This window comes from Achromobacter colocynthidis (genome assembly GCF_057334535.1).
Window position 1 is genome coordinate 253,142 of the sequence record NZ_JBHFIZ010000035.1, and the last position, 54,729, is coordinate 307,870.

A 54,729-nucleotide genomic window follows, 5' to 3' on the forward strand; every position below is an offset into this window, starting at 1 on the left:
CCGATGTGGGCCTGCCCGCCTTGAACGGCCGGCAACTGGCCGATGCGGCTCGGGCCGCTCACCCTGGCCTGAAGGTGCTGCTGATGACGGGCTACGCCGAGAGCGCGGCGCGTGGAGCGGGCTTTCTGGAACACGGGATTGAACTGATCGTGAAGCCGTTCTCGCTGGAAGTCCTGGGCGAGCGCGTGCAGCGCATGCTGGATGAGTCCGAGCTGGAAAGGGACGGCGGCCGCCCGGGGTAGACGGGCGGGGGTGACGGTGTTGCAAAGGCAGGTAAAAAATACCCGGCCCAGCATGTCAGACAGGCATATCGCGCAAGGAGGGCAGTGCACAGGCCGGGAACGGCGATTGCTTATGGATCTGTGCACTTCCCACTAAGGAGTCTGACTATGAAATTCCGTCCTTTGACTTGCGCTCTCGCATTGGCTGCCGGTATGTCCGCTGGCGCGGCAATGGCCCAAACGGCCCCCTCGACGTCGCCGTCCAATACGCCTAACGACACCACCGCCGCGCCGCCCAATCGCCCGTTGCCTGCTGGCCAAATGGCGCCGGCGCCCAACCAGACGCCCCCCAGCGGGACCACGCCGTCTCATATGAACAAGAGCGGCACCATGTCTACGGACAAGCATTCGGGCCAGATGCCGAATAAGAAACCCGAGGCGAATGACAACGTGCCGCGCACGCCTGCATCGGGCGCGACGCCGCCTCCCGGATATCCGAACACGGGCGGCTCGAAGTAAGCGCCAAGCAAAAGGCTTCCCTTGGGAAGCCTTTTTTACGTGCCTGGATTCATGAAAGGAACCCAGGCCGCCAGGGTTGCATCCGCGATGCAGTTTTAATGCTGCCTGCGTAGTTCAGCCGGCGGCACGCGCAATTGCCCGCGATACTTGGACACGGTGCGCCGCGCCAGCAGAATGCCGCTGGCCGCCAGTTGCTGGGTCAGGGCCACGTCCGACAAGGGCATGGTCGGATCTTCGGCTTCCACCATTTCCTTGATCAGCGCGCGAACCGCGGCGGCCGAACACGAGCCGCCCGATTCCGTCGCCAGTTCACGCGAAAAGAAATGGCGAAACTCGAACACGCCGCGCGGGGTCACCATGTATTTGCCGACGGTGGCGCGCGACACGGTGGATTCGTGCATGTCCAGATCGTCAGCCACTTCGCGCAGCATCAGCGGACGCAACGCCACTTCACCGTATTCAAAGAAAGTCTGCTGACGCTTGACGATGGCTTCCGCCACGCGCTGGATCGTCGTGTAGCGCTGCTCTACATTGCGCACCAGCCAGCGGGCTTCTTGCAACTCTTGCGCCATCGGGCTGCGGTCATCCAGGCGCGCGCGACGGAACAGGTCTGCGTAAGTGCGGTGCAGCCGCGCTTGCGGCATGGCGTTGCGGTTGGGCAGGACGCGCCAGCGCGAATGCCACTTGTCCACGAACACGTCCGGCACCACATACACCGGCGCCTCGGCGCTATAGCGCGAGCCCGGCTTGGGGTTCAAGCTGCGGATCAGGGCGCAGGCCTCGCGGATCGCATCCTCGGAAGCGCCCAACAGGCGTCGTAGACCCGCGGAATCGTTTTTACCCAAGCGATCAAGATGTTCGCGCACGATGCGCAGCGCCAGATCACGCACCGCCGGTTCCACCGATTGCGCGGCGGCCAATTGCAGCGACAGGCATTCGGTCAAATCGCGCGCCGCCAGGCCCGGCGCGTCCAATTGCTGCACCAGGCGCAGCGCGGCGAGCCATTCGCCTTCATCAGGCGGGGGGCTGAACGCGGAATGGGCGGGGTCGCACAGGCTGGTCAAGGGCACCCGCAGGTAGCCGTCGTCGTCCAGGGCGTCGATGATGAATTCGGCCAACAGGCGGTCGCGCGGCTCCAGATGGTAGTTGCCCAGATCCGCCGAAAGCCTTTCCCGCATGGAGACGGTGGCGCACACCCATTGCCCCATGTCCTTGCCGTCGCCACCGCTGGACAGTTGGGTCGGGTAGTCGCCGGAATAGGCGGGCGCGTCGGGAATGGGGTCATCGGCTTCCGAGGTGGGCGAAGCCGCGGCAGGCTCGGCGGCAGACTCGCTAGCGTCGGCATAGTTGCCGGGCTTGATGGAATCGCCGTTTGAAGACGGTTCGCTGTCCTGCTCGTCGCCGTCTTCAAGAAAAGGGTTCGTGGCAAGCGCGTGTTCCACCGCGGTCGTGAACTCAAGCGCCGACATCTGCAGCAGCTTGACAGACTGCTGCAAGCGAGGCGCTAGCGTCATTTGTTGGCGCAGGCGCAATTCTTGCGAGGGGTGGCCCAATCGAGTCTCCTGAATGAAAGCCGCCAAAGGGCGGTACCTCTCAAGACTCATGCAAGATCCGTGCCAGCCCGTTTTGCGGGCGGGCGGACACGGGGCAGCCGCCTGGGACAGCGACCGTATTACAAGCGGGATGTAAGAACTGCTCAGCCGCCGGCCAAGCCTTCTTTTTCGTAGACGTCCAAGCGGTTGTACAAGGTTTTCAAGCTGACGCCCAACGTGTCGGCCGTGCGCCGCTTGTCGCCGCCATGATGCGCCAGGGTGGCCAGGATGAAGGCGCGCTGCGCCTGGTCCAGCGGCATGCCTACGGGGAAACTCATGGCGCCTTCACGCATCTCGGCATGTTGGGTGGCCGGGGGACGGGTGTGCAGGTTGGCCTCCAGCTGCGCATCCGCCAGGATGTAGGCGCGCTGCACGACATTGCGCAGTTCCCGTACGTTGCCCGGCCAGTCATGCTGGGCGATGGCCTCCAGCATGCGCTTGGAGAATGTCTTCTGCGTGTCGTGCCGTGCGTTGAGGGTATCCAGGAACTGCTGCGCCAGGATCACGGCGTCGTCGCCGCGCTCGCGCAGCGGCGGCACACGCAGCGGAATGACCAAGAGGCGATGCAGGAAATCCTGACGCAGCCGGCCGTCGGCGACGGACGCCGCGGGGTCGCGGTTGCTGGCGCAGATGATGCGCACATTGGCGCGCAGCAAGTCTGTGCCGCCCACGCGCTGATAGGTGCCTACTTCCAGCACGCGCAAGAAGTGCACCTGCATGTCCGGCGGCATTTCCGTGACTTCGTCCAGGAACAGGGTGCCGCCGCTGGCGTATTCGAAGTAGCCTGCGTTCTGCGCGACCGCGCCGGTAAAACTGCCTTTTTCGTGGCCGAAGAGTTCGGCATGGGCCAGGGTGCCGCTGATTGCGCCGCAGTTCACGGCGACGAACGGCGCGCCGCGCCGGTCACTGGCGTCATGGATGGCGCGGGCGATGATCTCTTTACCCGAGCCGCTTTCGCCCACAATGAAGACGCTGGCATCGGTTGCCGCCGCCAGTTGTAATTGTGATGCCAACTTTTGCATGACGGCAGACATGCCGGTAACGTCCATGCGAGTAACCGGGGACACGGGCGCATTGTCACGCCGCGCGGTGGTGCGATTTGCCATACTTTTACCTCGGGCCGCCGGGGCCTAACGCGACTGCATAATCGTAGTGGGGCGTCCGTCGCGCGATTGCGACCAGTTGCAAGTATTCGAAAACTTTAGTGGACAGTATCGATTGTTTACGCATTATGCGGCGAGACTGTCTATCCTCGTATTGATAAATGCGTGACGATATATCCACCACCAATTCGCACGTCTACACGGAGAAGCTATGCCTCATCTGCTTGTCGTCGATGACGACGACGCGATCCGGGAAACACTGGCCGAAATGGGCCGCGACAGCGGTTTTTCGGTTGCAGTGGCAGGCAGCATCAAAGATGCGCTGATACAGCTGGAACGGCAAGCGCCGGATCTGGTATTGACCGATGTCCGCTTGCCGGGTGGCAACGGCTTGGACATCTTCAAGAATGCGGCCGTGGCCAGCGCCGAAGTTGTCGTGATGACCGGCCATGGCACGGTCGACTACGCGGTTCAGGCCCTGCGCCTGGGCGCGAGCGATTTCCTGGTCAAGCCGATCTGCATGGAACGGTTGAATGAAATTCTGACGCGCGTGGTGACCAATGCCGGCGGTGAACTGCCTGGCATGCCGTTCGAGGAACCTGGCCGCTTCGGCAAGCTGTACGGCGAATCGCCGCGCATGGTCGAGCTCTATCGCCAGATCGGGCGGGTCGCGCCCACGAACGTCACGACGCTGTTGATCGGCGAAAGCGGCACCGGCAAGGAACTGGCCGCGCATGCCATTCACGAACTCAGCACGCGCCGCCAGCGCCCGTTCATTGCCGTCAATTGCGGCGCGATTTCACCGAACCTGATTGAAAGCGAAATGTTCGGGCACGAGCGCGGCAGTTTTACCGGCGCCGACCGCCAGCACAAGGGCTACTTCGAACGCGCGGACGGCGGCACGCTGTTCCTGGACGAAGTGACCGAGATGCCACTGGACCTGCAAGTCAAGCTGCTGCGCGTGCTTGAAACGGGCCAGTTCATGCGCGTGGGGACGAATCGCGAGATCAACTGCAACATCCGCATCGTGGCGGCCACCAACCGCAATCCCGAACAGGCGGTGCAGGAAGGCAAGCTGCGCGAAGACCTTTACTACCGCCTGAGCGTATTCCCGATCGAGTTGCCGCCCTTGCGTGAACGCGGCGACGACATCCTGTTCCTGGCGCGCCGTTTCCTGCAGGCGCAAAACCAGGAGTCCGGCAAGAACAAGGCCTTTTCACCCGAGGCGGCCGAAGCGCTCAAGCAGTACGAATGGCCCGGCAACGTGCGCGAACTGAAGAACTTTGTGCGCCGCGCCTTCATCATGGCCGACGGCGATGTGCTGGGCGTGGACATGTTGGCCCCGCAGGTCTCGCCGGCCGGTGATGCGGCGTCCAGTGAAGTCAGCGTGCCGGTTGGCGAAACGCTGGCGGAGGCTGACCGGCGCTTGATCCTGGCCACGCTCGAACGTTGCAATGGCGTGAAGAAGCAGGCCGCGCTGATGCTCGGCATCAGCCCCAAGACGCTCTACAACCGTCTTGAGGAATACGCGGCCGCCGGAATCGTGCTGCCCGGCGAAGACGCCGGATCGCGCGATTCCCGCAATGCCGCCTGACCGCGCCAGCGGTCTACTTGCCGTGGCGGGTCTTCAGGTCCGCCATGCAGGCATCTTCTGCGTTGCCTGACAGCGCATCGCACTTCGCCTTGCCCACCTTGTAATCAGCGTCGTTCTTGGCCTTGGCGGCTTCATGGTTGGCTTCAGCCTTTTCCTTGCCCGCGCGGGCGTCGGCGCGCGCCTTGTCGCGGGTGGCGTCGGCCTGTTTTACGCACACGTCCTTCTGGTCGCCCTTCATGGCGTCGCACGCCTTCTTGTCCATCTTGTACTGGTTGTCGATCTGGTCATCCGTGCGCAATGGTGCGGAGCCACCTTGGGGCGTTTGCGCGCCCGCCTGGAATGCAAGGGCGGACAAGCACAAGGCAATAGCGGGGCAAACGGTTCTGGACAGATTCATGGCTGACTCCTCGGGTAGTGCCCACACTGCGATGGACGTACACCCGCTTAAGCAAGTGGCGTGCCCATGTCGTCGGGCACGGCGCTTGCGCAACAAGGCCGCGCATGACGCGATACGGAGAACGAGATGACACAAAATAGCGAGCAGGATCCAGGCAAAACCAAGGCAAACGAACCCAAGGACGAAGCGGAAGCCGCGCGCGACAGCGGGCAGTTTGGCGCGGACAAGCCTGGGTATGGAGAGGCCGTCCAGCCCGCCAAGCGGCCGGCGGATAAAAAGCCCAACACCAAGGGGCCGGAATTCGAAGAGGGCGGCCAGTATCCGGGCACGCGCAAGGCAAACAACTGAACCGGGCCGGGCGTTCAGCCCGGCTCCTCGCCCCATCGAAACAGCATGACCACGCAATGCAGGGCGGCCAAGCCGATCAGGCCCTGAATGCCGCGCACCGCGGTCGCGGGAAACACCTTGGCGAAGACGTCCAGATTGACGGCGGCCATCAAGCCGCAATTCAAACCGCCCGCCACCACCAGGATCAACGCGGTCCAATCCAGCCAGGAAAGTTCGCGCGCACGGGGTGCGGGACGCGCGGAAAAATCTTCTTGATGTTCTGAAATATTTTCACTTTCGCCCGACATGCTCATGATTGGCTCGCTCCAATGATGGCCGGCCTCGGGCGGCGCCTCTGCGCGCTACCCGCGAATGGCCGTGGGGAATCAACCGCCGTTGCGGACCGGATCGGGCGGCGAATGGGACACGCCAGCGTCGTCCGCGTCGGTGACGTGGTCGGGCGCAATATCGTCGCCATCGTCCTCGCGCAGGTCGGGATCAACGCTTTCCCGTTCGCCGGTGGCCTGCGAGTCGCTATCGGTGTGGGCCCGTTCGGGCGGCAGGTCGCTGGCCGAATCGGACGAATCACTGGGGCCCAGATCGGGGCGGCCGCTGTCGTCAGGGGAGCGAATGTCGGGGGGTGTAGTGTGGGGCATGGCAGTCTCCAGGGATGGCGTGAACAGGCAAGCCCAGTGGCAGAGCCGCGCTGGGGCAGCGCTGCGCATCGGTGCGCTGGCACCGGTGCTACAGCAAGCGCCGTGCCGACGCGCTTGGGTATGCAAGTTGCTGCATTGGCTTGTGTCCGCATACGGGAGAGCGCTATGTCTTTGATCGTTGCCGCAAGGTTCGACACTTTCGACCAGGCCTCCGTGGCCACCCAGAATCTATTCAAGGAAGGGTTTACCGAAGACGACGTCCATACGTTCTATATCAATACGGCAGGGGGGCATTCCCGCTATCCGCTTGGGGGAGACCGCCTGGCGGACCCGGACGCGAAAGGCGGGCACATCGGCGCGGTGGCTGGCGCATCCGCCTTGGGGTTGCTGTTTGCCTTGTTGGGCGGGGCAATCGCCGCTCAGATAGCGGCCTCAGTGTTCATCGTTATCGCCGCCGCGGGCGTGGGTGCGTATATCGGCGCATTGGCCGGGGCCATGTGGATTGTGGGTCGAGGCCGGCGCAAAAGCGCGGCGTCGCCGGTGATGCAGGATTCCCACCCTGCCGTTCGACAGGCTGGCGTCATGTTGGCGCTGCATGTGTCGCCCGAGCAGGAGGCGCGGGCGCGGCGTGTGCTGCGAGAGTCCGGCGGACATGACATCGAACGCGCACAAGGGCGTTGGCGTGACGGTAAGTGGCAGGACTTTGATCCGCTGACACCGCCCCAAACCGTCGAGGCGCCCACGCCCACGCCTTGATGCCGTCTTGATACCGTCCTGATCAGTCGCCCGCGCTGCCGGTAATGGGCAGCACGATGCCGGTGATGTAGCTGGCGCAGACCGGCGCCGCCAGGAACACGTAGGCGGGCGCGATCTCTTCGGGTTGCGCGGGCCGGCCCAAGTCCGTCTTCTTGCCGAATTCCTTGATGGCCTCGGCGCTTTGGTCGGCCGGGTTCAGCGGCGTCCAGACAGGGCCTGGCGCCACCGCGTTCACCCGTATGCCGTCAGCCGCAAGGTTGGCTGCCAGCGAGCGCGTGAATGCATGGATAGCGCCTTTGGTCGATGAATAGTCCAGCAGCTTGGCGCTGCCGCGCAGGCCGGTCACGGAACCGGTGTTGATGATGGATGCCCCGGTCTTCAAGTGTGGCAGCGCCGCGCGCGCCATGTAGAAGTACCCGGTGATGTTGGTGCGCAGGGTCTTGTCCCACTTGTCGTCGCTGATCTCGGTAAGTTTCTCGGTGTGCTGCTGATAGGCGGCGTTGTTCACCAGGATGTCGAGCTTGCCAAATTCCTTGACGGCTTGCGCCACCACGTTCTTGCAAAAGGCGGGGTCTTGCACGTCGCCCGGAATCAGTACGCAGCGCCGGCCTTCGGCTTCGACCACGCGGCGGGTTTCTTCGGCGTCTTCATGCTCGTCCAGGTACACCACGGCGACGTCGGCGCCTTCACGCGCGAACAATACGCTGACTGCGCGGCCGATGCCGGAATCACCGCCCGTGACGATGGCGGCCATGCCCTTGAGCTTGCCGCTGCCTGCGTAACCCGGCGCCTGGTATTGCGGTTTGAGCACCATGTCCGATTCGTTGCCGGGCTTGTCCAGATGCTGGCCGGGCATGGGCGGGGTGGGATGCGGGCGGGCGCCCGTGTCGGTGTTCTTCGGTTGGCTCATGGTCAGGCTCCTTGTGACTTGGCGCGGAACGCGCGCCTTGACAGGGCAGGGAGCAAACCTTGTTCCTGCGTGCAGGCGTCAAGGAGACGTCGGGGAGGCTGCTTAGCGGCCTTGCGCGGCCTTGCGCGGCCTTGTGCGGCCTTGTGCGGGTTTGGGCACGTCGCTTGCGTAGCAGCCCATACGGCGCAGACCCTGCGCCGGTAATCCATCAACGCGATGAAAGTGAGACAGCCATGAACAAAGACCAGGTGAAGGGCAGAGTCGAGGAAGCCACCGGCAAGGTGAAGGAAGTAGCCGGGAAGGCCACGGGCAGTGCATCCACCGAGGCGAAGGGCACGGCGCAGAAGGTTGCCGGCAAGACGCAAGCGGCTTACGGCGATGCAAAGGAGAAGGCCGAGGACCGGGCTAAGGGCAAAGCCTGAAATCGGGTTTGAAGGCAAGGTCCGGACCCGGCTACACGCCGGCCCGGACCTTGTTGGCGCGGTGCGGGTGGTTTCTTATTGGCGGCCGACAACGACGCCGAACAAGAACGCCGCGCCGGCCACCAGCCCGATGGCTTGCCACGGGCGCGCGTGGATATATTCTTCCGTGCAGTCAATGGTTTCGCGCATCAGGTCGCCGGCGTTGTCAGAGGCGTCGCGCAGGCTGCGCCGGGTGGCCGCCAACTGATCCGCCAAGCGCGCCTTGAGCGCATCCAGGTCGCTCGGGTCGGCATCGCGCAAGGTCGCTTCGATTTCGTCGATCCAACTTTCCGGATGGCGCGCGCGGCTGCGCGACCCACGATTGTCCGGGCCGCTCTCGGGAAAGTCGGAAGGCAAAGGGGTGTTCGTAGAGGCCATCGAAAAGCTCCTGGCAATCGGGCTGGTTAGGCGCCAACGCTGGCCTGCCCGTGCGGCCGCGTGGCGTGTCGAAGCGTCAAGCCTCGAGCATGTCCTGGCATGCCAGCGTGCACGCCAGGCAAGCCCCGGCGCAGATCTGGCAATGCTCTACGTCCTGGTATGGCGCACAAGCGCGGGCGCAAGCATCGCAAACCAAAGCGCATAGCGTACAAAGCGCGGTAGAAAATTCGCCGTTGCGCGCCAACATGGCCGCGCAAAGACGGCAAACGCTGGCGCAATCCGTGGCCAGGCTAATGCAGCGCTTCATCCGCGTGGCGTTGGTTTCCAAACACCCCGCGGCGCACTGGTCGCAAGCCACCGCGCATTCGTAGCAGGCTTGCACACATTGCTCGAAGTTTGGGTCTCGCATTGCATCTCCTTGTGAGTGCCCAGGGTGCTTGGCAAAGGCGCGCCGGGCCTGCGCCGGGCACATCCGCTTGCAATTTGAAGATACTGACCGCGGTTTCGCGTCGTTGGCGGCCGTAGGATGAAAGTTCGAAACCAGACAGGAGGCAGCGTCATGAAATCCCGATCCGCTTCGAAACCCGCCACCGCCACTCGCAAGGCGGCCGGCACCGATGACACCGCAAAGATACTGCCGCCGCGCGGCCCCGTCGATGTGCCGAAACAACCGGTCAAACCAGACGCCTCGACCCCCGACGAAGCCGCACGCGACAAGCGCGCCGTGGTCGACAACCAGACCGAATCAAATTGGGCGGATGGCGACGCGCCGCAACCGCGCGCGAAGAACGCCCGCTCACACTTGTTCTGACGGTTGAGGCGGCGCGGGCGCATCCATCGGCGGCAAATCCTTCAGGAATGCAAGCAGCCGCCGTTCGTCGGCGTGCAGGCCGCGCGGGCCGCCCGGTGCGCGTCCCTTTGCCGGCAAGACGCCCTGTAGATAGGCATCAAGCAGGGCCGGGTGCACGTAGCAGGCGCGGCACACGGCGGGCGTGTTGGCCAGTCGCTTGGATACTTGCTTGATCACATCGACCACGTTTTGGCGTGCCTGCGTTGCGCTTTCGGCGGGCAGGTCTTGCAAGGCGGCATAGGCCATGACTGAACCGGCCCACGTGCGGTAGTGCTTGGCGGTGAAGTCGCCGTCGCCCGCCGCGCGCAGATAGGTGTTCACCGCGCCCGAGTCCACCGGATGCTTGTCTCCGTCTTCGTCCAGGTATTGGAACAATTGCTGCCCCGGGATTTCCAGGCAGCGCTTGATGATGCGCGCGACCCGGCGGTCCCGCACCGTGACGTCGTGGGGCACACCGCTCTTGCCCACGAACCGGAAGCGGAAGCTGCTGCCTGCCACGGTGGCGTGGCGGCGCGTCAGCGTGGTCAGGCCATACGATTTGTTGGACCGCGCGTATTCGCGCGCGCCAATACGGATCAAGGTCGTTTCCAGCAGGCGCACCAGCGTGGCCACCACCTTGTCCTGGGTCAGGCCGCGCGCCTGCATGTCAAGCGCCACGCGGCGCCGGATGCGGGGCAACGCTTGCCCGAAGGCAAGCAGGTTCTGGTATTTACCCGCATCGCGCAACGCCGCCCACGACGGGTGATACCGGTATTGCTTGCGTCCGCGCGCATCGCGGCCGGTGGCTTGTAGATGGCCATGGGGCAGGGGGCAGATCCAAACGTCTTCGTACGCGGGCGGTATCGCAAGCTTGTTGATGCGTGCGATCTCGGCGTCATCGGTAATGCGTTTGCCGTCTGCGTCCAGGTAATGAAAGGTGCTGCCGTTGACCCGCACACGGCGATAGCCGGGCAGGGTGTCATCCACATAGACCAAGGGGGGATCAACGGCGGCAGGCGCCGCGTCGGCAAGCGGGGTGCGGGTGTCCATGCGGTCTCCGGGAACTGGCGCGTGCAACTGGCGCGTGCAACTGACGCGCGCAGCGGGCGCGTGACCCAAGCAAACGCCGTGCCCGGGCGGCGCTTGCGGCAAGCTGAAAGTTTGGGCACGGCGCTTGCTGAAAGAAGGCCAGCGACAAATGTCCGCGAATCGATTGTTTCGGATCCGTGCCGTATTGCGGGATCCGCGAATGATCTCTACAGGAGAGTGCCATGCAAGCCACACAGTATCTACACGTGCCGCCCAAGCCCGAGCCGATTCCGCCTGGCTCGCCGCCCGGGGATTTGCCGGTGGACCCGGATACCGACCAGCCCGAAGTGGATCTGCCGCCGCTATCGCCGCCGGTCAGGGAAATTGAGCCGCCTAAGCGCTGATGCCCGCTTGCCACCCAAGAATTCGAATCAATAACGACGAGGAGTCATCATGTCGACCATCCTGCTGATCATTCTGATCCTGCTGCTTATCGGCGCTGTACCGGCGTGGCCGCACAGTAAAGGCTGGGGCTACTACCCCAGCGGCCTGCTTGGCATTGTCGTGATCGTGCTGATCGTGATGCTGCTGATGGGACGCATATAGCGTTCTGATGGCTACCCCGGCCCAGCGCGGCGCCCCCGCGCTGAGCTGGGCCGCCAGCTTTTGCAAGGAATGGCCGCTGCCTGGACGGCGAGTGGCGCGTGCGGGTCCCCAGGCGTAAGATTTCGCCGACATCGATCCGCCACCCCGCAGCAGCAACATGACCATTCCCTTATTGATTTTGATCGACAGCGTGCAGGACTACCTGCCCGAGATCCAGGCGCGCGGCTTTCGGCCCGTCTACGCGCCCACCGAAAAAGCCCGTGAACAAGCCATCCTGGACCACGCCGACGACATTCGCGTCGTCTTGACGCGCGGCGCCACCGGCCTGCGCGCCGACGAAATGGCCGCCATGCCGAAGCTGGAATTGGTCTGTTCGCTTGGCGTGGGCTACGAGAACATTGATCTGGCCGCGGCCGCCGCGCGCGGCATTGTGGTGACCAACGGGCCGGGCGCCAATGCTGTGTCGGTGGCCGACCACGCGATGGCGCTGCTGTTGGGCGCCGCCCGCCATCTGCCGCAGGCCGATGCCTGGGTCCGCCAAGGAAATTGGAACGGGTTCATGGGGCCGCAGGTGACCGGCAAGCGCCTGGGTATTCTGGGCCTGGGCACCATCGGCCTTGAAATCGCACGCCGGGGTGCGAACGGGTTCGGCATGCGCGTGGGCTATTACAACCGGCGGCCGCGCCCGGAATCGGGCTACACCTATTTCGACAACCCGCGCGAGCTTGCCGCCGCGTCGGACTTCCTGGTCATCGCCACGCCGGGCGGCGCGGGCACGCGACATCTGGTGGATGCCCAGGTGTTGCAAGCCCTGGGGCCGGAGGGCTATCTGGTGAACATTGCACGCGGCAGCGTGGTCGACACGGACGCGCTGATCGCCGCGCTGGCCAGTGGCGGTATCGCCGGCGCGGGCTTGGATGTGGTGGACGGCGAGCCGCATATTCCCGATGCGCTCAAGCGCTTGAACAACGTGGTGCTGACCCCGCATAGCGCGGGGCGTTCACCCGAGGCGGTGGCCGCAACCGTGGCGCTGTTTTTGGAAAACGCCACGGCGCATTTCGGTGGCAAGCCTGTGTTGACCCCGGTGCTGGACGCGCACGCGGAAGCGGCCTGAACACCCCGCCTGAGCACCCCGCCCGCGTCGCACCCGCTTCAGTGCGAAAACATGATCGGCACGGTCATGCTTTTCAGGATGGACGCGGTGGCGCCGCCCATGGCCCATTCGCGGAACTTGCTGTGGCCGTAAGCGCCCATCACGATCAAATCCGCGCTGTAGTCGGCGGCGGCATTCAGGATGGTGCTGCCCACGCCCACTCCCTTGATGACGCGGTTCACATGGTCCGGCGCGGGCATGCCGTGCGCCACGCAATAGGTAGCCAGATCTTCAAAGGGCACGCCTTCGTGCTTCGCAACACTTGCGCCTTCGTCCATGGTCAGCACTACCAGATGCGACGCCAGGCGCAGGGCGGGCGTGGCGTCGGCCAGCGCGCGGGCGGCTTCCCGGCTGCCGTCCCAGCAATAGAGCACGCGGCTGCCCACCCCGGAAAAATCACCGCTTGACGGCAACACCAGCACGGGCCGGCCGGCGGTCAGCAGCATCTGTTCCACGAATTCGGTCTCGTGCGCGGCTTCGACGTCGTCGCGGTTGTATTGGCTGACGATGACCAGGTCGCTGCTGCGGGCGTGCAGGGCAACGGTGGCGCTCGGCGCGGCGTCGCCCGCGCGTACGAAGGCGGGCACGTCGGCGGCGGCGGCCGCCTCCAGGAAGGCGTTCTGTACCGCGCCCCGATTCTGCGCCTGCAATTCCTTCATGACGTTCAGCGTGCGCGACATCAGCACGGATTCGCCGTAGTAATACTGCGGCGGCGCGGCGCTGGCATAAATGCCCACCAGATCCGCCTGATGCTGTTTGGCAAGCGCCAGCGCCAAGGCGGTGCGGCGGTTGCAATCGAATCCGTGGTCCAGGTGGACGGAAATGCGTCGGTACATGGCGGGCCTCCTTGATAAGCGTCCCATGTCGCCATGGTTGCGCGTTCCGGCGGGCCGACCCTTGATGCGCATCAAGCCAGTATCAACTATGTCGACTGCGCGATCGCGTTGTTAACGCGGCGCTTCCTTTTCAACGCGGTCGCGCAGTTGCCGTACCTGGCGCGCCTGCTGGGCAATGCGGTCCAGCGGACCGGCCAGCGCGGGGGCGGCCGACAGCACGGCGGCCGGTACCGCGAATTGGCGTGGGGACGCCGCCGGTGCGTGGTCCTGCGGGTGCAAGGCATGCGCCAGCACCAGCCCGTAATCTTGCAGCGCCGTGGCGGCCGTCGAGGCGTCGGGCGGCAAGGGCGGTTGAATTTCCAGCACGGTGCCGGCGGCGGTTATGCGCCGCATCGCATTCAAGAGGTTCACGGCGGTGTCGACCTTGCGGTCACGGTGCACGGGGTTTTGTTGCAGCCGCTGCAAGGATGCTTCGGCGTTGTCGGCCGACAGGCAGGCCAGGCGACGCAGGCCAACAATGTCGACGGCGGCGGTATCCGTCTTGGCATTGCTCTTCAGCCGGATCAACGCCAGGGCATAGGCGGCGTGCCGTTCCAGCGCGCGGGTCAAGGCGTCGGCCAATTGGCGCGGCTCTTTTTCCGGCCACACCAGAAACCCCACCAGCAGTGCCAGAATGCCACCCAGCACGCTGTTGAAGGCGCGCAGCGCGGCCAGCATGGGTTCGTAGATGTCGGGTTGCTGGATGTGGCTGACCAGCACGAACTGCGAGGTCAGGAAAAAGGTGAACAGCGCGTAATGGATGGTGCGGGCGGCGAAGGTGCCCAGGGCGATGGGCAGCACCGCCAAGGCCACGGACAGCGGCGTGCTCAGCAATAGCCCCAGCAAGGACGCACCGATGGCGCCCGCCACGCTGCCGATCACCCGTTCCAGCGTGCGCTGCCAGGTGGTGGCGAAGTAGGGTTGCAGGATGAAGACCAGGGTCAGCGACATCCAGTAGCCGTGATTGACGGCGAAGGTCTTGGACAGCGCCACGGCGATGGTGGCGCCCACGCCCACGCGCAAGGCATGGCGGAAGGCATCCGATTCCACGCCCAGATTCTGGCGCAGGGTGCGTGCGGCCTGGCGCGCGCGGCTTGCCAGGCTGGGGACTTGAACCGGCGCTGTCGGCGCGTCGCCTTGGTCGAACATGGCTTGCATGACCGATTGGGCCGTTTGCAGCATGCGGTCCAGGACCGGCACCACCGAGGCCAGATCAGGCGCATACGCCATGGCGCCGCCGCGCAGGTCGTGCAGGCCGGCGCTGAAGTGCGCCAGCCGTTCCCGCAGGCATTGCGCCTGCTTGGCGTCACTGACGTCCGAGGTGCTGGCGATGGCGTTGCAGACGCTGGCGTAGCGGTGCAGCGCATGGGACAGATGCGCGCCGGCGCTGCGGCCCAGCCAGCGTGGCGCGTTGGATTCCAGCAGGTCGGCCGCGGCGACCAGCGCAATGAAACTGTCTTCGGCGCTGTCCAGCAGATACGTCAATTGATGCGCCCGTGCACGGCGCGACGGGCGGGTGTCCTGCACTTCGCGGATACGCACGCGGGCGGCTTCCAACGCCGCCCGCTGTGCGCTGCGTTGCGGTTTGGTGACCGCCGTCCAGGCCTGCGGCCCGCCGGCTGGGGTCACGCCTGACACCGTCAGGCCCGAATACATGCGCGCCAAGGCATCGGCGAAGTCCGCCAGGCCGCGATAGCAGTGCGCAACGGCATGGGTCGCGTCTTTCCAGGGGCGTCGGCGCCAGACCAGGGCCGTCATCAACATGGCCCAGACCGCGCCGGCCAGGAAGAACAGGGTGTAGGACAGGCTCTCGGCCAGCGTGGGCGCGGGCAATTCCGCCGCCACCACGAAGCCGGCCGACAGCAGTGTGCCGACAATGGCGGCGGCGGGCCCCAGCACCCGCAGCAGTCCGCCGAAGGTGCAGCAGGCGAAGGTCAGCGGCAGCAGCAGCCAAAGGTGGCTGGCGCTGGCGCTGGCCAGGAAACAGAAGAGGGCGCCGATCAGTCCCAGCGCCAGCATGGAGCCCGCGCGTTGGCGCAGCGGCCCACCGGGGGCGCCGAAGCAGGCCCAGAAGGCGGCGATGGCGGTCCAGCCCAGGCGCGGCTCGTGAACCAGCACGGCCAGGATGACGGGGGCCGCGCTGATCGCGGCGGCTTGCAGGGCGTCCAGCCACAGCACGTTGCGCAGCGAGGCGCGCCAGAGGGAAAGCAGTTTTGTCACGCTGGGAATACGGCAGAAGTCAGGCAGAGAATGCGCAGGAGGCAAACCCTAGCATGTCGACAAGGGCGTTGGCATATACGGCTGGTTACATTAATGTGAATTAATGGACTGAAACACGCAAATTTGCCTGGAACAATTGCGCGAAATGGCATAAAAAAACATTTGCGATGGCGTCACCGGTTATGTGGGTGACGCAATAGCGGCAAGCCAAGAGTGAACTCATGTCCCAATGTGTCCCTATCTGCGCCCGGACAGCGCAGGCGTTATCCAGGGACATGCGAGGAGCGTTGACATGACGCCGAATCACGAGGCTTCAACCAGCTCGGTGGTCAGCGATGATGAAATCGCCACCATGGTTGCAGGAAAAGATGGGCTGCGCGTGTTGTTGCAGCCCCAAATGGATTTGCTCACGGGGAAAATCGTGTCGGCCGAGGCGCTGGCGCGATGGCAGCATCCCCGGCTTGGGCTGGTCATGCCTGCCGAATTCATTCCTGCCGTCAATCGCATGGGTATGGACAAGCAACTGTTCGAACGCGTTTGCCTGCGCGTGATCGATGTGCTGCTGACCATGCGCCGAATGGGCGTCGCGGTGCCGATCGCGATCAACGCGCCGGCCACGACGCTTGCCGACGACCGCTCGGTCGCCTTCCTGCTTGACCGTATCCGCGCGGCGGAACTGCCGGCCTCGCTGGTGCGCGTCGAACTCACCGAAGACCAGCCCATCAAGGACCTTGACGTCTTGCGCGCGTCGCTCATGAAGCTGGAGGACGCGGGCTGCGAGGTCAGCCTGGACGATTTTGGCACCGGGCACGCCTCATTGAAGCTGCTGTCGGCCATTCCGCTTTCCGAAGTCAAGATCGACCAGTATTTCGTGACGCGCATGCGGCGCAGCGCCGTGGCGTTCGAAGTGCTGCGCAGCGCCGCCGAGCTGGCCACCCGCATGGGGTGGCGGGTGGTGGCCGAGGGGGTCGAGAACGTGGCCGACATCCCCGCCTTGCGGGCAGCGGGTTGCCGCTACGGCCAAGGCTTCGCGTTGGGCCGACCCATGACGCTGGACGAGTTGATGCTGCGGCTGCGCACGCAACGCGACGGGATAGCGCCGCTGGCCGCCTCCGCTACCTATGCGTCGTCCTGGATCGAGGCGTTCGACGGCGCCGATGCCGAGCCCGGTCCGCCTGTGCGTGTGACCACGCAGTAGCCCCGCAGGAGCGGTAATTCTTACCGGAATCGTCCCGTCCCCGACCGCCTCCCGCACCTAAGCCCCACGCGCAGGGCGTTTGGGCACGTCAGTTGCGACAGCAAGTCCAGCGGAGTTGTTCCGCCCTCTAGGAGACTTGTAATGTCCAATCAGAACCAGCCCGACCAGCAAAAGCAGCCGCAAAAACAACAGGCCCAGGAAAACCCCAAGGACCGCAACCAGCAATCGGGCCAACAACCTGGTCAGCAGTCGGGGCAACAACCCGGCCAGCAGATCGACAAGGGTCAAGGCCAGCAAGGCCAGAACCCCGGCCAGCAAAACAAGACGCAACGCTAGCGCCTTGATCGCGCCTTGAGACCGCATACCGGCAGCGCGTATCCCGACGGCCCCGGCCTCGCCCCTGACAGGCGCGGCCGGGGCCATTTGCTTGGGGCCCCGGTTTGCTGCCATCATCCTTTTCGGCCATTGAAATATGTGGCCGTATCTTCGACCATGCGCTCTGACCATGCACTTTGGTCATGCGCTCCCGTTGGCTCTAACCAGGATTGCTCATGAATTCGCTTGCTCCCGCATCGCGCCAGCGCTCCGCCTTGGGGTCGACCCTGGCGGTGCTGTTGATGCTGATGGCGCTGGCGGCGATTCTTGCGTTTGCCGCCGTCCGTATTGTTGAACAGCGCGTTTCAAGCCTGCTTGGGCCGCGCAGCCAGGTCGGCGACGTACAGGTCGGGTTCCGGCAAGTGGTGTTGACCGACGTCGTGGTACCGGGCGCGTCGGGTCAGGCCGAGGCGCGCGCCAAGCGGATCGTGCTGGAGCCCAAGTGGTCCGGCTTCCTGCGGCATGAAGCGGTGTTCAACACCGTCACCGTCGAGGGCTTTGACTTTGCCGTCGTGCGCACCGACAACGGCGATATGCAGATTGCGCCCGCCTTGAAGACGGCGCTGCAAGCGGGCGAGGGGCGCACGCGCGGCCGCATGCCAATCGACATCGCGCAACTGGTGCTGCGCGACGGGCGGCTGGACTTTGTTGACGCCGCCGTGGCCACGCCCGCACACCGTATCCCTTTCAAGAACGTGCGGGCGCGGCTGAGCCCCGTGATGATTCCGGGCGATAGCGTGCGCAGCAACATTGAATTCGCCGGCGACGTGGAAGACAACCGCAATGGCGAATCGACGGTGCGGGCCCAGGGCTGGGTGGAAATCGGCGGCACCGATTCAGAAATGAAGGTCGCGGTGCGCAATATGGATATCCGACACGCGGCGCCGTACCTGGCGGAAAACGGCGCCGGCACGCTGACGGGCGGCGCGATGGACCTGGACATGAGCACCGCCATCACCAAGCAAGATTTGCGGGCGTCGGGCGTTGTGGCGCTGCGTGGGCTGAAATTCAGCGGTGATGGTTCGGTATTTTCGCTGCCCCGCAAGGCGGTGCTGGCAGCCATGAAGGACAAGACCGGCGCACTGCGATTCGAGTTCGCGTTGCGCGGCAGCCTGGACAACCCCAAGTTCTCGGTCACGCGCGGTTTCGCCGCGCAAGTGGCGCAGGGCTTCGGCCGCGCGATCGGTGTGGGCGCGGAAGGCGCCGCCCAAGGCGTGACCGGTGCGGTCAAGGAACTGGGCGACGCGTTGTCGGACTTGCTAAGCCCTAGCCAGTAATGCCGCTTATTGCGGCTTGGGCGCGGGCCCCGCGTAGTAGGCCGCCAATGCCTGGATTTCGCTATCGGTCAGACGCTGCGCAAACGCGCGCATGACGCCGACGTCATCGTTCTGCCGCGAGCCGCTGCGAAAGGCATTCATCTGGTCGACGAAGTACTCCCGCGACTGCCCCGCCAGGCGCGGCAACAGCGGGCCTTCACCCATGCCGCGCAGGCCGTGGCAATTCGCGCAAGCGGGCAGGGCGCGCGTGCCGTCGCCTTGCACATCCAGCTTGCGTGCCGCTTCGCCGCCGAATTCGCCCACATGCATCGGCGGTCCGGCCAGCGTGCCGTAGTACGCCGCCACCTGCCCGATTTCCTGCTCGGTCAGCGCGCGCGCCACCGTATTCATCAATGGCTGGATTCGCGTGCCGCTGCGGAAGTCGGCCAGTTGCTTGGCCAGATACTCGCTGCTCAGACCCGCCAGATTCGGAAAGATGCCGCCGGTAGGCGTGATTCCGGCTTGCCCATGACAGGCCACGCAGGCCTGCACGCCCGCCGCGGGCTTGCCATTGGCGGCAAGCTGCTTGCCGGCTTGTGGGTCGGCATCGCGCAGGAAGTTCTCCCATTCCGGACGCGACGCGCTGAAGTCCTGTGCGCTACGGCCGGGTACGGGGGTGGCGGGTTTGGCAGGCGCGGACGGTGGCGGCGCGGACGTGGGCGCCGCAGCCTGGGGCGGCGCGGCCGGGCCAGCTGCTGCTGGCGCTGCGGGTGACGCGGTCGCGGGTTGCGCCGATGCCGTGACCGCCCTGGCGCGGATCAGGCCGTCGCCACCGGTGCCGATCATCTGGTGCGCCGTGGCGATCAACGTGACCAGCGGCGGCGCCATGATCAGCAGGATGGCGACGGATATGCCTTTGCGATGTTCAATCATGATCACACCAGCGGTCCCGGCGAACGCAGATAGTCCGCCTTGATTTTTTCGACGATCCAGTAGGCGGTGGCGCCCACGGTGCCTGTCGGGTTGTAGCCCGAGTTCTGCGGGAATAAGGCAGCGCCGGTCACAAACACATTCGGCACGTCCCAGCTTTGCCCGTAACGGTTGACGACGCTGGTGTCGGGGTTGTCGCCCATGGCCGCGCCGCCGGTCAGGTGGGTGGACTGGTAGGCCGTTGCCGAAAAAGGCCGTTTGCGCGGGCCGGGCTCGGTCCGCACGATGCCCTTCATGGCGCGGCCGATCTCGTCACCCTTGGTGGTTAGAAACGCCGACATGCGGATGTCGTTGTCCGGAAAGTCGTAGGTGATGCGCAGCAGCGGCAGGCCCCAGGCGTCCTTGTAGGTGGGGTCCAGGCTCAGGTAACCGCCGCGCCAGGGCTGAGCGGACCCGGTGATGGTGATGGACGCCGAATGGTTGTAGTAACGCTTGACGGCCTTCTTCCAGTCGGAGCCCCAGGTGGGCGTGCCTTTGGGCGTGGGATGAAAGCCGATGGGCGCGCCGCTGACCACCTGGATCTGCAGATAGCCGCCGCCGACAAACCCCAGTGGCCCGTGGTCGAAATTGTCGGCGCTGAAATCGTCCATGGTCACGGCGACCGCGCCCGCGCCCATGAACGGGTTGATATTGATCGACTCGTCGAAAAACAGGTTCACGCCCGACGTGGTCTGGTGGGTGTAGTTGCGGCCCACGACACCGGTATCGGTTGCGGGGTCGTAAGGCTTGCCGATGCCCGAGAGCAGCAGCAGGCGCACGTTGTTGATGCCAAAGGCGCACAGCACCACAACCTCGGCCGGTTGGAAAACCTCTTCGCCCGCCGCGTCCACATAGGTCACGCCGCGCGCGCGCTTCTTGTCCGGCGTCAGTTCCACGCGCAGCACGTGCGCGCCCGTGCGGATCTCGAAGTTCTCCATCTTCATGGCCACGGGCAAGATGCAGACCTGCGGCGAGGCCTTGGCGAAATGCTCACAGCCAAAGTTGGAACAGAACCCGCAGTACACACAGGCGCTCATGTGCAGGCCCTCGGAATTCACATAAGGGCGCGTACAGAGGGCCGAGGGCTGCACATAGGGGTGATAGCCCAGTTTGCGCGCGGCTTCGCCGAACAGCGCGGGCGCGTAGGGCACCTTCATGGGCGGATTCGGATAGGGCCGCGAGCGCCAGGGTTCAAAGGGGTTGCCACCTTCCTGCTTTTGCCCCTTGATGTTGCCGGCCTGGCCGGAGGCGCCGATCAAATAGTCGTACCGGTCGAAATAGGGCTCCAGCTCGTCATAGCTGACGGGCCAGTCCTGGCAGCTCAGTTCCTTGTCAAAAATCTTCGCGCCATAGCGCTCGGTGTAGTGGCTGCGGATGCGAAAGTCGGTGGGATCGAAGCGGTAGTACGCGCCCGACCAGTGGTTGCCCGCGCCGCCCAGGTGCGTGCCCGGATACGCAAACTGCCAGCGGCGCATGGGCAGCGCCTTCTGGTCCGTACTGTTGCGAAACGTGAAGGTTTCGGTGGCCGCGTCCTGGTGCAGTTCGTGGCGGCGGGCGTACTTCAATTCGTCGTGGACGTTGGGGCCCTGGAAATCAGGGGAGGGCCAACGCGCCTGGCCGCGTTCCAGCACCACCACCCGTTGCTTGGCCGCAGCCAGCTCCTTGCCGATGATGGAACCCGTCCAGCCGCCGCCGATGATCGCGACGTCCACGGGGGGTAGCGTTTTAGCCATGTCCGTCTCCCGGTTTCATCTTGTGGCCCACCGCATTGGCGATGGACACGGGCTTGCCCGCCCAAATCACGCCATGGCGTTCGATATCGTTGGAGAAGGACGCATAGGCGCCGGGAAATCCCACCAGCTTCCATCCCACCATGTCGACGTTGCCACCGTAGAGCGGGTCGGAAAAGAAGCCTTCGATCGTGCCGTCCAGCAAGGCCTGAAAGAAGATGTCGGACGGCAGCGGAGAAAAATCGACTTTGCCCGCCTGCAAGTCATGAAGCCAGGCGTCCTGCCTGGCTTCATCTAGTTCTGCAAAGGGTTTGCCGTCTTGCTTGCGGGTCGCGGCGTGCCGCGCGGCCAAACCGCGCCGGATCATCTCGGCCGGCGTGAATGACAACTGGTAGCCCTGCTCGGGCGTGCCTTTTTCAAACGGACCTTGTCGGTAGAACTGGCTGCCCGCGCCCCAGGCGCCCGCCAACTGGCCATCCAGGAAATAGGTGACGCCGGCTTCTTTTGCGCCGGGGCCTAAGTCGTCGGCGGGAATCAAGCGTGCCGCGATGGCGTCCATCGCCTGGGCTTCCTGGGCGTTGAAGAATCGAAGGGTGCGGGCGGCGGAGGGCGCTATGGCCGCCTGGCCTTCCGGGTTGCCGGCGGCGGGGGCGGGCGCAGAGGGAGCACCTGCCGCGCGGGCGGCCCAGGCGGCGCCGGGCACGCCCACCGCCAGCGCCTTGAGCAGCCCACGCCGGCCTGCGACGGGCTGGCCTGATCCGGAACCGTCATTCGAGGATTGATCGTCCATGCATCGCTCCAGTTTTGGGGCAGGCACGCTACTTGCCCCGCAGTTGATAGAGACCCCGCAACAACTCGTTATCCGCTGGCAATTAGTTTGTCACTGTTTTTAATTGGGAGACAACGATGAAAAGCCACAAACTGCTACTGATATCCGCCATGTTGGCAGTGTTGCCGTGGCATGCGACCACGGCGCAGACCAGCCAGACCACGCTGGTCGCGCAAGCCGCGCCGCCGCCTTCCACGCCCATGCCCACGGCGGACGACAAGATGGCGCCGCCCAATGTCATTCGCGAGCCCGTGCCGGGAACGCAAAATCCCGACAAGCAAAAAATGCCTGCCACTGAAGAAAAGACCGGGACGTCGAAGCCCCGGACCCAAGACTCGAACGCTCCGCCCAAGGGCGATGCAGACCCGCGCCAGAAGACGCCGGATGCGGACACGCGCGGTGGCGGCAGGAGTGGTGACGCCAAGAGTGGCGGCAGCAAAACGGGCGCGCCGGACAACACCGGCATGCCCGGGTCGGGGGCGTCGTCCGGCTCCGGGGGCGGTGCGGACACACGCTGAGGCGCGGGTCCGGCAGACGCAGGGGACAAAACAAGTTTCAGGTATCATTCAGTTTCCTGTAAGAACGAGAGCCTGGCGGTGTTTGCGCGTAGCGGTTGCGAAGGCAGCCGCGTGAACACGGCCTTTTATGACTCAAGAACCTCCTCCTAGCAGGGCGCCCCGGCGCCCGCCTTTGCTTTCTATCCGCCGGCGCGCCATGGCATCGACAGGTCGCGCGGCTTCAATTTCCATCGCCGCCGCGCCGCCGCAAGTTGCGTGCCGCGCTCCGCCCGGCGTTGCCAATTTCCCTTCGATTTCCCACGCTTTCCTCCTTCAGCAAGGCGGCGCCGCTGCGCGCGCACGCCCGACATTCGCGGACCAACAATGATTTTCGACTGGATGTACGACCCCACCGCCTGGCTCGGCCTGGCGACCCTGGTGATTCTTGAAATTGTGCTGGGCATCGACAACCTGGTGTTCATCGCGATTCTTGCGGACAAGCTGCCGCCCGAGCAGCGCAACCGGGCGCGGATGATCGGCCTGAGCCTGGCGCTGGTGATGCGCTTGGGCCTGCTGGCCAGTATCGCCTGGGTGGTGACGCTGACGGCGCCGCTCTTTACCGTCTGGGGTAGCGAGATATCCGGGCGGGACCTGATCTTGATCCTGGGGGGTATGTTCCTGCTCTTCAAGGGCACGATGGAATTGCACGAGCGCGTGGAAGGCAGCGCCGGCCACGAGTCCGGTCAGAAGCCACAGCACGCAATCTTCTGGCAGGTCATCTTGCAGATCGTGGTGCTGGACGCCGTGTTTTCGCTGGACTCGGTCATCACCGCGGTCGGTATGGTGCAGGAACTCAGCATCATGATGATCGCCGTGGTGGTGGCGATGGCCGTCATGATGGTGGCCAGCCGTCCGTTGATGGCGTTTGTGGGTCGCCACCCCACCGTGGTGATCCTGTGCCTGGGCCTGCTGCTGATGATCGGTTTCAGCCTGGTTGCCGAAGGCCTGGGCTTCGATGTGCCCAAGGGTTATCTGTATGCCGCGATCGGCTTTTCGATTTTGATCGAGCTGTGCAACCAGTTGGCTCGCCGTAACCGCGCCAAGGGCACGCACGCCCTGGGCCGCCGCCAGCGCACCGCGCAGGCCGTGTTGCGCCTGCTGCATACGGGACGCGCCGGCCAGCCCGGCCAACAGGCCGACGAAATGGTGGCGCTGGTGGACAGCGCGGGCGATGAGCCCGCCTTCGCGCCCGAAGAAAGCTCCATGATCGAGCGCGTGCTTTCCGTGGGCGGGCACGACGTCCGTTCCATCATGGTGCCGCGCGGCGACATGGTCTGGCTGGATGTGGCGGATTCGTCCGAAGCCGTGGTGCGCAAGTTCGCCAGCGGCCACTCGCGCTTGCCGCTCTGCGCGGGTGATGCGTCCAATGTGCTGGGCGTGTTGCACTTCAAGGACGTGCTGCCGCTGCTGAGCAACCCTGGTCCCATCGACCTGGTGGACCTGGCCCGCGAACCGCGCTACGTCATGGAGACGACGCCGGTGTTGAAGGTGCTGGAAGAACTGCGCGCCACGCGCGACCACATGCTGATCGTGGTGGACGAACACGGTGTCTGCGAAGGCCTGGTTACACCAATGGATGTGCTGACCGCCGTGGGTGGCGAGCTGCCCGAACACAGCGAAGACCAGCCTGAAGCGTTGCAGTTGTCGGACGGTTCATGGTTGCTGGAAGGCGGTTTGTCGGTAGGCGAAGCCGCCCGTTTGCTGGACACGCCCGGCTTGGTTGCGGACACCCCGGACGCCACGCTGGCGGGTTGCCTGCTGCGCGCGGTGGGCCGCCTGCCCGACGCCGGCGACATGATCCGCCTGCATGATTGGAACTTCGAAGTCACGCGCCGCGACGGCCTGCGCATCCATCAAGTGCATGCCCGACCGGAAAACCAACCGGGGACGCAAGATTAATGGCGGGCGCTTTTCCTGATTCCCCGGATAACGCCAGGCTTGGGCGATGCAAAACTCTGTGAGAATATTGCGAAAGGCATTTTATTTCTCGTGATTTTCCGAAAGTCCGGGTATGCGGCGCGCAGGGTCGTCGCCGTCAATCCGATGCACCGCCACGTTGGTATTCCCGACCCGCATTGGTCGAACCTGCCTCTTCCGGGCGGCCCTATGAATTTCTTTGACTTCGGGTGACTCGATATGGCGACGAAGCAAGTGAAAAACAAATCCCGCCTGGTTGGCGCGCTGCTATTGGGCGGCGTGGTGCTGGGGGGGGCGGCAAGCACGGCTTTTCTGGTGATGGCCGACGACGGCAAGCCACAAGCCGTCAAGGTGGTGTTGGGCGACGGCAAGAATGGCCCGCCTGGCATGGCATGGGTGCCAGGGCGCGAATTCCTGATGGGCAGCAGCCACAAGCTGGCGCAGCCCAATGAAATGCCCGCGCACAAGGTGGCGGTAAGCGGGTTCTGGATGGACGTGAACGACGTCACCAATGCGCAGTTCCGCCGCTTTGTAGAAGCCACCGGCTATGTCACGACAGCCGAGCAAAAACCCAAATGGGAAGACCTGAAGGTGCAATTGCCACCCGGCACGCCGCGCCCCGACGACAGCCTGTTGGTGCCCGGCGCCATGGTGTTCGTGGGCACCGAGTCCGAGGTGTCGCTGCGCGATTACTCGCGCTGGTGGCGCTACGTGGCCGGCGCGAATTGGCGGCATCCGCAAGGCCCGGGCACGTCGATCGACGGCAAGGACGATCACCCCGTCGTGCAGGTGTCGTACGAAGATGCCGTGGCCTATGCAAAATGGGCCGGCAAGCGCCTGCCGACTGAAACCGAATGGGAAATGGCGGCGCGCGGCGGGCTCGAACAGGCCACTTACGCCTGGGGCGAAGAGCTTCTACCCCAGGGCAAGCCGATGGCCAATATCTGGGACACGCAGCAAGCGCAGCCGTTTCCCGTTGTGAAGGATGAAAAAGTGCAGGTGGGCACCATGCCCGTCGGCAGCTTCTCGCCCAACGGCTACGGGCTTTACGACATGGCCGGCAACGTCTGGCAATGGACGTCCGACTGGTATCGCGCCGACGCCTTCAAGATTCAGGCGCAGTACCGCAAGCCGCCCGTGGACCCCGCCGGGCCGGCCGACAGCTTCGACCCGGACGACGGCGCGGTGCCGCCCGGCGCGCCCAAGCGCGTGACCCGTGGCGGCTCGTTCCTGTGCAGCGATACCTATTGCATCAGTTACCGCACCAGCGCGCGGCGCGGCACCGACCCGATGAATGGCATGTCGCACCTGGGATTCCGCACGGTGATGACGCCGCAGCAGTGGAAATTGGCGCAGGCCCGCAAGAACGGCGTCGCCAGCCGCTGACGCCGCGCCAGCCGCACGGCCAGCCAAGCCCCCCGCGCCGCGCCATGGCCTGATGCCGCTTGACCCTCGCAAGTTCGATCCCGTTCCAGGAGAATCGTCATGAACCTGTCTGTCCGTTTCGCACGGCGCTGCTACGCCATGCTGGCGTTGCTGCTTATCGCCTGCGCCGCGCACGCCCAAACGCCGCTGCCATCCTGGAACGAGGGCCCGTCCCGCCAGGCGATCCTGGCTTTCGTGGACGCGGTCACCAAAGAGGGCGGACCGGATTATGTGGCGCCGGTCGACCGTATTGCGGTGTTTGATAACGACGGCACCCTGTGGAGCGAACAGCCGATGTACTTCGAGCTGATCTTTGCCATGGACGAATTGAAGGTCCTGGCGCCGCAACACCCGGAATGGAAACTGGAACAGCCCTACAAGGCCGCGCTGGAAGGCGACCGTCAGACGCTGGCCGCCGCCGGCAAGGAAGGTTTGCTGAAGATTGTCGGCGTGACGCATACCAACATGACGACGCAGGCGTTCTCGGACGAGGTCAAGCAATGGGTGAAGACCGCCAAGCATCCGCGCTTCAAGCAACCCTATACCAACCTGACCTTCGCACCCATGCGCGAGCTGCTGTACTACCTGCGCGGCAATGGCTTCAAGACCTACATCGTGTCGGGCGGCGAAGTCGAATTCATGCGTGCCTGGGCGCAGGACGTCTACGGCATTCCGCCCGAGCAGGTCATTGGCACCACCTTCGCCACGGAATTCCAGATGCAGGACGGTAAGCCGGTGTTGATGCGCTTGCCCAAGCTGGACTACAACGACGACGGCCCAGGCAAGCCCGTGTCCATCAATAAATTCATCGGCCGGCAGCCCATTTTCGCGTTCGGAAATTCCGACGGCGACCTGCAGATGCTGCAATGGACGATGGCGGGACCGGGCAAGCGCTTTGCTGGCCTGGTGCACCACACCGACGCCAAGCGCGAATGGGCCTACGACCGGGATTCCCAGATCGGCCGGTTGGACAAGGCCCTGGATGAAGCGGGCAGCAAAGGCTGGGTGGTGGTGGACATGGCGCGCGAGTGGAAGCGGATATACGCGTTCGACATGCCGCAATGACGACGTCCACGCGCGCTAGCGCGGGTTCATAAGCAGCGGGTCATCGCGCCTAGCTGCACACGCGGCGCCAAGGCGCGATACCGCGCGGCGGGCAGTAGCCGGCGCACGGCGTGGCGATGGACATGCCGCTTTCGCAGCGCTGTTCGGGGTCCTTGTCGCCGTAGGGCACCGTGCCCTGGCAGTCGCAACTGGCCAGACCGGCGCCGGACGGCAGCTTCTTGGGCACCAGCGCGGGCGCTGCCGTGGCGGCGGCAACGCTGTCGTCGTCATCGTCGTTCTGGCTCTGCATGGCGGCGCGCACCTTGGCCACGGGCATGTTGCAGGCCTTGGCGATGGCCTTCACCGATTTGCCATCGCCTGCCATCGTCATTATTTTCTGGTCGCTGCACGCCGCCTGCGACGGTGCGGAAAAAGCGCCGCTTAGCGCAACGAGAGCGGTCATGAAAAGAAGGGGCTGGCGCCAGGTCATCGCACGTCTCCAACAAGAACGAATCGGTCGGGCGAAGTACGCCGTTTGCGTGATGGCGCTTCGTTAAGAAGCCGTTATCACAGTGGCTGGCGCCGCTTGCTTGCGGCCTAGCGTAGTGTGCGCGTTTCCACGGTGTCAATGCGACCCGATTTAATAAGCGGACGTGGCTGAAAGGCCTGGTAAACCAGCACTTATGAAGCTTTACCAGACCGGCCCACGATCAGGCGACGGATGCCATAGCCAGCGGATGCGCCGCGATTTCTGCTTCGGCCAAGGCGCGCGCCGCCTGCAATGCCGCATCACCGCGCGCGGTGCCTTGCACCGAAAAGAAGGTCACGTTGGACAGGCCGATCGTGCCCAGCACATGCTTCAGGTAGGGCGTCAGGAAGTCGGGCTGGCGCGCCGCGTCGCCCGAGAATTCACCGCCCGACGACACGGCCACATACACCGGGCGATCCGGCAAATTACCGATCTTGCCTTCGGGAGTGATGCGAAACGTGCTGCGCACCCGCACCACATGATCAATCCAGACTTTCAACGCCGACGGCACCGTGAAGTTGTGCATGGGCGTGGCGATGACGATGTGGGTGGCGTCTTGCAAGGCCTGGATCAGTTCTGCGGACAGGCGCAGCGCGCCCCGGTTCAGCACGTCATCCGCCGGGTCTGTCGGCGCGCTTAACGCCAGCGCGTAGTCGTGGTCCACATGAGGCAGGCGAGTGGCGTCGATGTCCACGATGGCGGGCGTGCCATCTGCCTCGTCGACCAGGCGTTCAATGATGCGTTGCGACAGGCGGTGGCTTTCGGAAGCGCGGCCGCGGGGGCTGCAGGTGATGTGAAGAATGTTCATGCGGTCGTCGTGTCCAGGTTTTTGCTGAAGTGCAGGCCTTGGCTCAAGAGCCCTTGCCGAAAGTAGAAACGTTGCGCCAGCGAATTGGCCAAGCCGGTGTCCAACACCAGTTTTGCGCAACCGGCCTCGCGCGCAATGCCGTCCAGCGCGTGCAGCAGGCGCGCGCCCCAGCGGCCACCGCGCCGCGTGGCGTCCACAACCAGGTCGTCCACATACAGAAAGCGGCCGTAGATCAGGTTTTCCTGGTAGCGGTAGCCGGCCAGCGCCACGGGCTTGCCGCCATCGTTGCCGGCCAGCAGGCGGTAGCTTTGATCACGCATGCGGCGGATGCGCGCGGTGAAGTCGTCGGCGTCAGCCAGATGCGGCCGAAGCTCGCGCATCAGCGGCAGGCACGCGCGTAATTCGTCTTCGGTTTCGATGTGGTGCAGGGCGGGGTCGGCCGTGGAGGTTTGCATAGGAGGGGCTGATGTCAGGGGTGGATGTCAGCCGTCATCGTAGATTTGCCATGCCATAATTTGTAGAGCCATAAATTGAACTTTGGACTATGCCATGATCAGCCGCCGCGCCGAGGCCCAGGCACCGCTTGCCCCGGACAGCACCGACCCGCTTTACCGTCAGGTGTATGAGCGCTTTCGCAGCGCCATCGCGGAGGGCACCCTCAAAGCCGGCGACCGCATTCCGTCGGCGCGCGCCTTGGCCAAGGAAATGGGCGTGGCGCGCGGCACGATCGAAGTGGCGTATTCGCTGCTGGCCGCCGAAGGCTACATCCAGGCGCGCGGGCAGGCCGGCACCATCGTGGCACCCGACCTGCAACCGCAAGCCGCCGCACCCGCTGTCGTCGCGCCGGTGGAAGCGGCGGACGACGAGCACGGCTGGCATCGGCCGCCCCGCATCCTGCCGTTCCAGATGGGCATACCGGCCCTGGATGCCTTTCCGCGCAAGCTCTGGGCGCGCCTGGGCGCCCGCCAGTTGCGCGGCTTGCAGGCGGCCGACCTGTCTTATCCGCCGTCGGATGGCTTGCCCGACCTGCGCATTGCGGTAGCGGCCTATCTGCGCGTGGCGCGCGGCATTCATTGCCAGCCCGCGCAGGTGTATATCACCTCGGGCTACAACTTCACGATGCAGTTGATCATCCAGGCCTTGCTTGCGCCCGGCGACCGCGTCTGGGTGGAAGACCCCGGCTATCCGCCCACCCGGGCGCTGTTGGCGCAGGCCCGCCTGGACGCCGTGCCGGTGCCCGTGGATGCGGATGGCCTGATGGTGGCGGAAGGCGTGGCGCGCGCGGGGCAGGCCAGGGCGGCGGTGGTGACGCCGGCCCATCAAAGCCCGCTGTCCATGTCGTTATCCTTACCCCGTCGCCAGGCGCTGCTGGACTGGGCCGAGCGCAGTCAGGCCTGGATTGTGGAAGACGACTACGACGGCGAATACCGCTACGTCAGCCGTCCGCTGCCCGCGTTGAAGAGTCTGGATACGCAGGGGCGGGTGTTGTACGCGGGGTCGTTCAGCAAGGTGCTGTTTCCCGGCATGCGCCTGGCGTACCTGGTGGTGCCCGAGGCGCAGGTGCCGCGCTTTGACCGGATCAGCCGGCTGCTGTCGGGCGGCGCGCCGGCCTATACGCAGGCGCTGCTGACGGCCTTCATCAGCGAAGGGCACTTTGGACGTCACATCCAGCGGATGCGGCGGCTGTACAGCGAACGCCGCGAGGCCACGGCGGCGGGCTTGAGCGCCGCGCTGGGAAGCCGCCTGCGGATTGATTCCCAGCCGGGGGGCATGCATCTGGTGGCGCGCATGGACGGCAAGCTGCGCGACCAGCCGCTGGCCGCGCGCATGCTGGAACAAGGTCTATACGCGCATCCCTTGTCGCGATGGTCGTCGTTACCGGATCCGCAGTCGGGCTTGTTGCTGGGCTTTACCAACATCGCGTCGCAAGAGCAGGCGTATGAATTCGGCCTGCGGATCCGGGCGTTGATGTAGCAGCTGATGTATTGCGCGCGCACTGCCGACGCATTGCCGGCCCGCGTGCTTAGTTCAAGCCGGCCTTGTCCAGCCCGAAGGCGGCGTCGGCCGAACCGGGCACGGTGCGAAACGCCACGTTCAGGCGGTTCCAGCCATTGATGGCCACCACGCGAAACGTCAGGTCCGAGATTTCCGATTCGGACAATTGAGCGCGCACCGCTTCATAGACCTCGTCCGGCACACCATGGGCGGGCAAGGTGGTCAAGGCTTCGGTCCAGGCCAGCGCGGCGCGTTCGCGTGCCGAGAACAGCGTCGATTCACGCCAGATAGCCACGTGGTGCAAGCGCAGTTCGCGTTCGCCACGGATCTTGGCCTGCTTGACGTGCATGTCCAGGCAAAAGCCGCAACCGTTGATCTGCGAGGCGCGGATGTCGACCAGGTCGCCGAATTCCTCGATCACGGGCACATTTTTCATGGCCGCGCTGAAGTCCATGTACTTCTTGGACAGTTGCGCCGACACCTGGAAGTAATCCAACCGCTGGGTCATGTGGGTCTACCTTGATTGAAACGTTGTTGTTGAAAGGGGGAAGCCATCAGGAACCCGTAGGATGCGGCAGATTGGCCCAGACCAGAAGTGCCATAAATAGTGTTTAGTTCTGGGCCATGCCTAGGCTGAAACGTTGTATGAAAGCGGTGCTTGAAAGCGGCTCGTGCCCCGGCTATAAGCTTGGAACAGGAGCGAGGTTCCGGCGCTCCGACCGACCAAGAAGCCCACGTCCCATGCCGCACCCTCCATCGCACGACGAGCACGTCGCCAGCACGGCCGCCGCCCACGAACACGCGCAGCCGTCGCGCGGATCCTGTCTTGAAGTCTTCCTGGTGTTTCTGCGTTTGGGCCTGACCTCGTTTGGCGGCCCGGTGGCGCACCTGGCGTACTTCCGTACGGAATTCGTGGACCGGCGCCAGTGGTTGGATGACTACGCTTATTCGGATCTCGTGGCCCTGTGCCAGTTTCTGCCAGGCCCGGCCAGCAGCCAGGTCGGCATGGCGCTTGGCCTGCGCCGCGCCGGATGGGCCGGCATGGCGGCGGCCTGGCTGGCGTTCACGCTGCCGACCGCGCTGGCGCTGATTGGGTTTGCGATGGGCCTGGCCCACTTCGGCTGGCTATCTGGGTCGGCGGTCGTACACGGGTTGAAGGTTGCCGCCGTGGCGATCGTGGCCCAGGCCGTGTGGGGCATGGGCCGTACGCTGTGCCCTGACAGTCCCAGGGCGGGTTTGGCGGTGGCCGCCGCCCTGATCACCATCGTGCTGCCCACGGCCTGGGGCCAGATCAGCGCCATCTTGTTGGGCGCCATGGTGGGCGCGGCGGCGCTGCAACTGCCGCCCCGGCCCATCATGGCTAGCCATCCCCAGGCCGGGTCGCGGGGCGCGGCCTATGTGGCGCTGGTGCTTTTCGTGGCGTTTCTGATTGGGCTGCCGGTGTGGGCGGCCCTGTCGGATTCGGCGGTGGCGGCGCAGATTGCCGGCTTCTATCGCGCGGGCGCCCTGGTGTTTGGCGGCGGCCATGTGGTGCTGCCCTTGCTGGACGCCACGGCGGTATCGGGCGGCATGGTGTCCAGCGCCGACTTCCTGGCCGGCTACGGCGCGGCGCAAGCGATGCCGGGGCCGCTGTTCGCCTTTGCTGCCTTCCTGGGCGCCATGTCATCCGGCCCGCTGTCGGGGTGGGTGGGCGGCTTGGTGCTCTTGAGCGTTATCTTCTTGCCCGGCGCCTTGCTGGTAGCGGGCGCCTTGCCGTTCTGGGAAAGCCTGCGGCGGCGTCCTGGCGTGCGCAACATGATCGCCGGCGTGAACGCCAGCGTGGTCGGCATTCTGTTGGCGGCGCTGTATGACCCGGTCTGGACCAGCGCCATCTTGAACAAGGCCGACTTCGGCCTTGCCTTGCTGCTGTTCGCCTTGCTGGTCTATGCCCGCTGGTCGGCCGTGTGGGTAGTGCTGATGGCGGCCGCGGGCGGGTGGGCGCTGGCCTATTTCGCCTAGGACTGCCAGCGCGGCGCGCGCTTTTGCAGGAAGGCGTCGATGCCTTCGCAGGCGTCGGCTTCCATCATGTTGCGCGCCATCACGTCGCCGGCGTAGTCGTAGGCATCGGCCAAGGCCATCTGGCGCTGCTGGTAAAACATGCGCTTGCCGTAGCGGATGGCGGTGGGGCTCTTGGCAAGAATGTCCGCCGTCAGCGCATCAACCCGCGCATCCAGTTCGGCCTCGGGCACCGCATCGTTGATCAGCCCCCAGTCGCGCGCCTGCGCCGCATCGATGAAGCGCGCGGTGACCAGCATCTCGAAGGCGCGCTTGGCGGACACGTTGCGGCTGAGCGCCACGGCGGGCGTCGAGCAAAACAACCCCACGTTGATGCCCGACACCGCAAAGCGCGCCGTGTCCGCGGCCACGGCCAGGTCGCAACTGGCCACCAGTTGGCAACCCGCCGCCGTCGCGATGCCATGGACCTTGGCAATGACGGGCACGGGCAGCGCTTGCAAACCCTGCATGACACTGCCGCACTGACGGAACAGTGCGCGGTAGTAATCCAGGGAAGGCTGGCTGCGCATTTCCCGCAGGTCATGGCCCGCGCAAAATGCCCGGCCCGCGGATTCCAGCACCACGCAACGCACATCGGGGTCGCTGGCCAAGGCGTCGATCTCGTGCTGCAAGGCAGCCAGCAGGCCTTCGGACAGCGCGTTGAACTGCGAGGGCCGATTCAGGCGCAGCGTGACGACGCCGCCCGCCGAGCTGCGCAGCAGCAATGGTTCAAGCGGCGATTCGTTATTCAGGGAATCCGGGGCCATGTTGTCTCCAGGAATAATTGTTTCCTGGATACTAGCGCAAGCCGATCCGCCCTGTTCAGCGCGCGCCGAGTTCAGCCCTTCAGTCGCCGCGCCATGCCAGGCGACAGGAGCAAGAGCGGCGCCACAATCAGCAGGCCGATCAGCGCCATCGCGGCTTGCGGCGCCATGCCGCTGTCCAGCAACACGGGGGCGACGACAGCCGAGCCGCTCATCTGGAACAAGCCGTGCACGGCGGCGGCCGTGCCCGCGCGGTCGGCGAAAGGCTCCAGCGCCAGGCTCAGGCCGGAGCCCAGGGCCAAGGAGAACCCCACGGTCAGCACGGCCACGGGCAGCATGAACACCCAGGCCGATAGCGGCATCCACCACCAGGCGGCGGCATGCATGGCCGACGCCAACAGCAGCGCGACCATGCCGACCCGCACCATGGTGTGCCGTCCAAACCGGGCGATGAAGGCGGGCGCAAGAAAGAAGGCCGCAATGTTGATTGCGGCATTGCCGCCAAACCAAGCCGAAAAGCCCAGCTCGGAATAACCCAGTTGCTGCACCAGCACCACGGGCGCGGCCGACACGAAGACCAGGATCATCGCCATGCCCGCCATGCCGAACAGGGCAAAGTACAGAAATCGCCCGCTGGCGATGATGGGCAGATACCTCGGCAGACTGTAGAGCGGGCCGCGTGGCGAGGAGGGTGCGGCCCGCGTCTCTTCGAAGCGCCGGGCCAATAGCACCATCAAGGCGAACGCGAACAACACCATGAAGACGAAGGTGCTGCGCCAGCCGGCATGCACCGCCAGCGCGCCACCGAGCATAGGTGCCAACGCCGGCACGGAGCACAAGGCGCCGTTCAAATAGCTGTAGACGCGCGCACCGACGGCAGGGCTGAACTTGTCACGCACGGCGGCAAACGCCACCAGCGACGCCGAGCACGCGCCCAAGCCTTGAATGACACGGGCCACGTAAAACACCTCAAGCGTGGACGCGGCCGCGCCCAGCGCCGAGCCGGCCAGATAGGCCATTGCTCCGCCCAGCGCAACGGGCCGACGTCCGTAGCGGTCCGCCAAGGGGCCGATCAACATCTGGCCCAGGCCCACGGCGAAGATGAATAGCGTGATGCTGGCCTGTAGCGCGCTGACGGGTTCGCCAAACCCCGCCGCCATGGCGGGCAGCGATGGCAGGTAGATATCGATACCCATCGGCGTGAGCGTGACCAGCCCCATCAAGAGACCGATCAGCCAGCGTTGGCCAGGGGTAGAAGCAGCAGACGTCATGACAGGCTTTGGGTGCGGTTCGCATCCGGGAAAACCCGACATTATCCATGAATGCCGTGGCGGGCAAGCGGCGCACCGATGACAGAAGCGACACGCGCAGTAGAATATTTCCCCATGAATACCCCGGCCTTTCGACCCCGCATCGTCATCCTCTACTGCACGCAATGCCAGTGGCTGCTGCGCGCCGGATGGATGGCGCAAGAGCTGCTGTCCACGTTCTCCACCGACCTGGGCGAAGTGGTGTTGCAGCCGGGCACGGGCGGCATTTTTCAGATCACCTACAACGGCGATCTGATCTGGGACCGCAAGAGCGACGGCGGTTTTCCGGAAGCCAAAGTCCTGAAACAGCGCGTGCGCGACCGGTTGGACCCCGGCCGGCCGCTGGGCCATATCGACGGCCATACTGCCGGGCCGCTGGCGGCGCCCGAGGCCTGACAAGAAGTGGCAGCAAGTACGGCAGTAAGTGCTGCCGGGTCCTCAACCCTTTGTGATGCTTGGCATCGGACGGAATCGAGCCGCCATCACAAACAGCACCACGCACAGCGCCGCCATCAACATCCAGGCCGGCTTCAAGTCGGCCATATGCTGGCGGATCAGTCCGGCGGCAAACGGGAAGAGCGCGGCGATCAGATAGCCCACGCCTTGCACGAAAGCGGCCAGGCGGCCCGCCTCCATGGGCGTTGCCGCATGGTCCATCGTCACGATCAAGGACAGCGGGAACAAGGCGCCGATGCCTAGCCCGGCCAGCACGGCGGCGGGCCAGGCCAGCATGGCGGGCGCGGCGATCAGGCCAAGCAGGCCCAGCACCAGCGCACCTATCGCGGTGAACAAGGCGGGTCGGCGGTCCGGCAAGCGGCCAATGGCCAAAGACACCAACAGCCCCGCCGCAATCTCGGCCACCGTGACCGCGCCCAGCAATTGGCCTGACGCCACCGGCGTCCAGCCCAGCGCCGTGTAATAGGGGGGAAGCCAGGCCAGCACCAGCGTGTAGGCGCCCGTGCCCAGGCCAAAGAACGCCGCCAGCAGCCAGCGCCGCGCACGCGGGGTGGACATGTCGCGCGCCATCATCTTCCCGGTTGCGTGCGTCGCGCCGCCCCGGCTTACCAACCACCAGCACAGCAACGCCACGCCCGCGGGCAAGGCCCAGGCCGCCAGCGCTTCAGGCCATCCGGCGCGCTGCGCGATTACGGGCGAGGCAACGCTGGCCACCGCCGCGCCGCCCATGATCGCGGTCGAATAGAGGCCCATGATGGCGCTGACGCCGGACGAGAACCGCGTCTTGATGTAGAGGGGAAGCAGGGCTTGCGTGACGGCGATACCCAGGCCCGCAATGACGCCCGTCAAGAGCATCAGGCTGGCGCTGCCCGCCCACAGGCGGCTTGCGGTGGCGGCCATGATCAGCGCCACGCCCGCCGCAATTCCATGCTGCTCGCTGGCCCATCGACGCAGCGGCGCCACGCTCAAGGCGCCCAGACCCATCACGAAAACGGGCAGGGCGGTCAGCAGGCCGGCGGCCGTATCGGACATGCGGGTGGCGGCTTGCAATACGTCCAGCAAGGGGGGAACGGATGCCAGGACGGGGCGCAGGTTCAGCCCCACCAGGATGATGGCGGCGATGCGCCAGGCGTTCAAACAAGAAGGTGACACGTTGGCTCCAAAGCCGGAACGCGTCGCAGCGTGCGAGGCGTTCCGGTAGACTATCTTGGCGTCAAGATATTTGGATTTTATCTTGACGTCAAGATAAATGGAGGAGATCCCCGTGGATAGAGCAAGTCGTGCCGTGGCGCAATGGAACCGCGAACGCCCCGAGCTGGACGTATCAACGATGCGCGTGCTGGGGCGTTTGGGCGAATGCGCGCTGGTGATTACCCGAGACCGGATCAACCCGCTCTTTGCGGAGTTTGGCCTGCAACCTGGCGAGTTCGATGTGCTGGCCACACTGCGCCGCAGCGGCAAGCCCTATGCGCTGACGCCCACGGCGCTGTACGAAGACGCCATGATTTCGTCGGGCAGCATGACCAACCGGATCGATCGCCTGGAAAAAGCGGGCTGGGTGGTGCGAACCCCCAGCCCTGATGACGGCCGCGCCACGCTGGTGATGCTGACCAAGGCGGGCATCAAGCTGATCGACGAGGCGGTGGTGGCGCATCTGCGCAATCAGGCGGAAGTGCTGTCGCCGTTGACCGCGTCCGAGCAAGAGCAACTGAGCCGTTTGCTCGGCAAGCTGTTGAAGGCCTATGAATAAGGAGTGGAGCGGGGGCGGTTCACAGCCCCAGTTCCGACAAGCCAGGGTGGTCGTCCGGGCGGCGGCCCAGCGGCCAGCGGAACTTGCGGTCGGCCTCTTTGATGGGTAGATCGTTGATGCAGGCGTAGCGATTGACCATCAGGCCGTCTTCGCCGAATTCCCAGTTTTCATTGCCGTAGGAACGAAACCAGTTGCCGGAATCGTCATGCCATTCGTAGGCGTAGCGCACGGCGATGCGGTTGTCGGTGAATGCCCAGAGTTCCTTGATCAAGCGGTAGTCCAGTTCCTTGGCCCACTTGCGCGCCAGGAACGCGCGGGCTTCTTCGCGGTTCTTGACGAATTCCGCGCGGTTGCGCCAGTTCGTTTCCAGGCTGTAGGCCAGCGCCACCTTGTCCGGATCGCGGCTGTTCCAGCCGTCTTCGGCAAGGCGAACTTTCTGTACCGCGCTCTTGTGGGTAAAGGGCGGCAGCGGCGGGCGGGATTCAGGTTGCGAGGTCATCGTAAGGGCCTTGTGGGTGGGGGAAAGGTCATTGGCCAGCTGGAAAGAGCGCGGCGGCGGCGCGTTGCGCGCTGGCGGTAATGGACACATCGCCCGTGACCAGCGCCACGGCGATGGCGCCGTCGATCAGCACCAGCAATTGGCGCGCGGCCTCGTCAGGCTCGGGCAGCTTGGCGTCTTGCGCCAAGCGCAATACGTGTTCCAGCAAACGGGCTTTGTGCAGGCGGGACACTACGCGGATGGGGTTGGCGGGGTCGCTGATTTCACCTGCCGCGGTGATGAAGGCGCCCCCGCGAAAGCCGTCGGACTCGAACCATTCCTGCAAGGCGTTGAAGATGGACAACAAGCGTGCGCGCGGCGTTTCGGCCTGCGTGGTGGCGGCGATAAACCACTGCATCCAGCGCTCGTCGCGCGCCTGTAAAGCAGCTGCCACCAGCGCGTCTTTGTTGGGATAGTGCTTGTACAGGCTCTTACGCGCCACGCCCGAGGTTTTCACGATCAGGTCCATGCCGGTGGCATGGATGCCGCCTTGATAGATAAGGTGTTCGGTGGCGCGAAGCAGGCGCTCCTGCGTGGAGGTCATGGCATTCATCATGTTTGGGCTCGGTGAAACAACGACCGGAGAACGATCGTTCTGCATAGGATGGACGGATCATAGAATGATCGTTCTCCACGCGTCAAGCACCTGGCTCGCCCATAGGTATCTGCTTGCTTTTTCAGTCATAAATATGCTAAGATCTTTTAATTGACGGCAAAATTAAAACAACTATTTGATCTGCCGTCTGACTTCTTGGAATGCCTGCCCCCCGCGACTTACCGGGCATTCTTGGCGCGCTTGAACCGGCGGTGCATCGCTTTGGCGGGGGTAGCCACGCACCACGCATAGGAGAACGCTTATGTCGCATCAACTGGTTGGTAAAAAGTGGCGTTTTGAAGTTCCGCCGCTTAACTGGAAGGCCCCTGAAGCGAACCAGGAATCTGAAATGGATGCCGTTGCCGCGGATTCCGACGCCTCTAAAGACGGCGACAAATCGCGGTCTTCCAAATAGCGCCCCTTGCAACAGTCTTAGTGAATTAGTCCCTGTGGCTGTCCCGCATTCGCGGGCATAAATCACGCTGCTGGTTGTGTTTGGAACCGCCCGAAGCCTTTTTTGGTTTCTTGGTGTCTGAACATATCCGCTTAGCTACCTGAACGGCGCGCCTTGTGTGCGCCGTTTCAACGTGTAGCCCGCCAATCCGCTTTTTCCCCTGATCTGCCTGACCCGTCCGCTGGCGCCTCGCCGCGCCAGCGGCGTTTTTGCATGGGCGATTGTGTGCGCTGGAATGCGCGTGCCGGAAGGTGTGTGCTGGAAGGTGTGCATTAGCTCGCGCCAGGTCTGCACGCATCGCCATGCTTTAGCCAGTGAGCCTTTGGAATGTCTGAAAACACATCAAACAATCAACAAGTTAGGCCTTTCGTGTACGCCACGACGACGTCTCGGTCGTTGATGTTCTCTCATTCTGAAATCCAGAGCCGCATGTGGACGAAAGATCCGTCGGCGCTCAATCTGGAATACACCCGCATCATGATGGCGTTTCTGATGTTCAACCCGAATCCGCGGCGCATTGCCATGGTGGGTTTGGGCGGGGGATCGCTGGCCAAATTCTGCTATCAGCATCTGCCATCCACGAGCATCGACGTGTACGAGATCAATCCGCACGTCATTGCGTTGCGCGATTCCTTTCACGTGCCACGGGACGACAACCGTTTTCGCGTGCTGCAAGGCGACGGCGCGGCGCTGATCAAGCAGTACCAGGACCACTATGACGCGGTGCTGGTGGACGGCTACGACATCAACGGCCTGCCCGATCAGTTGGCAAGCGAGGCGTTCTATGAAAGTTGCTTCAACGCCTTGGCGCCCGACGGCATGATGGTGTGCAACTTCCATGTGTCGAACTTTCAGCTCAACACCTACCTGGGCCGTATAAAAAAGCAGTTTGCGGGATCGGTCATTGAGGTTAGCGACACGTCTTGCGCGCACAGCATTGTGTTTGCATGCCGAGGCGATGCGCTCAAGCGCCGCACGGGCTTGCCCAAGCGCAAGCCGGATGCCATGAGCGCCGAGATGTGGTTGTGCCTGGCGCCTACCTATTGGCCCATGCTGGTGTAGGGGCAGGGCAAGCCGCCCCGGGGCCGCAATGGCAGCCGGGGCGGAGTGGCTTAGAGGAGGTGCTTCAAAAGTATTGCCTCAGAAGTGGTGGCGCATGCCCACCACGGATTGCAGCGTGTGCGATTGGCGGTGGTCTACGCGGTCAAGCAGCGCGTAGAGGTTGGTGCGCTTGGACAAGTCGTATTCATAGCCCAGGCCCCATCCCTTGATGTGCGAACTGGTGGCGCGCTGGTAGGCGGCCAGCACCTTGCTGTTGCCACTGAGCGGCACGCTGACGCCGCCCACATACGAATTCACGCGCCTGACGCCGGCCGAGGGCCCTACGTTGGGATTGCGCAAGTTGCCATAGCCCGCGTGCAGTTTCATCCATTCGAAGTCATAGGATGCCGCCAGTTGCACGTTGCTGGAGTTGAGCTTGCCCGGCACGCTGGCGTTTGGATTCAGGCGTTCGTAGGTGAGCGCGGTGGAGATCGGCCCGGCGCGGTAGCGCAGGCCGGCCGTCCATACACGGTCGTGGTTGGCGGTGGCGAATTGATCGTTGTCTTGGGCCTCGAAGCTATAACCCAGCCCCGCCTGCCATCCGTTCCAGACCGGCGTGCGATAGATAAACGCATTGTTGACGCGGCCGCCATGGCCAAAGTCGCCGTCGTTGTAGCCCGACGTGACGGAGGCGGACGCGCCGTCCCACGAGGTGCCGAAGGGTGACGAGATACCGCCCCAGCTATCGCTCAGCACCTGCTGGCGCCCGGCCCGCAATTCACCAAAGTCGCCCACCAGCCCAAGATAGGCCCAGCGCCCGAACAGCCGGCCCTGGCCTTGCTTGCCGTTTTGCGGGTGAAAGCCGCTTTCCAGACGGAACACCACGCTGTAGCCGCTACCCAGATCTTCGACACCGCGCAAGCCCCAACGAGAGCCCGACATCGTGCCATCGCGCAACCCCACCTGCGAGCGGGAGGACTCTTCCGCGTTGTGGTGGCGCCGTTCAAAGCCCAGCCCCATGTCGATGACGCCATACAGCGTGACGCTGGTGGTGGCGGTGGCGGCGTGAACGGCGCTGCCGGACAAGGCGGCCAAAGCGATGGCCAGCGCACCGCGCTTGATGCTTGCTGCTTTCATGAGTACCCCATGTGATGGTTGTGTTGCGTTGGACAAAAGGGTCCCCGGCGGCCTGCCAGAAGGCGGGTCGCAAAAGACGTGGAAACGACGATTGAGTCGACGTGTGGGTCGACGAGTGAAGCGGCTGGTGGAGCGATGCGTTGCAGAAGAGCTGCGTAAGAGCTGTGCACGAGCGACGTACAAGCTACCTACGAACTGCGTACGGAATGCACACGTACTGCGAAAGGGTGGGCAGCCCCGTCAGCGATTAATAATTAACATCGCAATCACCATGGCGCATTATGGTGAGAGTCGCTGCGGAAGCAAATAAGAGGACTACGAATGTGAGTGATAGGGGTGGTGCGGCAACGGCCCGATCGGGCTATGCGTGGCCGTGCACCACGACACGATTGCGCCCTTGTGCCTTTGCGGCATACAGGGCCGCGTCGGCCGCCTGAAAGACCTGATCCACCTCGGCGCCACAGGACGGCCACTGCGCCACGCCGGCCGACACGGTGATGCCGGGCACCCCATGTAGCGGCCGGTCAGCCGTGTGCAGGCGCAATCGCTCGGCAACGCGGGCGGCTTCCTTCATGCCGACATTGGGCAGAAGCATCAGGAATTCTTCGCCACCGCTGCGGCAAAGCACGTCAGACGGCCGTGAACATTCCTGCATCAGCTTGGCCATGCCGCGAATTACCTCGTCGCCCTTCGGATGCCCGTGCGTGTCATTCACGCGCTTGAAGTGGTCAATATCCAGCGCCACCACCGCAAACGGCGTGCCCCCGGTTTGCCATTGCTCTACGGCATCCTGCGTGCCGCGTCGGTTGCGCAGCCCCGTCAATGGGTCGGTCATGCTGGCCTGGTTGAGCTTGCCGATCTTGTCTTGCAAGCTGGAAATGCTGTTCATCACCGCGCGCTTCAAGCGTTCGGCTTCGAAGTACCAGGCCTTGACCGACTGCACCCGTTGCATGGCGACGGCCACATCCTGGTGCTCAACGTTGGTGGCCAATTGCGACAGGGGCAGGGAAATCATGCGGGCGCACCACCAGATGGCCAGCAGAAACGCCAGCGCCAGCGGCGCCGCGTAGCCGATCAGCGCCCAGATCAATTCGTGGATCGGCTCCAAGGTCACTTCCGCCGGCCGTTGCGCGATGATGCCCCAGCCGCTTAGCGGCTCGACCGCGTAGCCCGCCAGCATGTCCACGCCCTGGGTATTCACCACGCGCTGCGCGCCCGATTCGCCCCGGGTAACCGCCGCCACCACCGGATTGCGGTTGACGTCTTCGCCGATGCGGTCGGCTTGTATGTGATAGATCATCTGGCCGTCGCGGTCGACCACATACAGGTAAGAGCCATCCTGATAATGGTGCTTGCCCAGCAGCTCCTGCAGCGCACTGTTGTGGCTGCGCAAATAGATGGTGCCGGCGATATAGCCCAGGTAGCGCCCGTCGTTCGAGTAGATCGGATGCGACAGGTTGATGAGCATGTTGCCCGCCATCGACACATACGGCTTGCTGATCAACGGTTTACGGGCCTGCAATGCCGCGCGGCTTCCCGGGCTGTCCACCCGCGCACCCACGAAACTGCTGAAGGTTTGCGAGGTGGCCAGGATGATGCCATCCGCGCTGATCACGCCCACCGAATTGAAATCGTTCGCCTGTTCCCGCAAGCGCGCCACTTCGCCCGCCAGCACGTCGGGCGCGTCGACCTGGCTCGCCAGGTGGCGGGCGCTGTACGCCAGTTGCTGTTGGGCCGACTTCAGGAAATAGGTGGTGCTTTCCGCCAGCTTGGCCGCGTACACGCGATTGGATTCCAGCGTATTGGCGATGAGCTGGTCACGTTGCACCAGGTAGCTGGCGTAGAGCGCGTTGGCCGTGGCGGCGATGGCGCTAAGGACGGTAAGTGCAAGCACAAGCCCGCGTAGGTTGATTCGCATACAGGATCAGGACGGGACTCGGGGCGGACTCAGGACGGGCTTAGGGCGATCAGGCTATCGGATAGGGATGCGGCGTAGTCGGCATCGCGACGCGAGATTAACGGCAAACGCCGCGCTTATCTATAGGGCTTGAGGGTCCGGGTCGTCCAGCAGGCGGGCGGCCGGCGACTGCGCGGCCGCGCCGGCGCGGAAGTAGCCCATGACCGTGGCCACGCTGGCGTGTCCGGTCATGGCCATGGTGTCGCCCAAGGGCACGTTCTGCCGGCCGGCCTCGGTGACAAAGCCCGAACGCAGGCTGTGGGCCGAAAATTCACCTTCCAGCCCCGCCAATTTGCAGCGTTCAAGCACGATGGCGCGCACGGCGGCGGCGGCCAGCGGTTCGCCCACCACATCACCGCGCCGCACGCGGCGAAAGATCGGGCCCTGGCGGATGCCGCTGGCCGCAAGCCAGGCCTCCAGCGCCTGGGCCGCCGACCCCACGATGGGCTTTTGGTCGCCGGGCCGCTGGGCGCCCGCCTGATTCGTCTTGGATTGGGTCAGCGTGTACAGAAAGCCTTCGGCCGTGCGACGGGTGTTTTCAAGCGTGGCGCACACCACCTCGGAACGGCGGCGGCCACCGCTGGCCCAGGCGAACAGCAGCAACGCGCGGTCGCGGATGCCGCGCAGCGAGCCGTCACAGGTGGCCAACATGGCTTGCAAGGGCTCGCGGGTCAGCGCTTCTTTTTTGGCAGGCGCCATGCCGCGCCGGGCGTAGGCGCGGCGTGTCTTGGCCAGCAGTTCGCGCACGGGTGCGGCGCGGCAGGGGTTGGGGTAGCCGTGCAGCTCATGCGCCTTGGACAGGACCGACAAGCGTTGCAGCAGCGTATTCAGACTGGGCGGCCCCAAGCGGCCCTTGGCCTTCAGGCGGACCAGTTCCTGGTCCAGCGCCAGCGGAAGTTCCCATTTCAACCCTTGATCAGACGCGCGCTGCGCATGGTCGACCACGAACTGGATGACGGCGGCTTCTGGCAAGGGCAGGGCAAAGCGCTGGCCGTAGCGCAGCTCGAACCAGGCGGTCCAGTAGCGGATGGCCGCGCGGTAGCTGGCCGCCGTGTTGGCGGAACTGCCTTCGCGCATCAGGCCGCGCACCGCAGCGTCCGCCTGCTTGTCCAGGGTGTTGGGGTCCAGAAGGGGCAGCGAAGCCAGCAATGTCAGCGGCATCAGGGCAGGGCCTTGGTTGGGGAACGTAGAAGGGATGTCAGCACGAGATGAAAGCGGGTGTTTTGGGGCGGCGCCACCGAAAACGGCCACTGGATGCATCCTAATGCCTATTTCATACATATTATTATGTATGCTGTATGATATCTAACACATATAAAAATTAAATCACGATAAGGTTCCATTATCGTGACTAATTCTGGATTTTATCCAGCGTTCATATGCCTTCTAGAGGAAACCGGCGATGGCCACGGGAATTACCGAAAACGACGTCTGGACCGCCGCTGACACCCTGCTGCTGGAAGGCGCACGACCCACTATTGAACGGGTACGGCAGAAGATTGGGCGCGGGTCGCCCAACACGGTCAGCCCGCACCTGGAAACGTGGTTTCGGGCTTTAGGCGCGCGCATCAAGGATCCGGGCGCGTTCGCCGCGCCGCCCGCCATACCAGACCCGGTCACCCAGGCCGCTACGCACTTTTGGGAGGCGGCGCTGGCCGAGGCCCGCGCCCAGCAAGCAGAGGGCTACCGGCAGCGCTGGGAAGAACTGGCGGAAGAGGGCGAACGGTTGGCCGCGCAAGCCGAGCAGCTTCAGCAGCGGGAAATCCAATTGGAGAGCCGGGCACAGGATCTGCAGGAAGGCTTGCGGGTCGCCACGGCGCAATTGGCCGCCACCGAAGAGCGCCTGCAAGCGGCGGAGCGGCAACTGCGTCAGCGCGACGACCAACTGAAGCAAAGCCGGGGGCAGCTGGAAGACGCGCAAAGCGCCGTGCAAACCCTGCTGACCGAAGCCGAAAAAATGCGCGGCCTGCACGCGCAAGCCGTGGAAGCACTGGAAGCGCGCCACGCCGCTCACGAAAGGCGCTGGCTGAACGGACTGGACGCCGAACGCGGCGCGGCCAAAAAGCTGCAAACGCGGCTGGATGAGGCACACGCGGCCAGCCAGAAGCAGATCAACCAGCACCAGGCCGCGCTGGCCCAGGCGCTGGACGCCAAGCGCGAAGCCGATGCCGCAACGCAAGCCGCGCACGCGGGCAGCATTGCGGCCCAGGCCCGGCACGAGGCCGCGCAAGCGGCCTTGCAAGAGGCGCTGGCGTCGGCTCAAGGCGCGTTGGCGGCCGCGCGCGGAAACGAACAAGCACTGTTGGCTCGCCTGGCCGCTGCTGACACACAGTCGTCCACGTTGCTGGCGCAGTTGCAGCAAAAGGACGAGCAGCTGGCCGCGCTGACACGGCATTTGATGGCCGCGACCCAGGCCGCCACGCAAAGCCCTTCGCCCGCCGCACCCTAGTCGCACACGCTCCGGCGCATTGCAGTGGCCAGGATGGTCCCGGGCGGTTGTGGTTTCCCTATAAGTCCCAGCAAATTTCGTATAAATTTCGAATTGATCGCATCCACGACACCCAGACGGGCAACCGCCCCTCGGTTGCGGTGCGCCATCATGCAGGGCGCCTTGCCTTGCCGGGAGCAACGCGTGAACCCACGAACCACGGTTGATCTGGCCCGCATTCTGCTTCTGGTCGTCATTCTTTCCGCGCTGATGGTCGGCAGCCTGTACGTGCTGCGCCCCTTTCTGCCCGGGCTGATCTGGGCAACGACCATTGTGGTGGCGACCTGGCCCGTGATGCGGGCCGTGCAGCGGCGCTGCGGCGGGCGCCGCTGGGCCGCCACCAGCATCATGTTGCTGATTCTGCTGTTTGTGATTGTCTTGCCGCTGTATCAGGTGATCTCGACCCTGGCGCTGCATAGCGGCGCCATCATGGCGGCGGTCAAGAGCCTGCCTGACTACACCTTGCTGGCGCCACCGCGCTGGATCAGCAGCATTCCCGTTGCCGGCCCGCGCGTGGCCGAGGAATGGCAGACGCTGTCGGATGCGGGCGCGGGCGGCCTGCTGGCGCGGCTGGAACCCTACCTGACCATGGCCGCCCGTTGGCTGCTGAGCCACGCCGCCATCGTGGGCGTGTTCGTCATGCACATGCTGATCACCATCATCATCTCGGGCATTCTGTACAGCCAGGGCGATGCGGCGGCCGACTTCGTAAAACGGTTTTCAAACCGGCTGGCGGGTGAACGCGGCGTGGCCGCCGTCCGCTTGGCGGGCGCCGCCGTGCGCGCCGTGGCGCTGGGCATCGTGGTGACGGCGGTGGTGCAGTCCGCGTTGGGCGGTTTGGGCTTGTGGATTGCGGGGGTGCCGGCCGCCGGTATCCTGACGGCCTTGATGGTGATGCTGTGCCTGGCGCAACTGGGCCCGTTCCTGCCGATGCTCGGGGGCGTGATCTGGCTGTTTCAGAACGACATGAAGGTGGCAGCCATTGTGCTGCTGGTGTGGGCGCTGGTGGTGGCCACGCTGGACAACCTGCTGCGCCCCATATTGATCAAGCGCGGGGTGAATCTGTCGCTGCTGCTGATTCTGTCGGGCGTGCTGGGCGGCTTGGTCGCCTTCGGTATCGTCGGCCTGTTCATCGGCCCGGTGATTCTGGCCGTGACGTCGACCTTGCTGAAAGCCTGGATCGCCGAGGTGCCGCCGCCCGCGACGACGGCGGAAATATCCGACGCGTCTATCGACGCGCCGATTGAGTCCACCCTTGACACGCCGATCGCCGCACCGCCGGGCTCCACCGTTGAAAAGGCGTAACATCTGCCTGATACCGCGGGCGCACAGCCCGCCTTTTTTTGCAGCACCCCAACACTACCCATGACGATGCACCCGCTTGCGCTGGCAAACAGCGCGCCCGAATTCCAATTTGTCCCGGCAACGCCCGTCGTGCAGGCGGAGGCCCAATGAGCGACAGCGCACGCCTTGCCAAACGACTGGCCGCGGATCTCTCTTGCTCGCGCGGCGATGCCGAACGCTATATAGAAGGCGGTTGGGTCGCCGTGGACGGCAAGACCGTGGAAGAACCCGGCGCCCGGGTCGCCCCCGGCCAGACCGTTGCGCTGCTGCCCGGCGCCAAGCTGGAAGACATCAAGCCCGTGACGGTGCTGGTGCACAAGCCCGAAGGCACCTATGCCGACAACGAACCGGGATCGGCGCTGGACTTGATCATTCCCAAGAACCTGATGCCCGGCGACCGGTCCGGTCGGCGCTATCTGAAGCGCATGTTCAACGGCCTGAAACTCGTCACCCCGCTTGAGCGTGCCGCCAGCGGCCTGGTCGTGTATACGCAAGAGTTCGCCATTTCGCGCAAGCTGATGGAAGAGGGCAAGCTGGTTGAGCAAGAGTACGTGGCGCAGGTCACGGGCAAACTCAGCGACGGCGATTTGGCGCGCCTGCAACGCGGCATGTCCTTTGAGGGTCGCGCCGCCACCCCCATGAAGGTCAGTTGGCAGAACGAAACCCATCTTCGGTTTGCCCTGAAGACGCCGCCGCTGGGTTTCATTGAATACGTGTGCGACACCGCGGGCTTGCAGCTCCAGGCCTTGCGCCGCATCCGCATCGGGCGGCTGCCCATGGCGGGCCTGGCCGTGGGCCAATGGCGTTACCGGCTGGACTACGAGCGGTTCTAAGCATCCAACGCCGAACCATGCCCCCCCAGCCTGCCAAACTCGCCTTGCCTGTCCCGACCCATCGCAGAAGCTTCCTGAAACAGGGCGGGGCGCTGTGCCTGTCCGCGTTGGTGCTGGGCGGTTGCGCCAGCCGCGCACCGGGCGGCCGCTCTGCCACGCCATCTGGCACGGCTTCCGGCCGTTCCCAAAAACCCACGCCGCCCCCGCCCCCCCACGGCATCGGGGCCACGCCGGTACCCGCTCTACGGCCCGGCGCAAGAATCGCGATTGTGGCGCCGGCCTCGGCTGCGCTTAACGCCAGCGACGAGGCGGCGGAATGGTTGGAAGCCCGGGGCTACGTCGCCCAGGTCATGCCCGCCAGCCGCACCCGCATGAGCCCCCCCTATGACTACCTGGCCGGCAGCGACGCCGATCGGCTGGCCGATCTGCACGCCGCCTTCGCCGACCCCGAGGTGGGTGCGGTGTGGTGCCTGCAAGGCGGCTTCGGATCGTGGCGCTTGCTGGATCAACTGGATGTCGGGCTATTGCGCCGGCACCCCAAACCCTTCATCGGGTATAGCGACATTACGGCCCTGCACCTGGCCATGCAGCGGCATGTGGGGTTTGTGACCTTTCACGGGCCGATGCTGGCGCAAGACCTGTTGGCCGGCAAGCGCGAACCCACTGAATCCAGCGTGCTGGCGATGGTCAGCGGCCAGATGGGGGCGGGCTCCTGGATTGCGCCCCCGCTAGACGCCCTGGCCACTGAATTGGTGTCGGGCGTGGCCAGCGGCCGGCTGGTGGGTGGCAACCTGGCGCTGATCGCCGCCTTGACCGGCACGCGCAACGACATCGACACGCGCGACGCCATCCTGTTCATTGAAGATGTGAACGAAGCCATTCCCCGCGTGGACCGCCTGTTGGGCCAACTGGCGGCTGCCGGCAAGTTCGACAGCGTGCGCGGCTTGCTGGTGGGCAACTTCACCCGCCTGCGCGGCCAGATGGACGACGCCGAGGCGCAAGGCCTGCTGTATCCGCTGATACTCGATCAGTTCCGAGCGCGCGGCATTCCGATATTGGCGGGCTGGCCCAGCGGCCACGGCGACCCGAATTTGACGCTGCCGCTGGGCGCGCAGGTCACGCTGGATACCGCGCGGGGCGGGTTGCGGCTGGATCAGGCGGTGGTGGTTTGAGCGCTATTTGTGGAATGGCGTTTTTGAATTATTAATAGATCATAGATTTAATTAATGAACTATTAATGAGTCACAGATAAAAAACACCATGATCTATTAATCGTGCATTTCCACGTTGTCGGATCTATTATTGCGGCATGAAAAAGAAGATAGAGCCCAGTTTTGACGCCGCCGAAGCGCTGGTCCGGCTGGGCGCCAATCTACGCACGGCACGCTTGCGCCGCGCCGAATCCGAAAGCGTGCTGGCCAGCCGCATGGGTGTTTCGCGCGCCACCATCGCGCGGCTGGAGCGAGGCGACGGCGGCGTATCGCTGGCCTTGGCGATCGAGGCCTTGCTGCAATACGGCTATGCCGACCAGGTGTTTGCGCTGGGCGACCCCGAACAAGACGGCGTGGGCAAGCGGCTGGATGCCTTGCGCCGGCCCAGCCGAGGCAGCAGCGCCGCCTTGCATGCGCACCGCGCTGACCCTTCCAAGCTCTAGGCCAGGGTCGGCATGGCGCGCGCTCGCAAGCACAAATCCGTTGAAAGCGAACTGTTCGTCTACGTGGACATCCGCGGCGAAGCGGTCTTGGCCGGCGTGCTGACGCTGGATGATTCCGACGAAACCCGCTTCTTCGCCGAATTCACCTACGTGCAGTCCTATGTGCGCGACCCACGCGCCTTCGCGCTGGACCCGCTGAACCTGCCGCTGATCGACGCCACCACCACGTTTCGCACCGAAAGCCGCTACGAAACGCTGGGCGCTATCTTTGACGCGGCGCCCGACGCCTGGGGGCGCAACGTCATGCGGGTGGACAAGGCGGGCGCGCGCGTCACGGAAGACGAAGTGCTGCTGCGCGGTCGGGGCATGGGCGTGGGCGCGCTGTTTTTCAGCGCGCGCCTGCTGACGCCGAACATGCGCAAGACCTATCGGCTGCCCGAAGTCAGCCAACTGGAATCCTTGGCTGACCTGTTGACCGACATCGACCAGGGCGTGAAGCCCAAAGGGCTGTATCGCGACATCCTGGGCAGTTCGTGGGATATCGGCGGCGCGCGCCCCAAGACCATCGTGCGCGACGAGCAGGGCGAAATGTGGATTGCCAAGTTTCCCCGCAAGGGCGATTCCTATGACCGGCAGCGGGTTGAATTCGCCAACCTGCGGATGGCGCGCGCCATCGGGCTGACCGTGCCCGATATCCGGCTGACCGAAACCCATTTGGGCGCGGTGCTGCTGACCCACCGCTTTGACCGCGAGCTGCTGCCGGTGCCCGAAGGCGCGGCGCCGGTGGTGGCGCGTCGCCATTTTCTAAGCGGCGCATCGTTGATCAGCCCCTCGGTACAGATCGGCAAACGCGACCTGGACGGTCCTCAGGGCAAGGCCACGTATTCCTATGCGCGCCTGGCCGACGTCACGCGCCGCATTTCGTCGAACCCGGTGCAGGACCTGAAAGAGCTTTACGCGCGCATGATCCTGAACGTGGCCGTCCATAACACCGACGACCACCTGAAGAACGTGGGATTCCTGAAGGACGAGGGCGCCCATACCTATCGGCTGGCGCCGCTGTTCGACGTGGTGACGCAGGAAGGCTCCGCCCGCCATTACCTGCATATCGGCACGGCCGGGCGCGACAGCACATTTGAGAATTGCCTGTCGGAATACCGGCGTTTTGGGTTGCGGTCAGAGGCGGCCGCGCGCTCGATCGTGGATGCGGTGCGCAGTGTCGTGGCGCGGCGCCAGCGGTATTACGCGGCTGCCGGCATGGGGCAGGACGAGATCGCCTTGGTGGAATCGACGTTGGCGGCGTGGCGGCGGGCAGCTTGAGTCAATGCTCGTGCACCGCGCCCAGATCAATCCGGCGTCCCTGTTTGACCATGGCTTCGTGGAAATCCTTGCTCAACGCCGCCAGGGTCACGCCGCCAAAACGCGCCATCAACAAGGCTTCGGCGTCTTCAAAAGCGCCATCCAGCGCCTTGTTCACGGCGGCCTCTACCAGGCAACCGGGCGATTCGCTTCGGTTGCCCATGGCGAAAATTTCCGGTGAACCCAGCGCTTCGTAGATGTCGCGCAGGGTCACGGCGTTGAAATCGCAAGAGAGGGTCCAGCCGCCGCCATGGCCTTTTTCAGAGCTGACCAATTGCTGGTCGCGCAAGCCCGCCATGATGCGGCGGATGACGACCGGGTTGGTCTGCATGACCCGGCCCAGGTCTTCGGACGTCATGGGGCCGGGTGCTTCGGCCATATGAAGCAGAACGTGAAGCACGCCGGAAAGTTTGCTGTCTCTTCTCATGCAACGCATGCTATTGCATGAGAAGCGGCCCGGTCAAACCTGAACGACCCGGGCGCTATTCCCAGCATTGACTCCGGCAGACACCCCGCCGATCGCTACACCCGCTTCCCTGTCCACTTGCCCTTGCCGTCGGCGGTGCCGCTCATGGTCTTGCCATTGACTTCGCCCATGTAGCGCACGCCGTTGGCGGTGAACGCGATGGCGGTGCCGTTCATGCGCGCATCCGTGATGTCGGCCGACCCGAACTTGCCGGACAGCATCTGATACTGCTGTGTGAGTTGCAGCGTCTGGCCGTCCACTTCCCATTTGCCTTCCACCTTGGCGGGCACGATCCACAGCAGCGCGGTGCAATAGGTGGAGCAGTCCTTGGTGACGGTTTCGGACGCATCCGGTTCCCAGTCACCCATGCGGAACGTGTTGGACACCACCCGCGTGCCGGGCTTCAACTGCAACAGGGTGGGGCGCAGCTTTTCGTTGATGGTGGACAAGAGGAACATGGTGATCACGTCCGCCTTGGACAGGTCCGTCTTGAACAAGTCCGCCGCCACGAAGGTGGCGCGGTCGGCCACGCCCGCGCTCTGGGCGTTGCGGCGCGACAGCTCCACCAGGTCCGGGTTGTATTCAATGCCTTGCGCCGTCAGCCCGCGTTGCGCGGCGGTGATCACGGTGCGGCCATCGCCCGAGCCCAGGTCCATCAGCCGGTCCTGCGGGGTCACCTTGGCCATGTCCAGCATCTTGTCCACCAGCGTTTGCGGCGTGGGTACCCAGATCACGTCCTTGCCGGCCTGGCCGACGTCTGGCTTGTAGTCGTCCTTGGCGGCGCTTGGGGCTGCCGACCCAGCGGGCTTTGCCGCGGGCTGCGCCATGGCGACGGCGGTGAATGCCAGCGATAGCGCCATGGCGGTGGCGACAGCGATGAATCGGGCCCGTGGCAGGCCGCCACTTTTCACGCGGCGGGAGTCTAGAGGCTGAGTCGAGGCTTGCATGATGGCTCCTTGTGGGTCGAACAATAAAAGTCAGTCGGGCAATCGGGCGGGTTTCAGCAATCGCAGCATCGGCACGCCGGCCGCCAGCACCGCCAGCCCGATCAACGCGCCGGCCCCCGCATAGACGGCGCTGGAATAGACCAGGCCCGCGCAGGTCAGGCCGAGGAACAGCGGCGGCAGGGGGTAGAACGGCACGCGAAACGGCCTGGGGCGGTCGGGATCCAACTGGCGCAAGCGCCAGACGGACGCCGCCACCAGCAGCATGAAAATCCAGAAAACCGGCGCGGTGTAGGCCACCAGCGTCTGCACGCTGTTCTGGCTGAACGCGCCCAACCCCACCAGCGCCAGTGTGATGAGCCCCTGGGCCAGCAAGGCGGCCACCGGTGTTTCATTGCGTGCGCTCCAGCCCGACAGGGCGCGCAGCTTGGGCACGTCGCGCCCCAGCGCGTAGTAGACGCGGGCGCCGGTAATGATGGTGCCGTTGATGGTGCTTAGCGCCGTGGCGCAGACGGTCAGGCTGAGCAATGCCGCCGCATAGGGGCCGGCCGCCAATTGCATGACGTCGGCGCCCAACGCGGGGGTGTCGCGCAAGCCTTGCAGGCCAAATAGTTCCAGCAAGGCCAGGTTCGTCAGCAGATAGGCGCCGGTCACCACCGCCGTGCCGATCAGCAGTACCCGGCTCATGTTGCGTCCGGGCTCGCGCAGTTCGCCGCTGAGGTACGCGGCTTCGTTCCACCCGCCGTAGGTCAGCAGCACGAACACCATGCCCATGCCCATCAGCCCGGCCGGGTTGCCGGTAAGCGGGGTGGGAGCCACCGGAGCCAGCCCGTTGCCGCCCGTGCCCGACAGGCTGGCCACCAGCACCGCCCCCAGGGCCAGCAGCGTCAAGATCGTGAAGACCCATTGCAGCCGCTTGGAATGGCGCGTGCCCACCACGTTCAGCGCCGTCAATGCCACCACTGAAATCGCCGCATGCACGGCTGGCCCGTAGGTGCCCAGCGGCATCAGGCGTTGCGCGTAGTCACCATAGATGTACGCCACCACCGCAATGGCGCCGGTCTGGATCACCGTGCAGCGTGCCCAGGCAAACAACAAGCCCACGCGCGGGCCCCACGCACGGGTCAGGTACAGGTATTCGCCCCCCGCGCCGGGGTAGGCCGAGCCCAATTCCGCGTAGCACAGCGCGCCCACCAACATGACGAAGCCGCCCGCGCACCACAGCGCGATATACATGGCCTCGGACGCGGCGTGTTGGGCAACCAGGGGGGGAAAGCCGAAGATGCCGATGCCGATCACCACGCCGACCAGCACCACGGTGGCGTCCATGACTGACAGGCCGGCTGGCGCGGTCTCTTCCGAGGTTTGAGGAAAACGGGTCGGTGGCGCGGCGGCGCGCGTGCGTGACGGCATCATCGGTACTCTCGGAAAGGGGAGATAGGCCACGAGCGGGCCCGCCTGACATGCAACTGAACGAATTGCGACCGACTCTCAATTGAAAAAGTTTCTTCGGGTTTTCCCTTTGCACATCAAGATGGGTGTTCGGCAGTGCGGATATTGAAGGTAGAAATTACTTTCTAAATAATCGATAACTACTTGATATATATATCTAATCGGCCGTCGTTAAAGCAAAATAGTTAAAGTGCTTTCTTAACTATGAATTCGCATTCTTTGACGACGCCCCATTCCAGCGGGAACACAATTTGCTGAACTCAGCACCGACTGAGAGGAGCGGATCATGGCAACAAGAACCATCTGGAAGGGGGCGATTTCGTTTGGCCTCGTCCATATACCGGTCGGCCTGCATACGGCCACCACGGACTCCGGGGTGGACTTCGACTGGCTGGACAAACGCTCGATGGACCCGGTTGGATACAAGCGCATCAACAAGCGCACGGGCAAGGAAATCGACAAAGACAACATCGTCAAAGGCGTGGAATATGAAGACGGCCAGTACGTGATCATTTCCCCGGAAGAGATCGCCGACGCCTATCCCCGCACCACGCAAACCATAGAGATACAACAGTTTGTGGAGGCCGGCGATGTCTCTTTTGTCTACCTTGAACGGCCTTACTACGTGGCGCCCATCAACAAGGGCCAAAAGGTGTACGCCTTGTTGCGCGACACCTTGGCCAAGACTGGCAAGATCGGCATCGCCAAAGTGGTGATCCAGACCAAGCAGCATCTGGCCGCCTTGATTCCGTCGGGCGATGTGCTGGTGCTGAACCTGATGCGCTGGGGCGATGACGTCAAGTCGCTGGAAGGGCTGGATCTGCCCAAAGTCGGCGCCAAGGGCATGGCGCCCAGCGCCAGCGAATTGAAGATGGCCAAGATGCTGGTCGACGACATGTCCGGCAAGTGGGACCCCGAGGAGTTCAAGGACGAATTCAAGGCTGCCGTGATGGACCTGGTGGCTCGCAAGGTGAAGGCCGGCAAGACGGAAACCGTGGTCGAACCGCAGGAAGAAGCGCCCGAATACGCCGACAACGTGATCGACCTGACGGAATTGCTGCAACGTAGCCTAAAGGGGGGCAAGACGGCCAAGCAACAGCCGGCCGCCGCGAAGAAGCGGACGGCCACAAAGACGGCCACAAAGACGGCCACCAACGCGGCCACCAACGCGGCCGCGAAGAAGTCCGCGAAGAGCACCAAGAAGACGACGAAGACCACGAAAACCTCCTCCTCTTCGCGCAAGGCGGCGTGACATGGCCGACAGTCTTAAAACCTACCGGCAAAAGCGCAATTTCAAGGTGACCACCGAACCCGCCGAGGGCGGGCAGGCAAACGAATCCGCGCGCGCTTTCGTCATCCAGAAGCATTGGGCCAGCCGGCTGCACTACGACTTTCGCCTGGAGCTGGACGGCGCCATGAAAAGTTGGGCGGTGCCCAAGGGGCCTAGTTTCGACCCCTCGGTCAAGCGCATGGCCGTACAGGTGGAAGACCACCCCATTGCCTACAACCAGTTCGAAGGCCAGATTCCCGCAGGCCAATACGGGGCGGGCAAAGTCATCATCTGGGACGAAGGGGTCTGGACGCCCGTGGCCGATGCGCGCAAAGGCTATCGCGAGGGCCATCTGAAGTTCGACCTGCAAGGCAAGAAGATGCAGGGCCGGTGGGCGCTGGTGCGCATGAAGGGCAAGGAAGGCGACAAGCAGCCGCCGTGGCTGTTGATCAAGGACCGCGACGCCTATGCACGCCCCGAACGCGAATTCAGCGTGGTGGACGAAATGCCGGACAGCGTGGTGCCGCTGCGCGATGCAAAGGCGGTCGGCAAGACCACGAAGGCCAAGGCCGGTACGAAGTCCGCTACGGCGCCCGCCGCTAAGCCCGATACCAAGCCCAGCGCC

The 54,729-nt window shown here is 64.5% G+C and carries 59 protein-coding genes (2 of these 59 only partly in view); 30 read left to right on the top strand and 29 right to left on the bottom strand.

Annotated features, from left to right (window positions below; genetic code table 11):
* Positions 1–242, top strand: partial view of a PAS domain S-box protein gene (locus ACE04A_RS16905; protein WP_485820329.1) — the end only. It extends 2,764 nt beyond the left edge of the window; only the last 242 of its 3,006 coding nucleotides appear in the window; its start codon lies beyond the left edge, outside the window; its stop codon occupies positions 240–242.
* 593 nt (positions 243–835) lie between these two features.
* On the opposite strand, the gene ACE04A_RS16910 is transcribed toward ACE04A_RS16905, so the two are convergent.
* Positions 836–2,254, bottom strand: a complete 1,419-nt coding sequence (locus ACE04A_RS16910; RefSeq protein ID WP_424917696.1) for an RNA polymerase factor sigma-54 — start codon at positions 2,252–2,254, stop codon at positions 836–838.
* Positions 2,255–2,436: 182 nt separating this feature from the next.
* Positions 2,437–3,381: a sigma-54 interaction domain-containing protein gene (locus ACE04A_RS16915; protein ID WP_259249259.1), complete on the bottom strand. Its 945-nt coding sequence runs from the start codon at positions 3,379–3,381 to the stop codon at positions 2,437–2,439.
* Between the two features lie 265 nt (positions 3,382–3,646).
* On the opposite strand from ACE04A_RS16915, the gene ACE04A_RS16920 reads away from it, so the two are divergent.
* Positions 3,647–5,029: a sigma-54-dependent transcriptional regulator gene (locus ACE04A_RS16920; protein ID WP_259247521.1), complete on the top strand. Its 1,383-nt coding sequence runs from the start codon at positions 3,647–3,649 to the stop codon at positions 5,027–5,029.
* A gap of 13 nt (positions 5,030–5,042) precedes the next feature.
* Here ACE04A_RS16920 and ACE04A_RS16925 read toward each other — a convergent pair whose 3' ends face one another.
* The gene (locus tag ACE04A_RS16925) at positions 5,043–5,426 is read right to left on the bottom strand and encodes a hypothetical protein (protein ID WP_259247520.1); all 384 of its coding nucleotides are present in this window, start codon (positions 5,424–5,426) and stop codon (positions 5,043–5,045) included.
* A 126-nt stretch (positions 5,427–5,552) separates the two neighbouring features.
* On the opposite strand from ACE04A_RS16925, the gene ACE04A_RS16930 reads away from it, so the two are divergent.
* On the top strand, positions 5,553–5,774 hold the full coding sequence (locus tag ACE04A_RS16930; RefSeq protein ID WP_259247519.1) for a hypothetical protein: 222 nt from the start codon (positions 5,553–5,555) through the stop codon (positions 5,772–5,774).
* Between the two features lie 14 nt (positions 5,775–5,788).
* Here ACE04A_RS16930 and ACE04A_RS16935 read toward each other — a convergent pair whose 3' ends face one another.
* Positions 5,789–6,067, bottom strand: coding sequence for a DUF378 domain-containing protein (locus tag ACE04A_RS16935; protein ID WP_259247518.1), 279 nt, complete (start codon positions 6,065–6,067; stop codon positions 5,789–5,791).
* A 72-nt stretch (positions 6,068–6,139) separates the two neighbouring features.
* Positions 6,140–6,409: a hypothetical protein gene (locus ACE04A_RS16940; RefSeq protein WP_448718800.1), complete on the bottom strand. Its 270-nt coding sequence runs from the start codon at positions 6,407–6,409 to the stop codon at positions 6,140–6,142.
* A gap of 165 nt (positions 6,410–6,574) precedes the next feature.
* Between ACE04A_RS16940 and ACE04A_RS16945 the strand changes: the two genes are divergently transcribed.
* Complete coding sequence (locus ACE04A_RS16945; RefSeq protein ID WP_279996211.1) at positions 6,575–7,165, top strand: hypothetical protein; 591 nt, start codon at positions 6,575–6,577, stop codon at positions 7,163–7,165.
* A gap of 22 nt (positions 7,166–7,187) precedes the next feature.
* Here ACE04A_RS16945 and ACE04A_RS16950 read toward each other — a convergent pair whose 3' ends face one another.
* Positions 7,188–8,075 (bottom strand): SDR family oxidoreductase, encoded by an 888-nt coding sequence (locus ACE04A_RS16950; RefSeq protein WP_448718801.1) that lies wholly within the window; start codon positions 8,073–8,075, stop codon positions 7,188–7,190.
* 233 nt (positions 8,076–8,308) lie between these two features.
* On the opposite strand from ACE04A_RS16950, the gene ACE04A_RS16955 reads away from it, so the two are divergent.
* Entirely contained in the window at positions 8,309–8,497 is a 189-nt protein-coding gene (locus tag ACE04A_RS16955; RefSeq protein WP_100855801.1) for a CsbD family protein, read from the top strand.
* A 75-nt stretch (positions 8,498–8,572) separates the two neighbouring features.
* Here ACE04A_RS16955 and ACE04A_RS16960 read toward each other — a convergent pair whose 3' ends face one another.
* Complete coding sequence (locus tag ACE04A_RS16960; RefSeq protein ID WP_259247513.1) at positions 8,573–8,914, bottom strand: ElaB/YgaM/YqjD family protein; 342 nt, start codon at positions 8,912–8,914, stop codon at positions 8,573–8,575.
* A 76-nt stretch (positions 8,915–8,990) separates the two neighbouring features.
* A complete protein-coding gene (locus tag ACE04A_RS16965) occupies positions 8,991–9,386 on the bottom strand; it encodes a four-helix bundle copper-binding protein (RefSeq protein WP_481716586.1) in 396 nt (131 codons plus the stop codon).
* A gap of 87 nt (positions 9,387–9,473) precedes the next feature.
* Here ACE04A_RS16965 and ACE04A_RS16970 point away from each other — a divergent pair, with 87 nt between their 5' ends.
* Entirely contained in the window at positions 9,474–9,725 is a 252-nt protein-coding gene (locus ACE04A_RS16970) for a hypothetical protein (RefSeq protein WP_259247511.1), read from the top strand.
* Here the strand turns inward: ACE04A_RS16970 and ACE04A_RS16975 are convergent.
* Positions 9,711–10,793, bottom strand: coding sequence for a DNA topoisomerase IB (locus ACE04A_RS16975; RefSeq protein ID WP_448718803.1), 1,083 nt, complete (start codon positions 10,791–10,793; stop codon positions 9,711–9,713). The two genes, ACE04A_RS16970 and ACE04A_RS16975, sit on opposite strands and share 15 nt — an antisense overlap.
* A gap of 221 nt (positions 10,794–11,014) precedes the next feature.
* Between ACE04A_RS16975 and ACE04A_RS16980 the strand changes: the two genes are divergently transcribed.
* From ACE04A_RS16980 to ACE04A_RS16990, 3 genes are all read left to right on the top strand, one after another.
* Positions 11,015–11,176 carry a hypothetical protein gene (locus ACE04A_RS16980; RefSeq protein WP_259247509.1) on the top strand — a complete coding sequence of 54 codons (162 nt, stop codon included), beginning with the start codon at positions 11,015–11,017 and terminating at the stop codon, positions 11,174–11,176.
* 49 nt (positions 11,177–11,225) lie between these two features.
* Entirely contained in the window at positions 11,226–11,378 is a 153-nt protein-coding gene (locus ACE04A_RS16985) for a DUF3309 domain-containing protein (protein WP_006222114.1), read from the top strand.
* 157 nt (positions 11,379–11,535) lie between these two features.
* Positions 11,536–12,492, top strand: a complete 957-nt coding sequence (locus ACE04A_RS16990; protein WP_448718806.1) for a 2-hydroxyacid dehydrogenase — start codon at positions 11,536–11,538, stop codon at positions 12,490–12,492.
* A 38-nt stretch (positions 12,493–12,530) separates the two neighbouring features.
* On the opposite strand, the gene ACE04A_RS16995 is transcribed toward ACE04A_RS16990, so the two are convergent.
* On the bottom strand, positions 12,531–13,367 hold the full coding sequence (locus tag ACE04A_RS16995) for a universal stress protein (protein ID WP_448718807.1): 837 nt from the start codon (positions 13,365–13,367) through the stop codon (positions 12,531–12,533).
* A 111-nt stretch (positions 13,368–13,478) separates the two neighbouring features.
* Positions 13,479–15,626, bottom strand: coding sequence for an FUSC family protein (locus ACE04A_RS17000; protein ID WP_485820330.1), 2,148 nt, complete (start codon positions 15,624–15,626; stop codon positions 13,479–13,481).
* Between the two features lie 292 nt (positions 15,627–15,918).
* Here ACE04A_RS17000 and ACE04A_RS17005 point away from each other — a divergent pair, with 292 nt between their 5' ends.
* From ACE04A_RS17005 to ACE04A_RS17015, 3 genes are all read left to right on the top strand, one after another.
* Positions 15,919–16,824 carry an EAL domain-containing protein gene (locus ACE04A_RS17005; protein WP_448718810.1) on the top strand — a complete coding sequence of 302 codons (906 nt, stop codon included), beginning with the start codon at positions 15,919–15,921 and terminating at the stop codon, positions 16,822–16,824.
* Between the two features lie 141 nt (positions 16,825–16,965).
* Complete coding sequence (locus ACE04A_RS17010; protein ID WP_050444732.1) at positions 16,966–17,160, top strand: hypothetical protein; 195 nt, start codon at positions 16,966–16,968, stop codon at positions 17,158–17,160.
* Between the two features lie 215 nt (positions 17,161–17,375).
* Positions 17,376–18,476: a DUF748 domain-containing protein gene (locus tag ACE04A_RS17015; RefSeq protein ID WP_448718811.1), complete on the top strand. Its 1,101-nt coding sequence runs from the start codon at positions 17,376–17,378 to the stop codon at positions 18,474–18,476.
* Positions 18,477–18,482: 6 nt separating this feature from the next.
* On the opposite strand, the gene ACE04A_RS17020 is transcribed toward ACE04A_RS17015, so the two are convergent.
* From ACE04A_RS17020 to ACE04A_RS17030, 3 genes are read right to left on the bottom strand one after another with little or no spacing between them, the layout of a single operon-like run.
* On the bottom strand, positions 18,483–19,388 hold the full coding sequence (locus ACE04A_RS17020) for a c-type cytochrome (protein WP_448718812.1): 906 nt from the start codon (positions 19,386–19,388) through the stop codon (positions 18,483–18,485).
* Positions 19,389–19,390: 2 nt separating this feature from the next.
* On the bottom strand, positions 19,391–21,157 hold the full coding sequence (locus ACE04A_RS17025; RefSeq protein ID WP_448718813.1) for a GMC family oxidoreductase: 1,767 nt from the start codon (positions 21,155–21,157) through the stop codon (positions 19,391–19,393).
* Positions 21,150–21,944 carry a gluconate 2-dehydrogenase subunit 3 family protein gene (locus ACE04A_RS17030; RefSeq protein WP_485820331.1) on the bottom strand — a complete coding sequence of 265 codons (795 nt, stop codon included), beginning with the start codon at positions 21,942–21,944 and terminating at the stop codon, positions 21,150–21,152. Before ACE04A_RS17030 ends, ACE04A_RS17025 begins: the two co-directional genes overlap by 8 nt.
* 116 nt (positions 21,945–22,060) lie before the next feature.
* On the opposite strand from ACE04A_RS17030, the gene ACE04A_RS17035 reads away from it, so the two are divergent.
* The 4 genes from ACE04A_RS17035 to ACE04A_RS17050 all read left to right on the top strand — a co-directional run bounded on the left by ACE04A_RS17035 (position 22,061) and on the right by ACE04A_RS17050 (position 26,947).
* On the top strand, positions 22,061–22,501 hold the full coding sequence (locus ACE04A_RS17035; protein WP_448718815.1) for a hypothetical protein: 441 nt from the start codon (positions 22,061–22,063) through the stop codon (positions 22,499–22,501).
* A 363-nt stretch (positions 22,502–22,864) separates the two neighbouring features.
* Positions 22,865–24,439 (top strand): TerC family protein, encoded by a 1,575-nt coding sequence (locus ACE04A_RS17040; protein WP_485820332.1) that lies wholly within the window; start codon positions 22,865–22,867, stop codon positions 24,437–24,439.
* Between the two features lie 336 nt (positions 24,440–24,775).
* Positions 24,776–25,843, top strand: a complete 1,068-nt coding sequence (locus ACE04A_RS17045; protein WP_404976352.1) for a formylglycine-generating enzyme family protein — start codon at positions 24,776–24,778, stop codon at positions 25,841–25,843.
* A gap of 99 nt (positions 25,844–25,942) precedes the next feature.
* A complete protein-coding gene (locus ACE04A_RS17050; RefSeq protein ID WP_447988993.1) occupies positions 25,943–26,947 on the top strand; it encodes an HAD family hydrolase in 1,005 nt (334 codons plus the stop codon).
* Positions 26,948–26,996: 49 nt separating this feature from the next.
* Here ACE04A_RS17050 and ACE04A_RS17055 read toward each other — a convergent pair whose 3' ends face one another.
* From ACE04A_RS17055 to ACE04A_RS17065, 3 genes are all read right to left on the bottom strand, one after another.
* Positions 26,997–27,389: a hypothetical protein gene (locus tag ACE04A_RS17055; RefSeq protein WP_448718817.1), complete on the bottom strand. Its 393-nt coding sequence runs from the start codon at positions 27,387–27,389 to the stop codon at positions 26,997–26,999.
* 247 nt (positions 27,390–27,636) lie between these two features.
* Complete coding sequence (locus ACE04A_RS17060; RefSeq protein ID WP_448718818.1) at positions 27,637–28,263, bottom strand: FMN-dependent NADH-azoreductase; 627 nt, start codon at positions 28,261–28,263, stop codon at positions 27,637–27,639.
* A complete protein-coding gene (locus ACE04A_RS17065) occupies positions 28,260–28,718 on the bottom strand; it encodes a GNAT family N-acetyltransferase (protein WP_448718819.1) in 459 nt (152 codons plus the stop codon). The genes ACE04A_RS17060 and ACE04A_RS17065 overlap by 4 nt, the downstream gene beginning before the upstream one ends.
* Before the next feature lie 94 nt (positions 28,719–28,812).
* Here ACE04A_RS17065 and pdxR point away from each other — a divergent pair, with 94 nt between their 5' ends.
* Positions 28,813–30,237: a MocR-like pyridoxine biosynthesis transcription factor PdxR gene (gene pdxR, locus ACE04A_RS17070; protein ID WP_448718820.1), complete on the top strand. Its 1,425-nt coding sequence runs from the start codon at positions 28,813–28,815 to the stop codon at positions 30,235–30,237.
* Positions 30,238–30,286: 49 nt separating this feature from the next.
* On the opposite strand, the gene ACE04A_RS17075 is transcribed toward pdxR, so the two are convergent.
* Entirely contained in the window at positions 30,287–30,766 is a 480-nt protein-coding gene (locus tag ACE04A_RS17075; RefSeq protein WP_268077897.1) for a carboxymuconolactone decarboxylase family protein, read from the bottom strand.
* A gap of 233 nt (positions 30,767–30,999) precedes the next feature.
* Here ACE04A_RS17075 and chrA point away from each other — a divergent pair, with 233 nt between their 5' ends.
* Positions 31,000–32,256, top strand: coding sequence for a chromate efflux transporter (gene chrA / locus ACE04A_RS17080; protein WP_447989004.1), 1,257 nt, complete (start codon positions 31,000–31,002; stop codon positions 32,254–32,256).
* On the opposite strand, the gene ACE04A_RS17085 is transcribed toward chrA, so the two are convergent.
* Both ACE04A_RS17085 and ACE04A_RS17090 read right to left on the bottom strand, forming a co-directional pair.
* Complete coding sequence (locus ACE04A_RS17085) at positions 32,253–33,059, bottom strand: enoyl-CoA hydratase (RefSeq protein WP_448718821.1); 807 nt, start codon at positions 33,057–33,059, stop codon at positions 32,253–32,255. The genes chrA and ACE04A_RS17085 overlap by 4 nt on opposite strands.
* Before the next feature lie 71 nt (positions 33,060–33,130).
* The gene (locus tag ACE04A_RS17090) at positions 33,131–34,327 is read right to left on the bottom strand and encodes a multidrug effflux MFS transporter (protein WP_485820333.1); all 1,197 of its coding nucleotides are present in this window, start codon (positions 34,325–34,327) and stop codon (positions 33,131–33,133) included.
* Positions 34,328–34,441: 114 nt separating this feature from the next.
* Between ACE04A_RS17090 and ACE04A_RS17095 the strand changes: the two genes are divergently transcribed.
* Positions 34,442–34,762, top strand: coding sequence for an Rdx family protein (locus ACE04A_RS17095; protein ID WP_100855779.1), 321 nt, complete (start codon positions 34,442–34,444; stop codon positions 34,760–34,762).
* A gap of 42 nt (positions 34,763–34,804) precedes the next feature.
* Here the strand turns inward: ACE04A_RS17095 and ACE04A_RS17100 are convergent, their stop codons facing one another.
* Positions 34,805–35,974: an MFS transporter gene (locus tag ACE04A_RS17100; protein ID WP_448718823.1), complete on the bottom strand. Its 1,170-nt coding sequence runs from the start codon at positions 35,972–35,974 to the stop codon at positions 34,805–34,807.
* A gap of 112 nt (positions 35,975–36,086) precedes the next feature.
* On the opposite strand from ACE04A_RS17100, the gene ACE04A_RS17105 reads away from it, so the two are divergent.
* Positions 36,087–36,572 (top strand): MarR family winged helix-turn-helix transcriptional regulator, encoded by a 486-nt coding sequence (locus ACE04A_RS17105; protein WP_391433349.1) that lies wholly within the window; start codon positions 36,087–36,089, stop codon positions 36,570–36,572.
* Positions 36,573–36,591: 19 nt separating this feature from the next.
* On the opposite strand, the gene ACE04A_RS17110 is transcribed toward ACE04A_RS17105, so the two are convergent.
* Positions 36,592–37,071, bottom strand: coding sequence for a nuclear transport factor 2 family protein (locus ACE04A_RS17110; RefSeq protein WP_448718824.1), 480 nt, complete (start codon positions 37,069–37,071; stop codon positions 36,592–36,594).
* Between the two features lie 28 nt (positions 37,072–37,099).
* Positions 37,100–37,663 (bottom strand): TetR/AcrR family transcriptional regulator, encoded by a 564-nt coding sequence (locus ACE04A_RS17115; protein WP_485820395.1) that lies wholly within the window; start codon positions 37,661–37,663, stop codon positions 37,100–37,102.
* Positions 37,664–37,967: 304 nt separating this feature from the next.
* Here ACE04A_RS17115 and ACE04A_RS17120 point away from each other — a divergent pair, with 304 nt between their 5' ends.
* A complete protein-coding gene (locus ACE04A_RS17120; protein WP_167401018.1) occupies positions 37,968–38,120 on the top strand; it encodes a hypothetical protein in 153 nt (50 codons plus the stop codon).
* Positions 38,121–38,588: 468 nt separating this feature from the next.
* On the top strand, positions 38,589–39,221 hold the full coding sequence (locus ACE04A_RS17125) for a spermine/spermidine synthase domain-containing protein (RefSeq protein WP_279996231.1): 633 nt from the start codon (positions 38,589–38,591) through the stop codon (positions 39,219–39,221).
* A 78-nt stretch (positions 39,222–39,299) separates the two neighbouring features.
* Here ACE04A_RS17125 and ACE04A_RS17130 read toward each other — a convergent pair whose 3' ends face one another.
* The 3 genes from ACE04A_RS17130 to ACE04A_RS17140 all read right to left on the bottom strand — a co-directional run bounded on the left by ACE04A_RS17130 (position 39,300) and on the right by ACE04A_RS17140 (position 43,455).
* Complete coding sequence (locus ACE04A_RS17130; RefSeq protein ID WP_448718825.1) at positions 39,300–40,337, bottom strand: porin; 1,038 nt, start codon at positions 40,335–40,337, stop codon at positions 39,300–39,302.
* 361 nt (positions 40,338–40,698) lie between these two features.
* Positions 40,699–42,231 (bottom strand): sensor domain-containing diguanylate cyclase, encoded by a 1,533-nt coding sequence (locus tag ACE04A_RS17135; RefSeq protein WP_259247481.1) that lies wholly within the window; start codon positions 42,229–42,231, stop codon positions 40,699–40,701.
* A 144-nt stretch (positions 42,232–42,375) separates the two neighbouring features.
* Entirely contained in the window at positions 42,376–43,455 is a 1,080-nt protein-coding gene (locus ACE04A_RS17140) for a site-specific integrase (protein WP_448718826.1), read from the bottom strand.
* Between the two features lie 241 nt (positions 43,456–43,696).
* Between ACE04A_RS17140 and ACE04A_RS17145 the strand changes: the two genes are divergently transcribed.
* The 6 genes from ACE04A_RS17145 to ACE04A_RS17170 all read left to right on the top strand — a co-directional run bounded on the left by ACE04A_RS17145 (position 43,697) and on the right by ACE04A_RS17170 (position 49,933).
* A complete protein-coding gene (locus tag ACE04A_RS17145; protein WP_448718827.1) occupies positions 43,697–44,743 on the top strand; it encodes a DNA-binding protein in 1,047 nt (348 codons plus the stop codon).
* A 150-nt stretch (positions 44,744–44,893) separates the two neighbouring features.
* A complete protein-coding gene (gene ydiK / locus ACE04A_RS17150; protein ID WP_448718828.1) occupies positions 44,894–46,087 on the top strand; it encodes an AI-2E family transporter YdiK in 1,194 nt (397 codons plus the stop codon).
* A gap of 146 nt (positions 46,088–46,233) precedes the next feature.
* Positions 46,234–46,959, top strand: a complete 726-nt coding sequence (locus ACE04A_RS17155) for an RNA pseudouridine synthase (RefSeq protein WP_279996236.1) — start codon at positions 46,234–46,236, stop codon at positions 46,957–46,959.
* Positions 46,960–46,976: 17 nt separating this feature from the next.
* Positions 46,977–48,131, top strand: coding sequence for a S66 peptidase family protein (locus ACE04A_RS17160; RefSeq protein ID WP_485820334.1), 1,155 nt, complete (start codon positions 46,977–46,979; stop codon positions 48,129–48,131).
* Positions 48,132–48,268: 137 nt separating this feature from the next.
* The gene (locus ACE04A_RS17165; RefSeq protein WP_259247475.1) at positions 48,269–48,613 is read left to right on the top strand and encodes a helix-turn-helix transcriptional regulator; all 345 of its coding nucleotides are present in this window, start codon (positions 48,269–48,271) and stop codon (positions 48,611–48,613) included.
* Positions 48,614–48,625: 12 nt separating this feature from the next.
* Positions 48,626–49,933, top strand: a complete 1,308-nt coding sequence (locus ACE04A_RS17170; RefSeq protein WP_448718831.1) for a type II toxin-antitoxin system HipA family toxin — start codon at positions 48,626–48,628, stop codon at positions 49,931–49,933.
* 1 nt (position 49,934) lies between these two features.
* On the opposite strand, the gene ACE04A_RS17175 is transcribed toward ACE04A_RS17170, so the two are convergent.
* The 3 genes from ACE04A_RS17175 to ACE04A_RS17185 form a co-directional block, all read right to left on the bottom strand.
* Entirely contained in the window at positions 49,935–50,399 is a 465-nt protein-coding gene (locus ACE04A_RS17175; RefSeq protein ID WP_279996239.1) for an Rrf2 family transcriptional regulator, read from the bottom strand.
* A 95-nt stretch (positions 50,400–50,494) separates the two neighbouring features.
* Positions 50,495–51,385, bottom strand: coding sequence for an SAM-dependent methyltransferase (locus tag ACE04A_RS17180; RefSeq protein WP_448718832.1), 891 nt, complete (start codon positions 51,383–51,385; stop codon positions 50,495–50,497).
* A gap of 30 nt (positions 51,386–51,415) precedes the next feature.
* A complete protein-coding gene (locus ACE04A_RS17185; RefSeq protein WP_448719077.1) occupies positions 51,416–52,711 on the bottom strand; it encodes an APC family permease in 1,296 nt (431 codons plus the stop codon).
* A 409-nt stretch (positions 52,712–53,120) separates the two neighbouring features.
* Here ACE04A_RS17185 and ku point away from each other — a divergent pair, with 409 nt between their 5' ends.
* Positions 53,121–54,086, top strand: coding sequence for a non-homologous end joining protein Ku (gene ku, locus ACE04A_RS17190; RefSeq protein ID WP_448718833.1), 966 nt, complete (start codon positions 53,121–53,123; stop codon positions 54,084–54,086).
* Position 54,087: 1 nt separating this feature from the next.
* Positions 54,088–54,729, top strand: the beginning of a protein-coding gene (ligD, locus tag ACE04A_RS17195) for a DNA ligase D (RefSeq protein WP_448718834.1). Its footprint extends 1,947 nt past the window's final position; the window shows 642 of its 2,589 coding nt (coding positions 1–642); the start codon lies at positions 54,088–54,090; its stop codon lies beyond the right edge, outside the window.

Coding starts and splice junctions, on each gene's coding strand:
- ACE04A_RS16910 (WP_424917696.1), bottom strand. CDS start 2,254: ATGACGCTAGCGCCTCGCTTGCAGCAGTCTGTCAAGCTGCTGCAGATG.
- ACE04A_RS16915 (WP_259249259.1), bottom strand. CDS start 3,381: ATGGACGTTACCGGCATGTCTGCCGTCATGCAAAAGTTGGCATCACAA.
- ACE04A_RS16920 (WP_259247521.1), top strand. CDS start 3,647: ATGCCTCATCTGCTTGTCGTCGATGACGACGACGCGATCCGGGAAACA.
- ACE04A_RS16925 (WP_259247520.1), bottom strand. CDS start 5,426: ATGAATCTGTCCAGAACCGTTTGCCCCGCTATTGCCTTGTGCTTGTCC.
- ACE04A_RS16930 (WP_259247519.1), top strand. CDS start 5,553: ATGACACAAAATAGCGAGCAGGATCCAGGCAAAACCAAGGCAAACGAA.
- ACE04A_RS16935 (WP_259247518.1), bottom strand. CDS start 6,067: ATGAGCATGTCGGGCGAAAGTGAAAATATTTCAGAACATCAAGAAGAT.
- ACE04A_RS16940 (WP_448718800.1), bottom strand. CDS start 6,409: ATGCCCCACACTACACCCCCCGACATTCGCTCCCCTGACGACAGCGGC.
- ACE04A_RS16945 (WP_279996211.1), top strand. CDS start 6,575: ATGTCTTTGATCGTTGCCGCAAGGTTCGACACTTTCGACCAGGCCTCC.
- ACE04A_RS16950 (WP_448718801.1), bottom strand. CDS start 8,075: ATGAGCCAACCGAAGAACACCGACACGGGCGCCCGCCCGCATCCCACC.
- ACE04A_RS16955 (WP_100855801.1), top strand. CDS start 8,309: ATGAACAAAGACCAGGTGAAGGGCAGAGTCGAGGAAGCCACCGGCAAG.
- ACE04A_RS16960 (WP_259247513.1), bottom strand. CDS start 8,914: ATGGCCTCTACGAACACCCCTTTGCCTTCCGACTTTCCCGAGAGCGGC.
- ACE04A_RS16965 (WP_481716586.1), bottom strand. CDS start 9,386: ATGTGCCCGGCGCAGGCCCGGCGCGCCTTTGCCAAGCACCCTGGGCAC.
- ACE04A_RS16970 (WP_259247511.1), top strand. CDS start 9,474: ATGAAATCCCGATCCGCTTCGAAACCCGCCACCGCCACTCGCAAGGCG.
- ACE04A_RS16975 (WP_448718803.1), bottom strand. CDS start 10,793: ATGGACACCCGCACCCCGCTTGCCGACGCGGCGCCTGCCGCCGTTGAT.
- ACE04A_RS16980 (WP_259247509.1), top strand. CDS start 11,015: ATGCAAGCCACACAGTATCTACACGTGCCGCCCAAGCCCGAGCCGATT.
- ACE04A_RS16985 (WP_006222114.1), top strand. CDS start 11,226: ATGTCGACCATCCTGCTGATCATTCTGATCCTGCTGCTTATCGGCGCT.
- ACE04A_RS16990 (WP_448718806.1), top strand. CDS start 11,536: ATGACCATTCCCTTATTGATTTTGATCGACAGCGTGCAGGACTACCTG.
- ACE04A_RS16995 (WP_448718807.1), bottom strand. CDS start 13,367: ATGTACCGACGCATTTCCGTCCACCTGGACCACGGATTCGATTGCAAC.
- ACE04A_RS17005 (WP_448718810.1), top strand. CDS start 15,919: ATGACGCCGAATCACGAGGCTTCAACCAGCTCGGTGGTCAGCGATGAT.
- ACE04A_RS17010 (WP_050444732.1), top strand. CDS start 16,966: ATGTCCAATCAGAACCAGCCCGACCAGCAAAAGCAGCCGCAAAAACAA.
- ACE04A_RS17015 (WP_448718811.1), top strand. CDS start 17,376: ATGAATTCGCTTGCTCCCGCATCGCGCCAGCGCTCCGCCTTGGGGTCG.
- ACE04A_RS17020 (WP_448718812.1), bottom strand. CDS start 19,388: ATGATTGAACATCGCAAAGGCATATCCGTCGCCATCCTGCTGATCATG.
- ACE04A_RS17025 (WP_448718813.1), bottom strand. CDS start 21,157: ATGGCTAAAACGCTACCCCCCGTGGACGTCGCGATCATCGGCGGCGGC.
- ACE04A_RS17030 (WP_485820331.1), bottom strand. CDS start 21,944: ATGGACGATCAATCCTCGAATGACGGTTCCGGATCAGGCCAGCCCGTC.
- ACE04A_RS17035 (WP_448718815.1), top strand. CDS start 22,061: ATGAAAAGCCACAAACTGCTACTGATATCCGCCATGTTGGCAGTGTTG.
- ACE04A_RS17040 (WP_485820332.1), top strand. CDS start 22,865: ATGATTTTCGACTGGATGTACGACCCCACCGCCTGGCTCGGCCTGGCG.
- ACE04A_RS17045 (WP_404976352.1), top strand. CDS start 24,776: ATGGCCGACGACGGCAAGCCACAAGCCGTCAAGGTGGTGTTGGGCGAC.
- ACE04A_RS17050 (WP_447988993.1), top strand. CDS start 25,943: ATGAACCTGTCTGTCCGTTTCGCACGGCGCTGCTACGCCATGCTGGCG.
- ACE04A_RS17055 (WP_448718817.1), bottom strand. CDS start 27,389: ATGACCGCTCTCGTTGCGCTAAGCGGCGCTTTTTCCGCACCGTCGCAG.
- ACE04A_RS17060 (WP_448718818.1), bottom strand. CDS start 28,263: ATGAACATTCTTCACATCACCTGCAGCCCCCGCGGCCGCGCTTCCGAA.
- ACE04A_RS17065 (WP_448718819.1), bottom strand. CDS start 28,718: ATGCAAACCTCCACGGCCGACCCCGCCCTGCACCACATCGAAACCGAA.
- pdxR (WP_448718820.1), top strand. CDS start 28,813: ATGATCAGCCGCCGCGCCGAGGCCCAGGCACCGCTTGCCCCGGACAGC.
- ACE04A_RS17075 (WP_268077897.1), bottom strand. CDS start 30,766: ATGACCCAGCGGTTGGATTACTTCCAGGTGTCGGCGCAACTGTCCAAG.
- chrA (WP_447989004.1), top strand. CDS start 31,000: ATGCCGCACCCTCCATCGCACGACGAGCACGTCGCCAGCACGGCCGCC.
- ACE04A_RS17085 (WP_448718821.1), bottom strand. CDS start 33,059: ATGGCCCCGGATTCCCTGAATAACGAATCGCCGCTTGAACCATTGCTG.
- ACE04A_RS17090 (WP_485820333.1), bottom strand. CDS start 34,327: ATGACGTCTGCTGCTTCTACCCCTGGCCAACGCTGGCTGATCGGTCTC.
- ACE04A_RS17095 (WP_100855779.1), top strand. CDS start 34,442: ATGAATACCCCGGCCTTTCGACCCCGCATCGTCATCCTCTACTGCACG.
- ACE04A_RS17110 (WP_448718824.1), bottom strand. CDS start 37,071: ATGACCTCGCAACCTGAATCCCGCCCGCCGCTGCCGCCCTTTACCCAC.
- ACE04A_RS17115 (WP_485820395.1), bottom strand. CDS start 37,663: ATGAATGCCATGACCTCCACGCAGGAGCGCCTGCTTCGCGCCACCGAA.
- ACE04A_RS17120 (WP_167401018.1), top strand. CDS start 37,968: ATGTCGCATCAACTGGTTGGTAAAAAGTGGCGTTTTGAAGTTCCGCCG.
- ACE04A_RS17125 (WP_279996231.1), top strand. CDS start 38,589: ATGTGGACGAAAGATCCGTCGGCGCTCAATCTGGAATACACCCGCATC.
- ACE04A_RS17130 (WP_448718825.1), bottom strand. CDS start 40,337: ATGAAAGCAGCAAGCATCAAGCGCGGTGCGCTGGCCATCGCTTTGGCC.
- ACE04A_RS17140 (WP_448718826.1), bottom strand. CDS start 43,455: ATGCCGCTGACATTGCTGGCTTCGCTGCCCCTTCTGGACCCCAACACC.
- ACE04A_RS17145 (WP_448718827.1), top strand. CDS start 43,697: ATGGCCACGGGAATTACCGAAAACGACGTCTGGACCGCCGCTGACACC.
- ydiK (WP_448718828.1), top strand. CDS start 44,894: ATGCAGGGCGCCTTGCCTTGCCGGGAGCAACGCGTGAACCCACGAACC.
- ACE04A_RS17155 (WP_279996236.1), top strand. CDS start 46,234: ATGAGCGACAGCGCACGCCTTGCCAAACGACTGGCCGCGGATCTCTCT.
- ACE04A_RS17160 (WP_485820334.1), top strand. CDS start 46,977: ATGCCCCCCCAGCCTGCCAAACTCGCCTTGCCTGTCCCGACCCATCGC.
- ACE04A_RS17165 (WP_259247475.1), top strand. CDS start 48,269: ATGAAAAAGAAGATAGAGCCCAGTTTTGACGCCGCCGAAGCGCTGGTC.
- ACE04A_RS17170 (WP_448718831.1), top strand. CDS start 48,626: ATGGCGCGCGCTCGCAAGCACAAATCCGTTGAAAGCGAACTGTTCGTC.
- ACE04A_RS17175 (WP_279996239.1), bottom strand. CDS start 50,399: ATGAGAAGAGACAGCAAACTTTCCGGCGTGCTTCACGTTCTGCTTCAT.
- ACE04A_RS17180 (WP_448718832.1), bottom strand. CDS start 51,385: ATGCAAGCCTCGACTCAGCCTCTAGACTCCCGCCGCGTGAAAAGTGGC.
- ACE04A_RS17185 (WP_448719077.1), bottom strand. CDS start 52,711: ATGGACGCCACCGTGGTGCTGGTCGGCGTGGTGATCGGCATCGGCATC.
- ku (WP_448718833.1), top strand. CDS start 53,121: ATGGCAACAAGAACCATCTGGAAGGGGGCGATTTCGTTTGGCCTCGTC.